Annotated in this window: 58 protein-coding genes and 1 tRNA gene (2 of these 59 running past the window's edge); 23 read left to right on the top strand and 36 right to left on the bottom strand. The window is 61.5% G+C overall.

Going from position 1 to position 54,918, the window contains the following annotated elements:
- A protein-coding gene (locus tag AWT76_RS16700) for a hypothetical protein (RefSeq protein ID WP_176699357.1) crosses the window boundary here: on the bottom strand, positions 1 to 728 show its 5' portion. 457 nt of this gene lie to the left of the window's left edge; the window shows 728 of its 1,185 coding nt (coding positions 1-728); it begins with the start codon at positions 726 to 728; its stop codon lies off the left edge, out of view.
- 195 nt (positions 729 to 923) lie between these two features.
- Here AWT76_RS16700 and AWT76_RS06790 point away from each other — a divergent pair, with 195 nt between their 5' ends.
- Both AWT76_RS06790 and AWT76_RS06785 read left to right on the top strand, forming a co-directional pair.
- Positions 924 to 1,106: a PLD nuclease N-terminal domain-containing protein gene (locus AWT76_RS06790; RefSeq protein WP_072245671.1), complete on the top strand. Its 183-nt coding sequence runs from the start codon at positions 924 to 926 to the stop codon at positions 1,104 to 1,106.
- Positions 1,107 to 1,299: 193 nt separating this feature from the next.
- A complete protein-coding gene (locus tag AWT76_RS06785; RefSeq protein ID WP_072245670.1) occupies positions 1,300 to 2,859 on the top strand; it encodes a 2-isopropylmalate synthase in 1,560 nt (519 codons plus the stop codon).
- A 58-nt stretch (positions 2,860 to 2,917) separates the two neighbouring features.
- Here AWT76_RS06785 and AWT76_RS06780 read toward each other — a convergent pair whose 3' ends face one another.
- Positions 2,918 to 3,259: a hypothetical protein gene (locus tag AWT76_RS06780; RefSeq protein WP_072245669.1), complete on the bottom strand. Its 342-nt coding sequence runs from the start codon at positions 3,257 to 3,259 to the stop codon at positions 2,918 to 2,920.
- Positions 3,260 to 3,370: 111 nt separating this feature from the next.
- Between AWT76_RS06780 and AWT76_RS06775 the strand changes: the two genes are divergently transcribed.
- Positions 3,371 to 5,212 (top strand): ABC-F family ATP-binding cassette domain-containing protein, encoded by a 1,842-nt coding sequence (locus AWT76_RS06775; protein WP_072245668.1) that lies wholly within the window; start codon positions 3,371 to 3,373, stop codon positions 5,210 to 5,212.
- Here AWT76_RS06775 and AWT76_RS06770 read toward each other — a convergent pair.
- Positions 5,209 to 6,258 (bottom strand): DUF6456 domain-containing protein, encoded by a 1,050-nt coding sequence (locus AWT76_RS06770; protein WP_141655900.1) that lies wholly within the window; start codon positions 6,256 to 6,258, stop codon positions 5,209 to 5,211. The two genes, AWT76_RS06775 and AWT76_RS06770, sit on opposite strands and share 4 nt — an antisense overlap.
- A gap of 196 nt (positions 6,259 to 6,454) precedes the next feature.
- Between AWT76_RS06770 and AWT76_RS06765 the strand changes: the two genes are divergently transcribed.
- Entirely contained in the window at positions 6,455 to 6,763 is a 309-nt protein-coding gene (locus tag AWT76_RS06765; protein ID WP_072247554.1) for a DUF6477 family protein, read from the top strand.
- Between the two features lie 3 nt (positions 6,764 to 6,766).
- On the opposite strand, the gene AWT76_RS06760 is transcribed toward AWT76_RS06765, so the two are convergent.
- The gene (locus AWT76_RS06760) at positions 6,767 to 7,420 is read right to left on the bottom strand and encodes a GntR family transcriptional regulator (protein ID WP_072247553.1); all 654 of its coding nucleotides are present in this window, start codon (positions 7,418 to 7,420) and stop codon (positions 6,767 to 6,769) included.
- Between the two features lie 100 nt (positions 7,421 to 7,520).
- Between AWT76_RS06760 and AWT76_RS06755 the strand changes: the two genes are divergently transcribed.
- The 3 genes from AWT76_RS06755 to AWT76_RS06745 all read left to right on the top strand — a co-directional run bounded on the left by AWT76_RS06755 (position 7,521) and on the right by AWT76_RS06745 (position 9,738).
- Positions 7,521 to 8,168 (top strand): pyrimidine 5'-nucleotidase, encoded by a 648-nt coding sequence (locus AWT76_RS06755; protein ID WP_072247552.1) that lies wholly within the window; start codon positions 7,521 to 7,523, stop codon positions 8,166 to 8,168.
- 100 nt (positions 8,169 to 8,268) lie between these two features.
- Positions 8,269 to 8,478: a hypothetical protein gene (locus AWT76_RS06750; RefSeq protein WP_072245667.1), complete on the top strand. Its 210-nt coding sequence runs from the start codon at positions 8,269 to 8,271 to the stop codon at positions 8,476 to 8,478.
- Positions 8,479 to 8,547: 69 nt separating this feature from the next.
- A complete protein-coding gene (locus AWT76_RS06745) occupies positions 8,548 to 9,738 on the top strand; it encodes a UbiH/UbiF family hydroxylase (protein ID WP_072245666.1) in 1,191 nt (396 codons plus the stop codon).
- A gap of 54 nt (positions 9,739 to 9,792) precedes the next feature.
- On the opposite strand, the gene lpdA is transcribed toward AWT76_RS06745, so the two are convergent.
- From lpdA to AWT76_RS06695, 10 genes are all read right to left on the bottom strand, one after another.
- Positions 9,793 to 11,178, bottom strand: coding sequence for a dihydrolipoyl dehydrogenase (lpdA, locus tag AWT76_RS06740; RefSeq protein ID WP_072245665.1), 1,386 nt, complete (start codon positions 11,176 to 11,178; stop codon positions 9,793 to 9,795).
- Positions 11,179 to 11,276: 98 nt separating this feature from the next.
- Positions 11,277 to 11,672 carry an MAPEG family protein gene (locus AWT76_RS06735; RefSeq protein ID WP_072245664.1) on the bottom strand — a complete coding sequence of 132 codons (396 nt, stop codon included), beginning with the start codon at positions 11,670 to 11,672 and terminating at the stop codon, positions 11,277 to 11,279.
- Positions 11,669 to 12,547, bottom strand: a complete 879-nt coding sequence (locus AWT76_RS06730) for a sulfotransferase family 2 domain-containing protein (RefSeq protein ID WP_082700134.1) — start codon at positions 12,545 to 12,547, stop codon at positions 11,669 to 11,671. Before AWT76_RS06730 ends, AWT76_RS06735 begins: the two co-directional genes overlap by 4 nt.
- Before the next feature lie 55 nt (positions 12,548 to 12,602).
- Positions 12,603 to 14,105, bottom strand: a complete 1,503-nt coding sequence (gene odhB / locus AWT76_RS06725; protein ID WP_072245662.1) for a 2-oxoglutarate dehydrogenase complex dihydrolipoyllysine-residue succinyltransferase — start codon at positions 14,103 to 14,105, stop codon at positions 12,603 to 12,605.
- 7 nt (positions 14,106 to 14,112) lie between these two features.
- A complete protein-coding gene (locus AWT76_RS06720) occupies positions 14,113 to 17,070 on the bottom strand; it encodes a 2-oxoglutarate dehydrogenase E1 component (protein ID WP_072247551.1) in 2,958 nt (985 codons plus the stop codon).
- Positions 17,071 to 17,103: 33 nt separating this feature from the next.
- Positions 17,104 to 17,619, bottom strand: coding sequence for a DUF805 domain-containing protein (locus tag AWT76_RS06715; RefSeq protein WP_072245661.1), 516 nt, complete (start codon positions 17,617 to 17,619; stop codon positions 17,104 to 17,106).
- A gap of 28 nt (positions 17,620 to 17,647) precedes the next feature.
- Complete coding sequence (gene sucD, locus AWT76_RS06710) at positions 17,648 to 18,532, bottom strand: succinate--CoA ligase subunit alpha (RefSeq protein WP_072245660.1); 885 nt, start codon at positions 18,530 to 18,532, stop codon at positions 17,648 to 17,650.
- Between the two features lie 5 nt (positions 18,533 to 18,537).
- Positions 18,538 to 19,731, bottom strand: a complete 1,194-nt coding sequence (gene sucC / locus AWT76_RS06705; protein ID WP_072245659.1) for an ADP-forming succinate--CoA ligase subunit beta — start codon at positions 19,729 to 19,731, stop codon at positions 18,538 to 18,540.
- Between the two features lie 237 nt (positions 19,732 to 19,968).
- Complete coding sequence (gene mdh, locus AWT76_RS06700; protein WP_072245658.1) at positions 19,969 to 20,931, bottom strand: malate dehydrogenase; 963 nt, start codon at positions 20,929 to 20,931, stop codon at positions 19,969 to 19,971.
- 93 nt (positions 20,932 to 21,024) lie between these two features.
- Positions 21,025 to 21,660 (bottom strand): 5'-methylthioadenosine/S-adenosylhomocysteine nucleosidase, encoded by a 636-nt coding sequence (locus tag AWT76_RS06695; RefSeq protein ID WP_072247549.1) that lies wholly within the window; start codon positions 21,658 to 21,660, stop codon positions 21,025 to 21,027.
- Positions 21,661 to 21,911: 251 nt separating this feature from the next.
- On the opposite strand from AWT76_RS06695, the gene AWT76_RS06690 reads away from it, so the two are divergent.
- On the top strand, positions 21,912 to 23,303 hold the full coding sequence (locus AWT76_RS06690) for a methyl-accepting chemotaxis protein (protein WP_072245657.1): 1,392 nt from the start codon (positions 21,912 to 21,914) through the stop codon (positions 23,301 to 23,303).
- Positions 23,304 to 23,502: 199 nt separating this feature from the next.
- Positions 23,503 to 24,195, top strand: a complete 693-nt coding sequence (locus AWT76_RS06685) for a M48 family metallopeptidase (protein WP_072247547.1) — start codon at positions 23,503 to 23,505, stop codon at positions 24,193 to 24,195.
- Positions 24,196 to 24,287: 92 nt separating this feature from the next.
- Here AWT76_RS06685 and edd read toward each other — a convergent pair whose 3' ends face one another.
- A complete protein-coding gene (gene edd / locus AWT76_RS06680; RefSeq protein ID WP_072245656.1) occupies positions 24,288 to 26,093 on the bottom strand; it encodes a phosphogluconate dehydratase in 1,806 nt (601 codons plus the stop codon).
- A 186-nt stretch (positions 26,094 to 26,279) separates the two neighbouring features.
- Between edd and AWT76_RS16925 the strand changes: the two genes are divergently transcribed.
- Positions 26,280 to 26,435 carry an RSP_7527 family protein gene (locus tag AWT76_RS16925; RefSeq protein WP_176699356.1) on the top strand — a complete coding sequence of 52 codons (156 nt, stop codon included), beginning with the start codon at positions 26,280 to 26,282 and terminating at the stop codon, positions 26,433 to 26,435.
- Between the two features lie 74 nt (positions 26,436 to 26,509).
- The gene (gene purF / locus AWT76_RS06675) at positions 26,510 to 27,964 is read left to right on the top strand and encodes an amidophosphoribosyltransferase (protein WP_072245655.1); all 1,455 of its coding nucleotides are present in this window, start codon (positions 26,510 to 26,512) and stop codon (positions 27,962 to 27,964) included.
- Between the two features lie 72 nt (positions 27,965 to 28,036).
- Here the strand turns inward: purF and AWT76_RS06670 are convergent, their stop codons facing one another.
- Positions 28,037 to 28,606: a biotin transporter BioY gene (locus AWT76_RS06670; RefSeq protein ID WP_072247545.1), complete on the bottom strand. Its 570-nt coding sequence runs from the start codon at positions 28,604 to 28,606 to the stop codon at positions 28,037 to 28,039.
- A gap of 236 nt (positions 28,607 to 28,842) precedes the next feature.
- Here AWT76_RS06670 and rpsF point away from each other — a divergent pair, with 236 nt between their 5' ends.
- From rpsF to AWT76_RS06645, 6 genes are all read left to right on the top strand, one after another.
- Positions 28,843 to 29,196: a 30S ribosomal protein S6 gene (gene rpsF, locus AWT76_RS06665; protein ID WP_072247543.1), complete on the top strand. Its 354-nt coding sequence runs from the start codon at positions 28,843 to 28,845 to the stop codon at positions 29,194 to 29,196.
- Between the two features lie 14 nt (positions 29,197 to 29,210).
- The gene (gene rpsR, locus AWT76_RS06660) at positions 29,211 to 29,438 is read left to right on the top strand and encodes a 30S ribosomal protein S18 (RefSeq protein ID WP_036700444.1); all 228 of its coding nucleotides are present in this window, start codon (positions 29,211 to 29,213) and stop codon (positions 29,436 to 29,438) included.
- Positions 29,439 to 29,450: 12 nt separating this feature from the next.
- On the top strand, positions 29,451 to 30,071 hold the full coding sequence (rplI, locus tag AWT76_RS06655) for a 50S ribosomal protein L9 (protein WP_072245654.1): 621 nt from the start codon (positions 29,451 to 29,453) through the stop codon (positions 30,069 to 30,071).
- A gap of 75 nt (positions 30,072 to 30,146) precedes the next feature.
- Entirely contained in the window at positions 30,147 to 30,308 is a 162-nt protein-coding gene (locus AWT76_RS16920) for a hypothetical protein (protein ID WP_176699355.1), read from the top strand.
- A gap of 108 nt (positions 30,309 to 30,416) precedes the next feature.
- A complete protein-coding gene (locus tag AWT76_RS06650; RefSeq protein WP_245638839.1) occupies positions 30,417 to 30,707 on the top strand; it encodes an ArsR/SmtB family transcription factor in 291 nt (96 codons plus the stop codon).
- 88 nt (positions 30,708 to 30,795) lie between these two features.
- Positions 30,796 to 31,842: a YeeE/YedE family protein gene (locus AWT76_RS06645; protein WP_072245653.1), complete on the top strand. Its 1,047-nt coding sequence runs from the start codon at positions 30,796 to 30,798 to the stop codon at positions 31,840 to 31,842.
- Here AWT76_RS06645 and AWT76_RS06640 read toward each other — a convergent pair.
- The 3 genes from AWT76_RS06640 to era are packed head-to-tail and all read right to left on the bottom strand — an operon-like array spanning position 31,830 to position 33,881.
- Complete coding sequence (locus tag AWT76_RS06640; RefSeq protein WP_072245652.1) at positions 31,830 to 32,651, bottom strand: hypothetical protein; 822 nt, start codon at positions 32,649 to 32,651, stop codon at positions 31,830 to 31,832. The two genes, AWT76_RS06645 and AWT76_RS06640, sit on opposite strands and share 13 nt — an antisense overlap.
- Positions 32,638 to 32,973 (bottom strand): DUF1491 family protein, encoded by a 336-nt coding sequence (locus AWT76_RS06635; protein WP_072245651.1) that lies wholly within the window; start codon positions 32,971 to 32,973, stop codon positions 32,638 to 32,640. The genes AWT76_RS06640 and AWT76_RS06635 overlap by 14 nt, the downstream gene beginning before the upstream one ends.
- Positions 32,970 to 33,881, bottom strand: coding sequence for a GTPase Era (era, locus tag AWT76_RS06630; RefSeq protein ID WP_072245650.1), 912 nt, complete (start codon positions 33,879 to 33,881; stop codon positions 32,970 to 32,972). Before era ends, AWT76_RS06635 begins: the two co-directional genes overlap by 4 nt.
- Before the next feature lie 177 nt (positions 33,882 to 34,058).
- Between era and AWT76_RS06625 the strand changes: the two genes are divergently transcribed.
- Positions 34,059 to 35,180 carry an acyltransferase family protein gene (locus AWT76_RS06625; protein ID WP_176699354.1) on the top strand — a complete coding sequence of 374 codons (1,122 nt, stop codon included), beginning with the start codon at positions 34,059 to 34,061 and terminating at the stop codon, positions 35,178 to 35,180.
- A gap of 16 nt (positions 35,181 to 35,196) precedes the next feature.
- Here AWT76_RS06625 and rnc read toward each other — a convergent pair whose 3' ends face one another.
- From rnc to speA, 17 genes are all read right to left on the bottom strand, one after another.
- On the bottom strand, positions 35,197 to 35,883 hold the full coding sequence (gene rnc / locus AWT76_RS06620) for a ribonuclease III (protein WP_072245648.1): 687 nt from the start codon (positions 35,881 to 35,883) through the stop codon (positions 35,197 to 35,199).
- Complete coding sequence (gene lepB, locus AWT76_RS06615; protein ID WP_072245647.1) at positions 35,880 to 36,668, bottom strand: signal peptidase I; 789 nt, start codon at positions 36,666 to 36,668, stop codon at positions 35,880 to 35,882. Before lepB ends, rnc begins: the two co-directional genes overlap by 4 nt.
- 371 nt (positions 36,669 to 37,039) lie before the next feature.
- Positions 37,040 to 37,114 (bottom strand) — tRNA-Phe (locus AWT76_RS06610).
- A gap of 95 nt (positions 37,115 to 37,209) precedes the next feature.
- Entirely contained in the window at positions 37,210 to 37,389 is a 180-nt protein-coding gene (locus AWT76_RS06605; protein WP_072245646.1) for a DNA gyrase inhibitor YacG, read from the bottom strand.
- Positions 37,386 to 38,423, bottom strand: coding sequence for a ribonuclease E/G (locus AWT76_RS06600; RefSeq protein WP_072245645.1), 1,038 nt, complete (start codon positions 38,421 to 38,423; stop codon positions 37,386 to 37,388). Before AWT76_RS06600 ends, AWT76_RS06605 begins: the two co-directional genes overlap by 4 nt.
- Entirely contained in the window at positions 38,420 to 38,989 is a 570-nt protein-coding gene (locus tag AWT76_RS06595; protein WP_072245644.1) for a Maf family protein, read from the bottom strand. Before AWT76_RS06595 ends, AWT76_RS06600 begins: the two co-directional genes overlap by 4 nt.
- A gap of 4 nt (positions 38,990 to 38,993) precedes the next feature.
- Entirely contained in the window at positions 38,994 to 39,212 is a 219-nt protein-coding gene (infA, locus tag AWT76_RS06590; RefSeq protein WP_072245643.1) for a translation initiation factor IF-1, read from the bottom strand.
- 99 nt (positions 39,213 to 39,311) lie between these two features.
- On the bottom strand, positions 39,312 to 40,181 hold the full coding sequence (locus tag AWT76_RS06585; RefSeq protein WP_072245642.1) for a carbon-nitrogen hydrolase family protein: 870 nt from the start codon (positions 40,179 to 40,181) through the stop codon (positions 39,312 to 39,314).
- A complete protein-coding gene (locus tag AWT76_RS06580) occupies positions 40,178 to 40,765 on the bottom strand; it encodes a GNAT family N-acetyltransferase (RefSeq protein WP_072245641.1) in 588 nt (195 codons plus the stop codon). Before AWT76_RS06580 ends, AWT76_RS06585 begins: the two co-directional genes overlap by 4 nt.
- On the bottom strand, positions 40,762 to 41,160 hold the full coding sequence (locus AWT76_RS06575) for a ketosteroid isomerase-related protein (protein ID WP_072245640.1): 399 nt from the start codon (positions 41,158 to 41,160) through the stop codon (positions 40,762 to 40,764). The genes AWT76_RS06580 and AWT76_RS06575 overlap by 4 nt, the downstream gene beginning before the upstream one ends.
- A 4-nt stretch (positions 41,161 to 41,164) precedes the next feature.
- Positions 41,165 to 41,623 carry an arsenate-mycothiol transferase ArsC gene (locus tag AWT76_RS06570; RefSeq protein WP_072245639.1) on the bottom strand — a complete coding sequence of 153 codons (459 nt, stop codon included), beginning with the start codon at positions 41,621 to 41,623 and terminating at the stop codon, positions 41,165 to 41,167.
- Positions 41,624 to 42,103, bottom strand: a complete 480-nt coding sequence (locus tag AWT76_RS06565) for a UPF0262 family protein (RefSeq protein WP_072245638.1) — start codon at positions 42,101 to 42,103, stop codon at positions 41,624 to 41,626.
- A gap of 76 nt (positions 42,104 to 42,179) precedes the next feature.
- Entirely contained in the window at positions 42,180 to 44,597 is a 2,418-nt protein-coding gene (gene gyrB, locus AWT76_RS06560) for a DNA topoisomerase (ATP-hydrolyzing) subunit B (protein ID WP_072245637.1), read from the bottom strand.
- Between the two features lie 167 nt (positions 44,598 to 44,764).
- Positions 44,765 to 45,619 carry an agmatinase family protein gene (locus AWT76_RS06555; protein ID WP_072245636.1) on the bottom strand — a complete coding sequence of 285 codons (855 nt, stop codon included), beginning with the start codon at positions 45,617 to 45,619 and terminating at the stop codon, positions 44,765 to 44,767.
- A complete protein-coding gene (locus AWT76_RS06550; protein ID WP_218055472.1) occupies positions 45,616 to 46,782 on the bottom strand; it encodes a carboxynorspermidine decarboxylase in 1,167 nt (388 codons plus the stop codon). The genes AWT76_RS06555 and AWT76_RS06550 overlap by 4 nt, the downstream gene beginning before the upstream one ends.
- Positions 46,782 to 48,005 carry a saccharopine dehydrogenase family protein gene (locus AWT76_RS06545; RefSeq protein ID WP_072245635.1) on the bottom strand — a complete coding sequence of 408 codons (1,224 nt, stop codon included), beginning with the start codon at positions 48,003 to 48,005 and terminating at the stop codon, positions 46,782 to 46,784. The genes AWT76_RS06550 and AWT76_RS06545 overlap by 1 nt, the downstream gene beginning before the upstream one ends.
- Positions 47,998 to 49,905 carry a biosynthetic arginine decarboxylase gene (gene speA, locus AWT76_RS06540; protein WP_072245634.1) on the bottom strand — a complete coding sequence of 636 codons (1,908 nt, stop codon included), beginning with the start codon at positions 49,903 to 49,905 and terminating at the stop codon, positions 47,998 to 48,000. The genes AWT76_RS06545 and speA overlap by 8 nt, the downstream gene beginning before the upstream one ends.
- 110 nt (positions 49,906 to 50,015) lie before the next feature.
- Between speA and AWT76_RS06535 the strand changes: the two genes are divergently transcribed.
- The 5 genes from AWT76_RS06535 to recJ form a co-directional block, all read left to right on the top strand.
- Positions 50,016 to 50,741, top strand: coding sequence for a TIM barrel protein (locus AWT76_RS06535; RefSeq protein ID WP_072245633.1), 726 nt, complete (start codon positions 50,016 to 50,018; stop codon positions 50,739 to 50,741).
- Between the two features lie 66 nt (positions 50,742 to 50,807).
- Complete coding sequence (locus tag AWT76_RS06530; protein WP_072245632.1) at positions 50,808 to 52,094, top strand: homoserine dehydrogenase; 1,287 nt, start codon at positions 50,808 to 50,810, stop codon at positions 52,092 to 52,094.
- Positions 52,095 to 52,210: 116 nt separating this feature from the next.
- On the top strand, positions 52,211 to 53,173 hold the full coding sequence (gene glpX / locus AWT76_RS06525) for a class II fructose-bisphosphatase (protein ID WP_072245631.1): 963 nt from the start codon (positions 52,211 to 52,213) through the stop codon (positions 53,171 to 53,173).
- Between the two features lie 49 nt (positions 53,174 to 53,222).
- Positions 53,223 to 53,783, top strand: coding sequence for a cysteine hydrolase family protein (locus AWT76_RS06520; protein ID WP_072245630.1), 561 nt, complete (start codon positions 53,223 to 53,225; stop codon positions 53,781 to 53,783).
- Positions 53,780 to 54,918, top strand: partial view of a single-stranded-DNA-specific exonuclease RecJ gene (recJ, locus tag AWT76_RS06515; protein WP_072245629.1) — the 5' portion only. Its footprint extends 625 nt past the window's final position; 1,139 of the gene's 1,764 nt are visible here — the first part of the coding sequence; the start codon lies at positions 53,780 to 53,782; its stop codon lies beyond the right edge, outside the window. Before AWT76_RS06520 ends, recJ begins: the two co-directional genes overlap by 4 nt.

The raw sequence follows: 54,918 nt of genomic DNA, 5'->3' as shown, positions 1-54,918 counted from the left end.
GAACCGCGAATAGAGAATGCGATACTGGATGGCAGTTCTGTGCCAGAATCAACAAACCGCATTCCAACGTCATTTGACACGTCAGTATCATTTTGCGTATCGACGACCTTTGCCATTACGTTCAGAGCGTTTTGCATGTTTGGCAGCAGCTCGAAAGCCGGTTGAAGCGCGTTAAATGAAAGCAAAGAAACTTGATCACTAAATTCGTTAAACTGGGAGGTATCCAAAAACACATTACTATTTTTTTGCAAACGAAGTTGAACATTTAGGTTGTTATTACTCAAGTCTATTGGGAAGTTATCAACAAGAACACCTGATCTTGACAAATTTGCAGTCAAACTGGCATCGGTCGTAAAAAATAAGAACCTTCTCCGTTCATACGCGAAAGAAACAAGCGCCTTCTTTACAATCTCTTTAGATCCAGAAAACACGCCTATCGTAAGAACGTAGCTTCCAGACTCTCCTCCGAAAGCGCGAACGACGGCGTCTCGAAGGAAACTTTCCAAGCTATTTTCAACACTTGATTCATCTGGTAACCCATTTTCAACATCCACAGCGAAGTCAATATTATATTTTATTCTTCCATAGGCAGACCGAAAGTCATACGGTGCAGCATGGGTGCCTAGTTCCGAATAAGGTATAACAATTGCACCTTCGGTTTGCGCCAGAGCATTGGAACCGAACACGAGCAAAACTAAAGAATATAAAAAGGGGCTTTTAAGATGCATCTCTGCTCCCATCAATTCTATGATAGTGAAAAGTTGAGTGAGGCACGTAAAAAATATTTTTTACAGCATTTCATTATAAAGGTCAACGTCCAATTTAACGTCACTCCTGCACAATCCACTTTTTGAAAATTGTATCAGATTGCACCCACCCCCAAACCTGCTACCCTCGCGCCACGCAACCGAAGGACATACCCCATGACAGAACTCACCGGTTTCGGCGGCCTTATCCTCCTCGCCCTCGGGCTGTGGGCGATCATTTCGACCATCAATTCCAGCGCCTCGACCGGGCGCAAGGTGCTGTGGTGTCTGATCGTGTTCTTCCTGCCGCTTTTGGGCTTTATCCTGTGGCTGCTCTTTGGCCCGCGCGCGCGGGGCTGAGGCCCGATTTCGGGGGTTTTCAACCGCGACCCTCGGGCTTATAGTTACGCCCATGAGCATGCTGCATCATATCCGCGCGATTGCGCTTGAAAGCCTGGCTCTGCTTAGGGGCCTCTGAGCGTGCCGGACGGGCGCGCCGCTCAGAGGTGAGATGCGCCCGGACCAACCGCAGCAGACCCCAAGGAATACCCCGATGACCCACAGCAAACAGGACCGCGTCCTGATTTTTGACACCACCCTGCGCGATGGCGAACAAAGCCCCGGCGCGACCATGTCCCACAGCGAAAAGCTGGAAATCGCCGCCCTTCTGGACGAGATGGGCGTGGATATCATCGAAGCGGGCTTCCCCATAGCCAGCGAGGGCGATTTTCAGGCCGTGTCCGAGATTGCGAAAAACGCCCGCAATGCTGTGATCTGCGGTCTGGCGCGGGCCAATCTGGGCGATATCGACCGCGCGTGGGAGGCCGTGAAACACGCGCCGCGCGGGCGGATTCATACGTTTATCGGCACCTCTCCGCTGCACCGCGACATCACGGCGCTGGATATGGACGGGATGGTGGCGCGCATCCATGACACCGTTACCCATGCGCGCAACCTGTGCGATGATGTGCAATGGTCGCCCATGGATGCCACCCGCACCGAGCATGATTTCCTGTGCCGCGTGGTGGAAACCGCGATCAAGGCGGGGGCCACCACGATCAACATTCCCGACACGGTGGGCTATACCTACCCGCGCGAGAGTGCCGACCTGATCCGTATGCTCTTGGAGCGCGTGCCGGGCGCCGACACGATCACCTTCGCCACGCATTGCCATAACGACCTTGGCATGGCGACCGCCAATGCTTTGGCCGCCGTGGAAGCTGGCGCGCGTCAGGTCGAATGCACGATCAACGGCCTGGGCGAGCGCGCGGGCAACACGGCACTGGAAGAGGTGGTCATGGCGCTGCGCGTGCGCGGCGACATCCTGCCCTACCGCACGGGTATCGACACCACGAAGATCATGGGCCTGTCGCGCATGGTCGCGGCAGTGTCGGGCTTTCCGGTGCAGTATAACAAGGCCGTGGTCGGCAAGAACGCGTTTGCGCATGAATCCGGCATCCACCAGGACGGGATGCTGAAGAACAAGGAAACCTTCGAGATCATGCGCCCCGAGGATATTGGCTTGGCCGCCACCAACCTTGTGATGGGCAAGCATTCGGGCCGCGCGGCCTTGCGCGCGAAACTGTCGGAACTGGGCTATGAGTTGGGCGACAACCAGTTGAAAGACGTGTTCGTGCGGTTCAAGGCCTTGGCCGACCGCAAGAAAGAGGTCTATGACGACGACCTGATCGCGCTGATGGCCGAAGCCAGCCTGTCGGATGAGGACGCCTATCTGCAAATCAAGCGTTTGCGGGTGATCTGCGGCACCGATGGCCCGCAGGAAGCGGAACTGACCATGCTGGTGGGCGGCGAGGAGAAATTCGTCGATGCGACCGGCGACGGTCCGGTGGATGCCACGTTCAACGCGGTGAAAATGCTGTTCCCGCATGACGCGCGGCTGGAGCTGTATCAGGTCCATGCCGTGACCGAAGGCACCGATGCGCAGGCCACCGTCAGCGTACGGCTGGCGCGTGACGGGATCGTCTATTCCGGCCAGTCTTCGGACACCGACACAGTGGTCGCCAGCGCCAAAGCCTATGTCAACGCGCTGAACCGGCTGGTGATGCATCAACACCGGGGCAATCTGTCGGCGCTGATGTCAAGCGCCGGATAAGACCGCACTTCAAGAAGGGCCGCTGCTCCTTGGGGCGGCCCTTCGGAACGATTTCGCTTTACTGGAATGTGTAGGTCTTTCCGCGTCCCGGCCCGCTACGGTAGGTGAAGTAAAGATCTTCTCCCTTGCGACCGATCACGAACTGATATTTCTTGCGATTGGCCGTATCGTTCACACGCACCACGCCGCTTTGTGTGATCGTATAAGTGCCTTCTTCGCGATAGCCGTTTGAATGGGTGAAAACGAAGGTGCCGTCAGGCTTGAAATAACTGACGGAACCGCCGGAAAAGCGTCGCTCTGCCTGGGTCAGTATTTCGAACGCCTGATAGCCATCGAATTGTTGTGCTTTCGCAATGAAGGGTATTGTCAGGAAAAACAGTGCCAGAACATACGCGCGCATTGGGCAATCTCCGCATGATGGTTTGAACCGCGTCAGTGTTGGCCAGCTTTCGCAGTCGGTCAAGTTGATTCGTTTCTTGACCCTTCTTGGGTTGTCAGGCAAGGCAACGCCATGCTCAGGATCGACAACATCAGCTTCGCCATGCAGGGCAACCCTTTGTTCGAAGGGGCCTCTGCCACTATTCCCACTGGCCACAAAGTGGGCATTGTCGGACGCAACGGGGCGGGGAAAACCACGCTGTTCCGCATTTTGCGCGGCGAATACCCGCTGGAAGGCGGCAAGATCGAATTGCCCGCCCGCGCCAAGATCGGGGGCGTGGCGCAGGAAGTGCCGTCGTCGTCCACCTCGCTTCTGAACACCGTGCTGGAAGCGGATACCGAACGCGCAAGCCTGTTGGCCGAAGCCGAAACCGCGACCGACCCCGAACGCATCGCCGCCGTGCAGACCCGGCTGGCCGATATTGACGCGTGGTCGGCCGAAGGGCGCGCAAGTGCCATCCTGAAGGGGCTGGGCTTTGACGCAGAGGCGCAACAACGCCCCTGTTCCGATTTCTCTGGCGGCTGGCGGATGCGCGTGGCACTTGCGGGCGTGCTGTTCGCGCAGCCAGACCTGCTGCTGCTGGACGAGCCGACCAACTACCTGGACCTTGAAGGTGCTTTGTGGCTGGAAGGCTATCTGATGCGCTACCCGCACACGGTGCTGATTATCAGCCATGACCGCGGGCTTTTGAACCGCGCGGTGGGCCATATCCTGCATCTGGAGGATCGCAAGCTGACGCTTTACACCGGCGGCTATGACGGGTTCGCCAAGCTGCGCGCCGAACGCCGCGCGGCGCTGGCGGCAGAGGCCGACAAGGTTGCCGCCAAACGCGCGCATATGCAGAAATTCGTCGACCGTTTCCGCGCGCAGGCCACCAAGGCCAAGCAAGCGCAATCGCGATTGAAGATGCTGGAAAAGCTGTCGCCCATCACCCCGCCGGCAGAGGCCGCGCGCCATGTGTTCAGCTTTCCCGAGCCGGAAGAACTGTCACCCCCCATTCTGCGGCTGGAAGGGGCGAGCGTGGGCTATGACGGCCCGCCCGTGCTGCGGGGGTTGGACCTGCGCATAGATCAGGACGACCGCATCGCGCTGCTGGGGCGCAATGGCGAAGGCAAATCGACCCTGTCGAAACTGCTGGCCGGGAAGCTTGAGGGCAGCGGAAACCTGACGCGCGCGACCAAGCTGCGCGTGGGCTATTTCGCCCAGCATCAGGTCGATGAGCTGGAACTGGATGAGACCCCGTTGCAGCATTTGCAGCGCGAACGCCCCGCAGAGGCCCCGCCGAAACTGCGCGCGCGACTGGCGGGGTTCGGGCTGATGGCCGAACAGGCCGAAACCATCGTGCGCAAGCTGTCGGGCGGGCAAAAGGCGCGGCTGTCGCTGCTGCTGGCCACGCTGGACGCGCCGCATATGCTGATCTTGGACGAGCCGACCAACCACCTTGACATCGAATCCCGCGAAGCGCTGGTCGAGGCGCTGACCGCCTATACCGGCGCGGTGATCCTTGTCAGCCATGACATGCATTTGCTATCGCTGGTTGCCGACCGCCTGTGGCTGGTCAAGGATGGCAATGTGCGCCCCTACGAGGGCGATCTGGACGGCTATCGTGCGTCGCTTCTGGCGGGGGACGACAAACCCGCCCCGCCGCCCAAACCCAAGCCCAAACGCGCCAGCCGCGACGAAATCGCAACCCTGCGCCAAGAGGTCAGCCGCGCCGAAGCGCGCATTGCCAAGCTGGAAGAGATGCGCGACAAGCTGGCGAAAAAGCTGGCTGACCCGGCGATCTATGAAAATGACCGCGCGGGCGATCTGCGCGTCTGGCAGGCAAAATATGCCGAGGTGATGGACGCCATGGACCGCGCCGAAGCCTTGTGGATGGCCGCGCAGGACAGTTACGACAAGGCTCAGGGTTAACCGATCATCAGCCCGTCTTCGCCCAGCCGGTCATAATGCAGTTTCAGCCGTTGCAGGCCAATGCGAAGCACGATCTTGCCCGAGCGCGCGCACCAGCCCATCGCCTGTTCAGCACTTTCCACCCCTTCCAGATGGCAACAGACGCGCAACACCATGTCCGACAGGCCCGGGCCCAAGTCTTGCAGGGCCCCCAGCACCCGTTTGCGGGCAGCGCATGTGCCCGGTGGTGCAATATTGGGGCCGGGCACCGTGCGGTTCTGAAGCGCGCGGGTCAGGCGTTCCGCTGGCATCGGGGCCAATGTATCAAGCTGCGCCATCACGAAATCTTCGTGCAAACGGTCGGCAGCCTGCACCAGTTCGGGCATCAAGAATAGCTGGCCCGCTTTGTCACGTCGGCGCGCCAGAACCGCGACCGGGGTTTCCGCCGCACCATAGCGCGCCCGGCGGGCGACAGCGGGTTCATCCGCTGTCCCGCGCAAAGCTGCCAAGCCGTCGGCGCTAAGCACATAGCTGCGCACCCGACCTGCGCGGCAACAGGTGATCCAAGCTTTCAGGGCCAGCATTTCAGCCAAGCTTCGGTCGAATACGCGCAACCGTTCGCTATGCCCCTGCCCCAAGTCGCGCAGGATCATGGCCTTTGGCATATCCGGGGCCACGACAAGCTGGGCGCAGGGCCGATCCAGATCGCGCAACACGGAAAGCAGGTCGTCCGTAGACCAGGCAGGGGCGGCGCTGTCTTGCGCAAGGCACGTCGATTGGGCCATCTCGAAACGCTCCGTCTTGGTTTGGGGGGGCGGCGGGGTGCGCAGAACCCGGTCCAGCCGGGTCAGGGCATTATCCACCAAGGGATCATCGCGCCGGTTTTCGAACTGGCGCACTTGGCGCAACACGGTTGAAGCATGGCACCCCGTATTGCGCGCCAATGCGCGCAATGACAGGCCCGCTGCCGTATGCGACAGGTAGAGCCGTGCGCCCCTTGGCACCCAGTCGGGCAAGGCACCGACCGTCAAGGCACAACCGGGGTTCACGCGGTTTTGTGCTGACATGCCGCGCCGTGCTCCTCTTCGTGAAACAGCCTATAGTTGCATTCATTACCGGTCCGTTAACCGTGCTCTGATTGCGCCAAGGATGCCCCGAAATTCCCTAAACACGCTTGAAGGCAGCGCGCGCTGTCCCCCGGTTCAAACGCAACACCCGGAAACCTGTGCGATTATCGCCCTAGATTCATTTCAGGAGATGCAGATGGACCAATCCGCACATGGTTTGCAAACCACGATCCGGCCTCGCCTTTTGGTTGTTGCCGCGCGCCATGGGCTGGCGCAATATGACCGCAGCCGCAGCCTTGGGCGGCTGCTGGGCTTGCCCGTGGGCCACAGCCTGCCCGAGCCGGCCCAAGCACAAGCCGCCCTAACCCGCCGCGAGGCAGAGATGGACCGCGCCCGCCGCGCGCATGACGCAAGCTGGCACCCTGCTGAACATGTTCTGGTCATGACCGCGCTGCTGCACGAAGCCCGCAGCCGGTCCGAGGCGGTGGCGCAAACTGCGCTGTGAGCCTTACAGCGAGAAGCGTTCCGCCGCGATGGAATCCTGCCGCAACCGGGTCTCGAACGCGCGCGAGATATGTTCCTTGAGCGCGATATAGGCCGTGTCGCCGTCGCCGGACGCGATCGCTTCGACAATGGCGGAATGCTCTTCCAAGGTGCGTTCGCCCCGCCCGGCCACGGAAATCGACGTGCTGGCCAGCAGCGCCATGGACCGATGCACAAGGTCCAATTGCTGCACAAGGTAGCGGTTATGCGAGGCAAGATGGATTTGCTTGTGGAAACGCCGATTTGCGCGGCTAAGCGCCTGCGGATCGTTCAACAGCCGGGCATCTTCTTCGATCATGCTGCGCAACAGGCGCACTTCTTCGTCGGTGGCATGGCGCGCCGCAAGCCGCGCCGCAAGCCCTTCAAGTTCGGAGCGAACGACATAGAGTTCGGCCAGTTGGTTATGGTCCAGCGACGCCACGATAAGCGAGCGCCCGTCGCGCGTCAGCAAGGATTGCGTTTCCAGCCGCTGCAAGGCTTCGCGGATGGGTGTTCGCGACACCCCAAACCGGTCCGCCAGTTCCGATTCCACCAAGCGGTCGCCCGGTTTGTAAACGCCGACATCGATCGCTTCCAGTATCAGCGAATAGGCGTCTTTCAAGTGTTTGGGTTCGGTCATCACAGGCTCATTAATCATGGGGCTGAAGAAAACAGTGCTTTGCCGCGAAAGACAAGCCGCAATCCTTGCCATGGCGGCAGGTTTGGCTATTGTCCACGCCATGCCTGCCGCGTTTTTCAGCCATGTCCGCACCTGGGTGTTCGATCTGGACAACACCCTTTACCCGCCGCATATGGGCGTGTTCGACCAGATTGACCGGCGCATGACGGCCTATATCATGGATGCGCTGGGGCTGGCACAGGCAGAAGCCAATCGCCTGCGCCACGATTACTGGCAAACCTATGGCACCACGCTGGCCGGGCTGATGCGCGAGCATGACATGGACCCAGAACCCTATATGATCGCGGTGCATGACATAGACTTTTCCGTGTTGTCGCCCGATGCCGAGCTGCGCGCGCGGATTGCAGCACTTCCGGGGCGCAAGATTGTCTATACCAACGGGTCCGCCCCCTACGCGCAGCGCGTGCTGGAAGCGCGCGGGCTGGATGGGCTGTTCGCGGCACTTTACGGCGTGGAACATGCCGGGTATCGCCCCAAGCCCGAAGCCGATGCCTTTGCATCGGTCTTTGCGCTGGATGGGCTGGACCCGACAGCCGCCGCCATGTTCGAAGACGACCCGCGCAATCTGGCTGCGCCACATGCGATGGGCCTGCGCACCGTGCATGTCGCCCCCGAACCGCATGACGCCAGCCATATTCATCACCATGCGCCTGACTTGGCGGGGTTTCTGGCCGCGCTGACCCGCTAGCCAAAACCCATGCACGCTTTTGCCCCGCGACAATCTGCCATGCTGCGCCGCATGACGCGAAAACGTATTTCTGCTGCAAATGTTTTGGAGGAATACAGCAATGACCATGACCGCGGACGCCAACAAAAGCCCTGCCGCATCCAAAGGGATGAACACGACCGCCATGATCTGGGCCGCGATCGCTGTGTTCGTGACCGTTATGGGCGCATCCACCGCGATCTTTGGTCTGGCCGGGCTGGTCGCTGTCATGGTTCCCGCCGCGCTGGCCATGGTGCTTGTCCTGCTGCGGATTGTCACCGAAGGCATGTAATCGGGCAAGCTGCCGCATTGCTCTTTCGCGCGCGCGCCTTATGCTTTGCCCAAAGTTGGGAGAAAGCTGATGCGTGCGTCTTATGACATTGTGGTGTCGGGTGGTGGTATTGCCGGGTTGACCGCCGCGGCGGCCTTTGGATCGCAGGGGTATTCGGTTCTGTGTGTGGACCCGACCCCACCCGTGATGGCCGAAGCCGACCCGGCATCTGACCTGCGCACAACGGCCTTTCTGCACCCTTCGGTCAATGTTCTTGAACTTGCCGGGCTGTGGGAGCGCTACAAGGCGCATGCCATGCCTTTGCAGGTCATGCGCATTGTCGATGCCGGGGGCGATACGCCCGAACCTCGGGTCAGCCATGATTTCAACGCAGCCGATATTTCCGACCAACCCTTTGGCTGGAACCTGCCCAATTGGCTGTTGCGCCGCGAATGCGTGGCGCGGCTGGGTGAACTGCCCAATGTCACCTTCCGCCCCGGCATTGGCACTCGGCGCCTGACCACACGCGAAAGCGCCGCCATCGTGGGGTTAAGCGATGGATCATCGGTGGAAGCGCGGCTGCTGGTCGCCGCCGATGGGCGCAATTCCCCCATGCGGCAGGCATTGGGTATTGGCGTGCGCACCACGCGCTTTGGGCAAAAGGCGCTGGCCTTTGCCGTTACGCACCCGGTGCCGCATGACAATGTCTCGACCGAGATTCATCGCTCTGGCGGCCCGTTCACGCTGGTGCCGCTGCCGGACCGCGATGGCGGACCTTGCTCGGCGATTGTCTGGATGGAAACCGGGCCAGAGGCCGCGCGACTGGCTGCCCTGCCCGTCCCCGAATTCGAACGCGAGATGAACCGCCGCTCTTGCGGCTTGTTCGGGCGGCTGACGCTGGTTTCACGCCGCACCATCTGGCCGATCATCAGCCAGATTGCAGAGCGCTTCCACGGCCAGCGCACGGCCCTTATGGCGGAAGCCGCGCATGTTGTCCCGCCCATCGGCGCGCAGGGGCTGAACATGTCGCTGGCAGACCTGACCGCGCTGACGCGGCTGATGACACCGGATAATCTGGGCGAGGCGGCACCACTCGCCGCCTATTCCCGCCAGCGCTACCCCGATGTGGCGCTGCGCGTTGCCGGTGTGGGCATGCTGAACCGCGCGTCCATGATCGAAGCGCGCCCCTTGCGCGATGCGCGTGCCGCCGCGCTGAACGCGATGTATTCGGCGGCACCCGTGCGCCGCACGCTGATGCAACTGGGCATCGGGGTGCGCTGAGACCGCAAAAAGCCGCGCGATGGGTCCGCGCGGCTTTTGGGCTTTGGTGCCAGATCAGGCGTGGATCGCGCCATCCCCGCAAGCAAGGGCGGCTTCGCGCACGGCTTCGGAATAGGTTGGGTGCGCATGGCAGGTGCGCGCCAGATCCTCGGCAGCCGCGCCGAATTCCATCGCCACGCAAATCTCGTGGATCAGGTCGCCCGCATATGGCCCGATGATATGCGCGCCCAAGATGCGGTCGGTGTCCTTGTCGGCCAGAATTTTCACGAAACCGTCGGCGGCGAAATTCGCCTTCGCGCGGCCATTGCCCATAAAGCTGAACTTGCCCACCTTGTAGGCGCGGCCCTGTTCCTTGAGCGTTTCCTCGGTTTCACCAACAGAGGCAACTTCGGGCCAAGTGTAGATCACACCGGGGATGACACCGTAATTCACATGCCCCGCCTGCCCTGCCAGCACTTCGGCCACGGCCATGCCTTCGTCTTCGGCCTTGTGGGCCAGCATCGGACCTTCGATCGCATCGCCAATGGCATAGATGCCGTCCACGCTGGTCTTGTAATGGTTGTCGGTCGCGATCTGGCCGCGCTTGGTCATCTGCACGCCCAAGGCGTCCAGCCCCAGCCCGTCGGTATAGGGGCGGCGTCCCGTGGCCAGCAGCACCGCATCAGCTTCAAGCGTGTGTTCGCTGTCATCCTTGCGCAGCTTGTAGGTGACGGTTGCCTTGGTCTTGGTGGCCGTGGCCGATTGCACAGCAGCACCCAGCACGAATTTCATCCCTTGCTTGCCCAACAGCTTCTGGAAGGTCTTGGCCACCTCGGCATCATTGCCGGGGATGATGCGGTCCAGATATTCGACCACCGTTACATCTGCCCCCAGACGAGCATAGACCGAGCCCATCTCTAGCCCGATAACGCCCGCGCCGATCACGACCAGCTTTTTCGGGATCTTGCCCAGTTCCAGCGCGCCGGTGGAGGTGACGATGATCTTCTCATCCACTTCTACCCCCGGCAGCGGGCTGCTTTGCGACCCCGATGCGATCACGATCTTCTTCGTTTCATATTCGGTATCGCCCACCTGAACGCGGCCCGGCGCGGGAATGCTGGCCCAGCCTTTCAGCCAATCGACCTTGTTCTTCTTGAACAGGAATTCGATGCCCTTGGTGTTCTGACCGATCACATCGGATTTGTAGCTTTGCATCTTTTTCCAGTCGACCTTGGGCTTGGCCCCGGTCAGGCCCATCGCATCGAAATTATGCGCGGCCTCATGCAGTTGGTGGGTGGCGTGCAAAAGTGCCTTCGAGGGGATACACCCGACATTCAGGCAGGTGCCGCCCAATGTCTCGCGCCCCTCGACGCAGGCCACTTTCAGGCCAAGCTGGGCTGCGCGAATGGCGCAGACATAGCCGCCGGGGCCAGAGCCGATGACGATCAGATCGTAGGACATGGGTCGTTTCCTTTCTGTTGCCGGGGCAAGGGGGCGCTTCGCCCCCCTCGGGCCTGACGGCCCTCACCCCCCGAGGATATTTGAGCAAGGATGAAACATTAAAGAAGCGCAAGAACAAGGAGCAGGATAGAGCAAAGATATCCGATTCCGAAGAAGACCGAGCGCAATGGGGACCAGCCCAGCAGATAGGCCGGAACAAAGAGCGTGCGCGCCAGCAGATAGGCGACCGCCAGCGACGCGGTGACGGCGCTTTCCTTGTCGGCCAGCGTGAGCACGGCAATGGCAACGGCGAAAAGCAAAAGCGCTTCATGGTGGTTTTGGTAGGCCCGCTTAAGCCGCGCGGTGCCCGGCGACAGCGGCTGCGGCGGATCGGTGTCGCGCGGCGACAAGAAGTAGCGCGAACCGATTTCAAGATTGGCGCGCAGCGCAAGATGCGCAAGCTGCGCGGCCCAGAGCAAACCGGCAAGCGCGAGGCAGGTCAATTCAACGCTCATGCAATGTCCTCTATCTGGTCGGGGTCATAGCCGAAGGCGGCGAAATCGGCGCTGAATATCTCGGCAATCCGGGCGCGCGCCTGCACGGTCAAAAAAGGTGCCGGGTCGATCTTGGGCTGGCGGTTGCGCGGCGGCAGCGCACCCTCTGGCAGTGTGCGCCCCAGCCGGTCGCAGACCGCGCGGTAGAATGCGCCCATATCCTCGAGCCGGCCAATGATGTCAGGGCGCAAGATCTCGGGGCGGATATTGGTGCATTGCGGGCGGAAATGGGCATCGGCCATCCAACCGCCAAGCGCCTCTTCCGCGGCGACCCAGTCCAGAAAGCGCAAGAACCCGACCGGCGTGCCGGTCTCGCGCGACCAGTCAAAGCCCGCAAGCGCCGTCATGCGCAGGCGGTGGTGCACGAACGCTTCGGCCCCCGCCTGCTCTGCGCGGCAGATGTAGCGGTAGCCAGACAGGGCGCGCGTGGCCGGGTGGCGCACCGTGGTCAGACGCAGGCATTGGCCAAGACTGGCCTGCACATCTGTCACATCCGGGTGTTCGGGCAGGCGCGCGAACAGCCTTGCATCGGTCAGGCGGTGGGTGATCGTGTCGCCCTCGAATGGGTTAGCGACCGCCGCTGTCAGGGCTTGGCCAAATTCCAGCGCGAACAGGAAGGCAAGCGCCGAACTGGACCCGGCCTTGCTGTTGGGTTTGAACGCCCATGACAGGCTGCGCGGCACGAACATGGACAGGTAGAACTGATGCAGGCGGTTGCGATTTGCGAACGTCTCTGGCTGCGCCTGAAACGCTGCCTCTGTCGCCGCCCGCTGCGCTGCATGATCGCGCAGCGGGGCCGCGAACACGTTTTGCATGGTCCTAGAGGCGGTGGTCATGAGCAGCCTTTGCTGACCCGAGCGCGCGCCGAAAGCCGACGCGCGCCAGCTTTGTTTAAAGGTCCATCAACAGGCGGCGCGGGTCTTCCAGTGCTTCTTTCACCCGCACAAGGAACGTGACCGCGCCCTTCCCATCGACAATGCGGTGATCGTAGCTCAGCGCCAGATACATCATCGGGCGCGCCACGATCTGGCCTTTCACCACCATCGGGCGTTCCTGAATCTTGTGCATGCCCAGAATACCCGACTGCGGCGGGTTCAGGATGGGCGAGGACATGAGCGAGCCATAAACCCCACCGTTCGAGATGGTGAAACTTCCACCCTGCATATCTGCCATGGACAGCTTCCCGTCGCGCGCGCGACGGCCCATTTCCGCAATGGTCTTTTCGATCTCGGCAAAGCTCATCTTATGGGCGTCGCGCAGCACCGGCACCACAAGCCCCGAAGGCGTGCCGACCGCCACGCCCATATGGACGTAGTTCTTGTAGACCACGTCAGTGCCGTCAATCTCGGCATTCACCTCTGGCACTTCGAACAGCGCATGGCAGCAGGCTTTCACGAAGAAAGACATGAAGCCCATTTTCACGCCATGCTTCTTCTCGAAGGCATCCTTGTATTCGTTGCGCAACTCCATGATGCCGCCCATATCCGCCTCGTTATAGGTGGTCAGCATGGCGGCGGTGTTCTGCGCTTCTTTCAGGCGGCGCGCGATGGTCTGGCGCAGCTTGGTCATGCGCACACGCTCTTCGCGGGCGGCATCATCGGCGGGCACCGGGGCGCGCGGCGTTTGGGCAGGTTGGCTGGGCGCGGGTGCCGCCTGCGGCGCCGGGGCCGCCCCTGCCTTCTGCACGTCTTCCTTCATGATGCGGCCATCACGGCCAGAACCCGCAACCTGATCGCGCGACAGCCCCTTCTCGGCCATCAGCTTCTTGGCAGAGGGTGCATCTTCCACGTCGCGGCCAGTTGCAGCAGCGGGCGCGGAGGCGGTCTCTGCCGCAGGTGCCGCGGCACCGGCTTCGCCAGAGATAACGGCAAGCTTGCCACCCGCCTGCACGGTCGCGCCTTCGGCGGCAAGGATCTCTCCCAAGATGCCGGAGGCAGGGCTGGGCACTTCGACCGAAACCTTGTCGGTTTCCAGCTCGCACAGCATTTCGTCGACCGCGACCGTATCGCCCGGTTTCTTGAACCAGCTTGCGACCGTGGCTTCGGACACGCTTTCCCCAAGCGCGGGGACCATGACATCTACGGTGTCGGCCTTCGGCGCATCCGCCTTGGGTGTGTCGGCTTGCGCGTCTGCCTTGGGGGCCGGGGCTGCGCCTTCGCCTTCGCCGATCATGGCCAGCAGCGCGTCAACACCCACGGTTTCGCCCTCGGCGGCGACAATCTCTCCCATGGTGCCGGCGACGGGGCTGGGCACCTCGACGGTCACCTTATCGGTTTCCAGCTCGCACAGCATCTCATCGGCGGCAACCGCGTCGCCGGGTTTCTTGAACCATGTGGCGACGGTCGCCTCGGTTACGCTTTCGCCCAAAGTGGGCACTCGAACTTCGGTGGACATAGGTTTGTTATCCCTCGATTGTCAGCGCGTCATTCACGAGCGCTTGCTGTTGTGCTTTATGTTGGCTGGCCAGACCCGTCGCCGGGGAGGCAGACGCCGCGCGGCCCGCATAGATCGGGCGTGTGGTCTTGCCATTCAGGCGGCCCAGAACCCATTCAAGGTTCGGTTCGATAAAGGACCACGCGCCCTGGTTCTTGGGTTCTTCCTGGCACCAGACGACCTCTGCATTTGGAAAGCGTTCCAGCTCTTTCAGCAGCGACATGGCCGGGAACGGGTAGAACTGTTCCACCCGCAGCAGGTAGACATCGTCCTGCCCGCGCGCATCACGCTCTTCCAGCAGGTCGAAATAGACCTTGCCAGAGGAGATGACGACCCGGCGGATCTTGTCATCCGTTTTCAGCTTCAGGGCGCTGTTGCCATATTCCGCATCGTCCCACAGCACCCGGTGAAAGCTGGACCCATCGGTGAAGTCGTTTGCCGCTGACACGCACAGCTTGTGGCGCAGCAGGGATTTCGGCGTCATCAGCACCAGAGGCTTGCGGAAGCTGCGGTGCAACTGTCGGCGCAGAATGTGGAAGTAGTTTGCCGGTGTCGAGCAATTCGCGACAATCCAGTTATCCTGAGCGCACATCTGCAAGAAGCGTTCCAGACGCGCGGAGGAATGCTCCGGCCCCTGCCCTTCAAACCCGTGCGGCAGCAGCATGACCAGCCCCGACATGCGCAGCCACTTGCTTTCGCCAGAGCTGATGAACTGGTCGAACATGATCTGGGCACCATTGGCAAAATCGCCGAATTGCGCTTCCCACAGCACCAGCGCGTTCGGTTCGGCCAGCGAATAGCCGTATTCAAACCCAAGCACGGCATATTCCGACAGCATGGAATCGATCACTTCATACCGCGCCTGCCCTTCCTTGATGTGGTTCAAGGGGTAGTAGCGGTCCTCTGTTTCCTGATCGATAAAGGCCGAATGCCGTTGGCTGAACGTGCCGCGCGTGCTGTCCTGACCGGCCAGCCGCACCGGGTAGCCTTCGACCGCAAGGCTGCCGAAGGCCAGCGCCTCTGCCGTGGCCCAGTCAAAGCCCTTGCCGGTTGCGAACATCTCTTTCTTGGCGTCCAACTGGCGCGCGACGGTCTTGTGAATGTTGAACCCGTCGGGAACCGTGGTCAGCGCGGTGCCGATTTCGGCCATCGTTTCGGGCGAGATGGCGGTCTGGCCGCGCTGATATTCCTCGCCCTTGCGGTTCATATGCGACCAACGCCCATCCAGCCAGTCGGCCTTGTTGGGCTTGTAGGTCTTGCCGGTCTCGAACTCGTCATTCAGGAACGCCTGGAACGCGGCCTTCATATCCTCGATCTCGCCTTCGGGGATCAGGCCGTCCTGCACCAGCCGTTCGGTATACAGCTGAAGCGTGGATTTGTGCTTCTTGATGCGGGTATACATCGACGGGTTGGTGAACATCGGCTCATCGCCTTCGTTATGGCCAAAGCGGCGATAACAGATGATGTCAATCACCACATCCTTCAGAAATTTCTGACGATATTCCGTGGCGACCTTGGCAGCATGGACCACTGCTTCGGGGTCGTCGGCGTTCACATGGAAGATGGGCGCTTCGACCATCAGCGCGATATCGGTCGGATAGGGCGACGACCGGCTGAAGCTGGGCGCAGTGGTAAACCCGATCTGGTTGTTGACCACGATGTGAATGGTGCCACCCGTGCGGTGGCCGCGCAGGCCTGACAGCCCGAAACCTTCGGCCACAACACCCTGCCCCGCGAAGGCCGCGTCGCCATGCAGCAAGATGCCCAGAACCGAGCGGCGCTCGGTATCGTTGTTCTGGTCTTGCTTGGCGCGGACCTTGCCCAGAACCACCGGGTTCACCGCTTCCAGATGCGACGGGTTGGCGGTCAGCGACAGGTGCACCCTGTTGCCGTCGAATTCGCGGTCAGAGGACGCGCCAAGGTGGTATTTCACATCGCCAGAGCCATCGACATCTTCAGGCTTGAAGCTGCCGCCCTGAAATTCGTTGAAAATGGCGCGGTAAGGCTTGCCCATCACATTCGCCAGAATGTTCAACCGGCCCCGGTGCGGCATGCCGATGGCGATCTCCTTTACCCCCAGCGCGCCGCCGCGCTTGATGATCTGCTCCATCGCGGGGATGGTCGCCTCGCCCCCGTCCAGACCGAAACGCTTGGTGCCCATGTATTTGACATGCAGGAATTTCTCGAAGCCTTCGGCCTCGACCAGCTTGTTCAGGATCGCCCGGCGCCCCTGCTTGGTAAAGGCAATCTCTTTTCCCAGACCTTCGATGCGCTCTTTCAGCCAGCCGACCTGTTCAGGGTCGGAAATATGCATGAATTGCAGCGCGAAAGTGCCACAATAGGTGCGTTTCAGAATGTCGAGGATCTGGTTGAGGCTGGCCACTTCCATTCCCAAGACATTGTCGAGGAAGATGGGCCGGTCCATATCGGCTTCGGTAAAGCCATAGGAGCGCGGGTCAAGCTCGGGATGCGGTTCTTCCTTGCGCAGACCCAGCGGGTCCAGATCGGCCACCAGATGCCCGCGAATGCGGTAGGCGCGGATAATCATCAGCGCGCGCACGCTGTCCAGAACGGCGGCACGAACCTGCGCATCCGACAGGCTGACGCCTTTCTCGGCGGCTTTCTCGACAATCTTCTTGCCTGCGTCCTTCTTTTCAGGCGCGGCAGGCCATTCGCCGGTCAAGGCAGAGGTCAGTTCATCCACAGGCTGCGGCGGCCAATCGCCGCGCGCCCAGCTTGGCCCGCTTGCCGCCGCTTGCGCGTCTTGGGCCGTCTCGGCCAAAGACTGGAAATAGGCTTGCCACACATCATCGACCGAGGATGGGTCGGCCGCGTGGCGGGCCTGCAACGCTTCGACATATTCGGCATTGTGACCGGCCAGAAAGCTCTCGCTGGTCATGCCGTTATTGGGGCTGTGATCGTTCATCATATCACCTGTTCAAGTCGAAAAAGGCGCGTATCAGCGGACGCGCGGTTCGGGGCCGTATGTGTTTGCACCGCGCTGGCTGGGCCGCGACATCCACCAGATAATCACCAGACCGGCCAGAAGTTGCGCCACGCCAAGCGCCACCACCGTCGTGGCCGATGCGCCGACGCCCATCATGGCCCCCGGCCCCATGGGTTCGCCGTTCATCATGTTGCCCATACCGCCTGCCATCATGGCGCGGGTCAGGCTGCCACTGACAAGCGTGCTGACCACAACGATGCCCGATGGCACCAACAGCCACCAACCGGGGCGCCCGGTATCTTGTAGCCGCCGCCAGCCAACGGCAAGGAAGGGCAGGAAGATTACAAGCTGGAACAGCGCGACAAGCGTGCCGCTGCCCCGGCCAAGAAGAAGCATTTCCAGCAGGCCAATCACGAAAGCGCCTGCGAAAACGAATAGGAAAAACCACCAGTATTCCGGCCTGCGCGCGCGGCCCTTGAAGGTAAAGGCGTTGCGAAACCCGCGGGTTACTGCATCTGCGAAGGTCATTCCCGTTACTCCTTGGCCGGGCGCGGGGTTACTTGCCGATCGCCGCCAGAACGGCCTCGCCCAGACCGGCGGGGCTTTCGGCCACGACAATGCCTGCGCTTTTCATGGCTTCGATCTTATCCTCTGCGCCGCCTTTGCCGCCAGCCACAATCGCGCCAGCATGACCCATGCGGCGGCCCGGAGGTGCGGTGCGACCCGCGATGAAACCCGCAACCGGCTTCTTGCGCCCGCGCTTGGCTTCGTCTTTCAGGAATTGTGCGGCTTCTTCTTCTGCGCTGCCCCCGATTTCCCCGATCATGATAATCGATTCGGTCTCATCATCGGCCAAAAACCATTCCAAAACGTCAATATGCTCGGTCCCTTTGATGGGATCGCCGCCGATACCGACGCAGGTCGATTGGCCAAGGCCCACATCGGTGGTCTGCTTCACGGCCTCATAGGTCAAGGTGCCGGACCGGCTGACCACGCCCACCGACCCACGGCGGTGGATATGACCGGGCATGATGCCGATCTTGCAGGCGTCGGGCGTAATCACACCGGGGCAGTTCGGCCCGATCAGGATGGATTTGCTATCCATCAGCGCGCGCTTGACGCGCATCATGTCCAGCACCGGAATACCTTCGGTGATGCAGACGATCAGTTCCATCTGCGCGTCAATCGCTTCAAGGATCGAGTCTGCCGCGAAGGGCGGCGGCACATAGATGACCGACGCGTTGGCTTCGGTCTTTGCTTTCGCTTCGTGCACGCTGTCGAACACAGGCAGGTTCAGATGGGTCTGGCCACCCTTGCCCGGCGTCACACCGCCGACCATTTGCGTGCCATAAGCGATGGCCTGTTCGGAATGGAACGTGCCCTGAGAGCCGGTGAAGCCCTGACAGATAACCTTGGTGTTTTTATCGACGAGAACTGCCATTGGTCTTATCCCTTCACCGCTTTGACGATCTTCTGCGCGCCGTCTTTCAGGTCGTCCGCCGCGATCACGTTCAGGCCGGAATTCGCAATGATCTCCTTGCCTTTTTCCACATTCGTGCCTTCAAGGCGCACCACCAGCGGCACTTGCAGGCCGACCTCTTTCACCGCGGCGATCACGCCTTCGGCGATGATGTCGCAGCGCATGATGCCGCCGAAAATGTTGACCAAAATGCCTTTGACATTCGGGTCAGAGGTGATGATCTTGAAAGCTTCCGTCACCTTCTCACGCGTTGCGCCACCACCCACGTCAAGGAAGTTGGCAGGTTCGGCACCATACAGCTTGATGATGTCCATCGTCGCCATGGCCAGACCGGCGCCGTTGACCATGCAGCCAATTTCGCCATCCAGCGCGATATAGTTCAGGTCATATTTGCTGGCTTGCAGTTCCTTGGGGTCTTCTTCCGTTTCATCGCGCAGCGCCAGAATGTCCGACTGACGATACAGCGCGTTGGAATCGAAGCCCATCTTCGCGTCCAGACATTTCAGATCGCCCGCATCGCTGACGATCAGCGGGTTGATTTCGATCATCTCTGCATCACGCTCGACGAACAGCTTATACAGCTTGTTCACAAGGTCCACGCATTGCTTGACCTGCTTGCCTTGCAGCCCCAGCGCAAAGGCCACGCGGCGGCCATGGAAGCCCTGAATGCCCGTGGCCGGATCGACAGAGAAGGACAGGATTTTCTCGGGCGTGTTGGCCGCGACTTCCTCGATGTCCATACCGCCTTCGGTGGACACGACAAAGCTGATGCGGCTGGTCACACGGTCGACCAGAAGTGCCAGATACAACTCGCGTTCAATGTCGGACCCGTCTTCGATGTAAATGCGGCCCACCTGCTTGCCGGCGGGGCCGGTCTGGTGCGTGACCAACGTGCGGCCCAGCATCTGCTTGGCCATCTCTTCGGCTTCGCCTACCGACTTGGCCAGACGCACGCCGCCCTTTTCACCGGCGGATGCTTCTTTGAAATGTCCTTTGCCGCGACCGCCGGCATGGATCTGCGCCTTGACCACCCAAAGCGGGCCATCCAATTCGCCTGCGGCGGTTTTCGCTTCCTCGGCGCGCAGCACAACGCGACCATCCGAGACCGGCACCCCGTAAGAGCGCAGCAGCCCTTTGGCCTGGTATTCGTGAATATTCATGACACTGTCCCATTTCGGCTTTCAGTTGCACCGTGCATGGCAGAAACATGACAAAAAACAATGGCAAACTGCGTCAAAATCTCGCAACGCGACCGAAATCGAAATTTTGTGATCACTTGATTGAAAACTGTGATCACAATTCCAACGCGGTATCGCTATCAACGGGTTAGCGACCGAGACATGAAAAAAGGGCCGCGACTCGGGCGGCCCTTTGCAAGCTGTTCTGGCTATGGTGGTTTACGCCAGCGTCGGGTCAATGGCCTTGCAGGCCTCGACCAAGCCTTTCACTGCATCGACCGATTTGTCGAACATCGCTTGCTCGTCCTTGGCCAACTTGATGTCGACGACCTTCTCGATGCCGTTCGCGCCGATAATGGTCGGCACGCCTACATACATGCCCTTCAGCCCGAATTCGCCGTCGCAATAGGCCGCGCAGGGCAGCAGGCGGCGCTGGTCTTTCAGATAGGCTTCGGCCATCTCGATTGCGCTGGTGGCAGGCGCGTAGAACGCCGAGCCGGTTTTCAGCAGGCCGACGATCTCTGCGCCACCATCGCGGGTGCGCTGCACGATCGCATCCAGCTTGTCTTGGGTGGTCCAGCCCATGCTGACCAGGTCGGGCAGCGGAATACCGGCCACGGTGGAATACCGGGTCAGCGGCACCATGGTATCGCCATGGCCGCCCAGCACGAAGGCGGTGACATCGCGCATGGACACGTTGAATTCCACGCTGAGGAAATGGCGGAAGCGTGCCGAGTCCAGCACACCCGCCATGCCGACGACCTTGTTATGCGGCAGGCCAGAGAATTCGCGCAGCGCCCAGACCATCGCATCGAGCGGGTTGGTGATGCAGATCACGAAGGCTTCGGGCGCGTTATCGCGGATACCTTCGCCCACGGCCTTCATGACCTTCAGGTTGATGCCCAAGAGGTCGTCACGGCTCATCCCCGGCTTGCGCGGCACGCCCGCGGTCACGATGCAGACATCAGCCCCCGCGATATCGGCATAATCGGTGGTGCCTTTCAACGCCGCATCGAACCCTTCGGACGGGCCGGATTCGGCGATGTCCAGCGCCTTGCCTTGCGGGGTGCCGTCAGCAATGTCGAACAGGACGACATCGCCCAATTCCTTGAGCGCAACGAGATGCGCAAGCGTCCCGCCAATCTGTCCGGCACCGATAAGTGCGATTTTGGGTCTGGCCATGATGGGTCTCCGGCTCTGTCAAAAAAGATGGCACTTGCGTAGTGCGCTTTGCAAGGTTGCGCAAGAGCGCGTCCCCGTGGTCGCGCAAACAGGCTATTGCAGCGCAAGACTGCCCTGTTCCAAAGCGGCGCGCAGATGGTCCAGCGCAACCGCGAGGTTTTCATCCACGATATGCAGGTATTCGGTCCAGCTATGCAGCCCGTCCAGCGGCGCGGCCCCGTCGGAAATACCGCGCAGCGCGATCAGCGGCAGGCCATACCGTTGGCAGGCGCGCAGCACGGCAAAGCTTTCCATATCGACCATATCCTGCGCGATGGCGTTGTAACCCGTGCCCGACACCACATTCGCCCCGGTGGACAAGCTGGCCTGCGCCAGCCCCGGCACAGATGGTGCAAGCGGCAGCACGGGCGGCAGGTCCAAAAGCGGGGTTGCACCTTTTTCAAACCCCAGGGCAGAGGCATCCATATCGCGATAAGCGACATGGCTGGCCTGATACACTGCGCAATGCTCCAGCCGTGCCGATCCGGCAGAGCCAAGGCTGACCACCAGATCGGGCAAGCCATCGTCACGCGCCATCCCCTCTAGCGTGGCGGCCATGACCACCGCGGCCTCTACCGGGCCAATGCCAGTCATCACCGGCTGGATGCGCGCTTGCAAAAAGGGGCCATATTCGGGCGCTGCCGCCATCTGGAACAAGATGCGCTTGTCGCCCCACTGCGCGACCCTCATGCGCGGCGACCCATTTGCATTGCGCCATTCGGGCGGGCGACGCGCGCGGGCGGATGGAAATACATAAAGGCACCTCTTGCTCTGCGCTGTCTTGTAACCCGGCCCTGCACCCAAGGCGAAAGTGAATACCATGCTGCGGGCCATGTGGCACGGTTCTTGCTTGGCAACAGACAGTCCGCCCCAGCCTAAAACAATGGGGAAAACGACCGTTATCAATCCGACATTGTGGCAGTAAATCCTAGAAGGTTCCTATGACCAGCGCAATCCAAGACCTGACGACATTGACCAAAATCGCAGACACGGATCATGCAGCGATCTCCAAGGCGTTGCTACAGATGGTGGATGAAACCCAAGCCACGATCCAGTTCCGGCCAGATGGAACGATCCTCTATGCCAATGCCAATTTTCTGGCCGCCGTCGAATACACGTTGGACGAGATCACCGGGCGTCATCATCGGATTTTTGTGGATCGCGACTACGGTCAAAGCCCCGAGTATCGAAAATTCTGGAACGACATTCGCGCCGGGCAGGTCTTTACCGGGCAATTTCCGCGCGTGACCAAATCGGGCCAAACGATCTGGATTCAGGCAACCTATGCCCCCGTCAAGAACGCTGATGGCGTGATTGAACGCGTGGTCAAAGTTGCGACCGATGTCACGGAACAGGTTCACGCCATCGAAGACATCGCCCAAGGGCTGTATCGGTTGCGCGAAGGGGATCTGACGACCTTGGTGCCCGTCAGCAGCTTGGCCGGAATGGCCCGCATTGCCGATGCGCTGAACCAAGCCATGACAAAAACCGCCGAATTGATCGGCAAAACAAGCTATGTGGCCGCGCTTGTTGAGGAAACAGGGTCCAAGCTGAACACCCAGTCCCAAGAATTGCAGGACCACACCAATAGCGCCGCGTCCAGCCTTGAAGAAACCGCCGCCGCTTTAGAAGAACTGTCGGCGGGATCACGGTCCACCGTGAACAGCGCCAAGCAGATCGAAACCATGACGAACGCCACGCGCGAACGCAGCGAGGCGAGCACGGAAATCGTGTCAGAGACGAATGCCGCGATGGACCGGATCAAGAAGGCCTCGCGCAAGGTGTCGCAGATCGTGGATGTGATCGAAGGGATCGCGCTGCAAACCAATCTACTGTCGCTCAACGCCTCTATCGAGGCGGCGCGCGCAGGGGCCGCAGGACGTGGCTTCGGTGTTGTTGCGTCGGAAGTGCGCGAGTTGGCGCAACGATCCTCTGCCGCAGCCAAGGAGATCACCGTCCTGATCGAAGCAAGCGCCCGCGAAGTCAATGACGGTGCGCAGCTTGTTGGCAAAACCGAAGAGGCATTGAATGATATTCTCAGCAGTATCAACGCGGTCTCGCAAAGCGCATCCGAAATCGTGGCCACCACGACCGAACAATCCTTGGCGTTGAACAATATCAGTTCCGCAGTCGCACAGTTGGACAGAACCACGCGCGACAATGCCGTTCTTGCCGATCAGGCCGCCCATGCAAGCGAAAGCCTGACCCGCACGTCCAGCGAGCTGAGCAACGAGTTGAGCTTTTTCAAACTTGGGAATTCTGCGGGCGGGTCATCGCCGTTTGCGGCACAAGCATCTGCGCATAGAAAACCGGCGTCGGCGCGCCTTCAATAACCGCACTGGGCAGGCTGCGCCCCGAAACACGGCAACACGTCCCACCAAGCCATGCCAGCATGGCTTGGTGTTTGGCGCAACACCCGCAGGCGGACACGGCGATCATCTACACCGCATGGTCATCACGCAGGGCAATCTGACACATCTGTGGCCCCGAAACCGCATTGCCAGAAAGCCTGCAACGCCCCATATCTTGGGCATGTTGAAACTCTCGCCCTTTCTGTTGGCCATCGGCTACGCGCTTGTCATGTATATGCTGTCTGCCTGGCGCACCAAGCGCGAGTTGGATGCGAAATCGACCGAACTGGCCGACCCAAGGCTGAAAAGGCTGACCGACCATTTCGCAGGCGCGGTCGGCGTGCCCGCGATCAAAGTGCATATCTATGAGATAGAGCCGGTCAACGGGCTGGCTGCCCCCGATGGGCGCATCTTCATCACACGGGGGTTTTACAACCGCTACCGCACAGGCGAGGTGACGGCCGAGGAAATGGCCAGCGTGATCGCGCATGAACTGGGCCATGTGGCGCTTGGCCATACCCGCAAACGGATGATCGACTTTTCCGGCACCAACGCCATTCGCATCGCATTGGCGGCGGTGTTCAGCCGGTTCCTGCCGGGCTTGGGCGTGGTCTTGGCCAATGCGTTGACCGCACTTTTGGCCTCCAAGCTCAGCCGCAATGACGAGTATGAGGCAGACGCCTATGCCTCTGCCCTGATGCTCAAGGCCGGGCTGGGAACGGAACCGCAAAAATCGCTGTTTCGCAAGCTGAACGCGCTGACGGGGGTGGGCGGTGGACTGCCCGCTTGGATGATGAGCCACCCGTCAACCGAAGACCGCATTCGCGCGATCGAGGAAAACGAGGCACGCTGGAAGCTGGCCCCCGAAGATTAGGGGGCGCTACCCATGGCTTTTGGTTTGGGGGCGCTGCCCCCGCCGCACCTTCGGTGCGACTCCCCCGGGATATTTTTGCAAGGATGAATGGGTCAGACGACGACCCCTGCCCCTTCGGTGGAATCCCCCACATTGGCGCGGAACACTTTGAACAATTCGCGCCCGATGCCGTAATCATTGGCCGAAAGGTCGATGGTGACAAGCGCGCGGCTGTCGAAATCGGGCTCCAAAACGTCCAGCCTGCCCTTTGTCGCGTCAAGCCGCACGCGGTCGCCATCGCGCAGCTTTGCCAGCGGGCCGCCCTTGGCCGCTTCGGGTGCCACATGAATCGCGGCGGGCACCTTGCCGCTGGCCCCCGACATGCGCCCATCAGTGACAAGCGCCACTTTCAACCCACGATCTTGCAGCACCGACAGGATCGGCGTCAGAGAGTGCAGTTCGGGCATGCCATTGGCGGCAGGGCCTTGGAAGCGGACAACGACGATGGTGTCTTCGGTGATCTGCCCCGCTTGGAATGCGGTTTTGACATCAACCTGATCGTGGAAAATGCGCACGGGCGCTTCGATCACATGGCGCGACGGGTCCACCGCCGAGACCTTGATAACCCCCTGCCCAAGATTGCCCGACAGTTGTGCCAGCCCGCCAGATTTCTGGAACGGGTCAGACAGGGGCCGCAGGATCTTGTCATTCAGCGTTTCGCCTGCGCCATCTTCCCAGACCAGCGCGCCGTCGCGCAATTTGGGTTCCTGCGCATAGCGTTTCAGCCCGTCGCCCGCGACGGTGCAAACATCATCATGCAGCAACCCCGCATCCAACAATTCGCCAATCATGAAACCAAGCCCGCCCGCGGCGTGGAAATGGTTCACATCGGCCAGACCGTTTGGATAGACCTTGGCCATCAAGGGCACGTTGGCAGAGATATCGGCGAAATCTTCGAGTGTTAGATGAATACCCGCCGCGCGCGCCATGGCAGGCAGGTGCAGCACAAGGTTGGTTGACCCGCCCGTGGCCATCAGCCCGACCATGCCATTGACGAAGGCGCGCTCATCCAGCACCTGCCCCGCCGGGCGATAATCATTGCCAAGCGCCGTGATTTCCAGCGCGCGTTGGGCAGAGGCGGTGGTCAGCGCCTCTCGCAACGGCGTGCCGGGATTGACGAAGCTTGCGCCCGGCAGGTGCAGCCCCATGAATTCCATCAGCATCTGGTTGGTGTTCGCCGTGCCATAAAAAGTGCAGGTGCCGGGGCCGTGATAGCTGGCCATCTCAGCCTTCATCAACTCTTCACGCCCGATCTCGCCCTTGGCGAATTGCTGGCGGACCTTCGCCTTTTCGTCATTGGGCAGACCACTGACCATAGGGCCTGCGGGCACGAACACGGTGGGCACATGGCCGAATGTAGCGGCGGCAATGATCAGGCCCGGCACGATCTTGTCGCAGACGCCAAGGTAAACGGCAGCGTCAAAACAATTATGGCTCATGGCGACGCCAGCCGCCAAGGCGATCGTGTCGCGCGAGAACAGGGACAATTCCATCCCCGGCTGGCCTTGGGTCACGCCGTCGCACATGGCGGGCACGCCGCCTGCAACTTGCGCGGTCGCCCCCACGGCGCGGGCTGCGGCGCGAATTTTCTCGGGGTAATGCTCGAACGGTTGATGCGCCGAAAGCATGTCATTATACGCCGTCACAATCCCCAGATTGGGCGCGCGACCACCGGCAAGCGTGTCCTTGTCGCCCCCCATGGCGGCATAGGCATGGGCTTGGTTGCCGCAAGACAGATGCGCCCGCACCGGCCCGGCTTCGGCGGCGCGCGCCATGCGGTCCAGATAGGCATCGCGACTGGCTTTGGAGCGCGCGCGGATGCGGTCGGTCACGGCTTCGATGGTGGGGTTAAGCGGCATGGCGTGTCCTCCGGTCAAAGGCTGTGCGGCTACTGGCACGGATGTAATCAGTTAGCGCTAACAAATCAATGGGCACCGCTCAGCCCTGCGCAAAATGCAAAGCGGCATTGCGAAACTGGTGGATGCACTGCTGCACCGCAGCATTTACATGACGGCTGCAAACGGCATATGCGCAAGGAGCAGAACATGCACAAGAACGACAATTTCGCGACCGACATGGCCGACCTGACCCGGCTGGAACATGAAGCCCGCCGCTTGCGCGCAGCCTTCATGGCAGAGATGTTTGCCGCCGCTTGGCACGGATTTGTGAGCCTGTTCGCGACACGCCGCACCGCAAGCTGACCCACAAACAGGTGACAGCCCCGGCGCAATGCGTTAGAGCGGGCGCAACTTCTGGCCAGCCGCGAGTTGCCCCCATGCTCAGCCACCCGTTCGATGATGACAAGCTACGCGAAGAATGCGGCGTTTTCGGCTGTATCGGGGTGGATGACGCCGCCAGTTTCGTCGCCCTTGGCCTGCACGCGCTGCAACATCGCGGGCAAGAAGCGGGTGGAATCATCACCCATCACCCCGAATCGGGCTTTCAGTCTGCGCACAGGTTCGGGCTTGTTCGTGACAATTTTACGAAAGCGGGCGTGATCGAAACACTGCCGGGGCGCATTGGCATCGGCCATGTGCGCTATTCCACGGCAGGGTCCAAGGGGGCCACGCAGATCCGCGATGTGCAACCCTTCTTTGGCGAATTCGCCATGGGCGGCGCGGCGATTGCGCATAACGGCAACATCACCAACGCCGATGCAATTCGGCGCGAGTTGATCGAGCGCGGCTCTATTTTTCAATCCAGCTCTGACAGCGAATGCCTGATCCACCTGATGGCACGGTCGTTCCAGCAGACCATCCCAGAACGGATGAAAGACGCGCTGCGCCGGGCAGAGGGAGCGTTTTCCGTTGTTGCCATGACCCGCACCAAGCTGATTGGGGTGCGCGACCCGCTGGGCGTGCGCCCGCTGGTGCTAGGCACGTTGCATGGCGGTTGGGCGCTGGCATCGGAAACCTGCGCATTGGACATTATCGGCGCCGATTTCGTGCGCGAGATCGAACCGGGCGAAATGGTCGTCATCAGCGACAAGGGCGTGGAAAGCATGCGCCCCTTCGCGCCACAGAAATCGCGGTTTTGCGTGTTCGAACATGTGTATTTCTCGCGTCCCGACAGCTTTTTCGGTGGCCGCTCGGTCTATGAAACGCGGCTGCAAATTGGCGTGGAACTGGCACGCGAAGCCCCGGTTGATGCCGATCTGGTCTGCCCGGTGCCCGATAGCGGCACGCCCGCTGCCATTGGCTACAGCCAAGCATCGGGCATTCCTTTCGCCCTGGGGATTACCCGCAACCAATATATGGGCCGAACCTTCATTGAACCGTCGCAGCAGATCCGGTCCATGGGGGTGCGGCTGAAGCTGAACGTGAACCGCGCGCTTATTCGCGGCAAGCGGATTATCCTTGTGGACGACTCGGTGGTGCGCGGCACGACCAGCCAGAAGATCAAGGAAATGATCCTCGAAGCGGGTGCGAAAGAGGTGCATTTCCGCATCGCCTCTCCGCCGACCGCATGGCCATGCTTCTACGGGGTTGATACGCCCGACCGTGAAAACCTGCTGGCCGCGCAGATGACCGAAGACCAGATGCGCGACCATATCGGGGTGGATAGCCTGAAATTCGTCTCGCTGGACGGGTTGTATCGCGCCGCGGGCGAAGCAGAGGGGCGCAACAATTCTTGCCCGCAATATTGCGACGCATGTTTTTCCGGCGAATACCCGGTCGCCCCGCATGACATGCTGGAACGCGGCTTCCAGCCCAAACACGCGGCGGAATGATCCTGTTACATCCTGGCTGTCGCACATAAAAAAGGCGGGCCAAAAGCCCGCCTTTTCAGAACTTTGGCGTAATCACTTCACGCGATCTTTCAGCGCCTTGAACGCGCCCGACACGATCAGCGCGGCAACAGCCACCTTCACCACTTCGCCCAGCAGGAACGGTGCGGCACCGGCCATGAACGCGCCTTGCAGGGTCAGCGGCGTGACAGCGGTCAGCCATAGGGTGCCCGGCACAAACAAAAGCGCGGTTGCGATCAGCGCGGCGGCGAACAGGCCAAAACCACGGTTCAAGCCGCGCTCCACCAGCCAGCCCATGACAAAGGCCATCGCGACAAAGCCCATCAGAAAGCCGAAGGTCGGGCCGAACATATAGGCGGCACCCGCCGCGCCACCTGCGAAGACAGGGAAACCCAGCGCGCCTTGCGCCAGATACGCCACCAGCGTGGCCCCGGCCAAGCGCGCACCGTAGGTCAGGCCGATCAGCATGATGGCCAGCGTCTGCAGCGTCATCGGCACGGGGAACATCGGCACGCTGATCTGCGCGGACATGCCCACCAGTACCGACCCGAACGCCACCATCGCCAATTTGCGCGCCAGCGAGCTGTCGGCCCCAAGCGATGTCATCAGAGGAGTATGAGCCATAAAAGCCCCCTTTTTGCGAAACAATCTTGCGTCACTTATGCGACAGTCATGGCGCGCTGACAAGAGCGCGCGCATTTGTTTGCGCTTGAAGCGCCGCGCGCTTGCGCCCCGCGCCATTTGCCGCTAAGGGACCACATCTTTCCGCGAAGCTTTCACCGGTGCAGCTCTCGTAGGCAGGGGCGGAAAGGTTATTGCCCTGCTTTTTGAAATGCGCCCAGCACATGAATGGAGATCGCATGCCGCTATACGAGCATGTCATGATCGCGCGTCAGGACCTGTCAAACACGCAGGCCGAAGCGCTTATCGAACATTTTGGCACGGTTCTGGCCGATAATGGCGGGAAACTGGTTGATCACGAATATTGGGGCGTGAAAACCATGTCCTACAAGATCAACAAGAACCGCAAGGGTCACTACGCTTTCTTGCGCTCTGATGCGCCCGCCGCCGCGGTGCAGGAAATGGAACGCCTGATGCGCCTGCATGACGACGTGATGCGCGTTCTGACCGTGAAGGTCGACGCCCATGAAGAGGGCCCCTCGGTCCAGATGCAGAAACGTGACGAGCGCGAACCGCGCCGCCGCGCATCGTGAAGGAGAGCTGAACCATGGCAACCAAACCGTTTTTCCGTCGCCGCAAGGTTTGTCCCTTCTCGGGCGAGAATGCCCCAGCGATCGACTACAAGGACACGCGCCTGCTGCAACGCTACATTTCCGAGCGTGGCAAGATCGTGCCCTCGCGCATCACCGCCGTGTCGGCAAAGAAGCAGCGTGAACTGGCCCGCGCCATCAAGCGCGCCCGCTTCCTTGCGCTGCTGCCCTACGCTGTGAAGTAAGGAGAACAGATCATGCAAGTTATCCTACTGGAACGCGTGGCCAAGCTTGGCCAAATGGGCGATGTCGTGAACGTAAAGCCCGGTTACGCCCGCAACTTCCTGCTGCCGCAGGGCAAGGCGCTGCGTGCGTCGGACGACAACATCAAGTCGTTCGAAGCCCGCAAGGCCGAATTGGAAGTGCAGAACTTGGAAACCAAGAAAGAAGCGCAGGACGTGGCCCAGCGTCTGGATGGCACGACCTATGTCGTGATCCGTCAGGCATCGGATGCTGGCGCGCTGTATGGCTCTGTCAGCACCCGCGACGTGGCGGATCTGCTGGCCGAAGCCGGCGTGACCATTGAGCGCCGCCAGATCGTGATCGGCCAGCCGATCAAGGTTCTGGGCATTCACACGATCCTGCTGAACCTGCACCCCGAAGTGGATGCGGAAATCCGCCTGAACGTGGCCCGTTCCGCGGAAGAAGCTGAATTGCAGGCTTCTGGCAAATCCATTCAGGAATTGGCCGCCGAAGAAGAAGCGGCTGCGGAATTCGAAATTTCGGAACTGTTCGATGAAATCGGCAGCGCCGGGATGGATGAAGACGGATATGACCCGCGCGGTCGCGGCGACAGCGAAGACCCGCGCGACGCCTGATCGTTTGCACCCCACCCAATTCGGGGTCACACTGCACGAAACGCACCCGCCAGTTCGCTGGCGGGTGTTGTCGTTGTGTCCCGCGACATGCCGCTTTTTCACGCATTTTTCCTGCAAGCCCGGGTATATGCGGAATGGAATGACTTTATCTTGGGCGGCTGGCTTGTTTTACAGCGCTCGACGTTCTACATATTCAAACGACTGCAACTGATGGCGCAGCACATGGCCGAAGGGTAAGCGGCTGATTGAGGGGAAAGAGATATGTCTCTGGACACGCAGAATTTGGTTTTGGAGCAAGAGGCTTCGGCACAGTCCGGCACTTGCGGCAGTGTTGCACCAACCGACATGCTGGATCAGGCACAGGCGGCCTCTGCCTTTTTAAAGGCGCTGGCGCATGAAGGGCGGCTGATGATCCTGTGTCACCTGTCCACGGGCGAGAAATCTGTGGGCGAGTTGGAAGAGCTTCTGCAATCGCGGCAGGCTGCCGTCAGCCAGCAACTGGCCCGCTTGCGGCTGGAAGGGATCGTGACCTGTCGGCGCGAGGGCAAGACGATCTACTACGCGCTGCACGACCAAAAGGCCGAACGCCTGATCGGCGTGGTCTATGACATGTTCTGCGCGCAGGCGCAGTCCTGATTTTCCCGTGACGCTGCGTTGGGCATTCTGTATACTCTGACATACGGCAGGCCCACGCCCCTGTGGGCCAACCTGTTGGAGGAGCTGAATGTGGGATTTACCCGCGCCGGTGCTAGCCGGTAGCGCCGGTCTGCTGATCGGCATCATTCTGGGCGTCGCCGCGCGTATGGGCGATTTTTGCACATTGGGCGCTATTGAAAGTGCCGCCTATGGCGGTGACCAAAGGCGCGCGCGCCTGTGGGGCGTTGTGCTGGGCGTGGCCATCCTGACGCTGTTTGGCGCAGAAGCCTTGGGGTTCGCGCTTATTTCGCAAAGCCCGTATCACCAGATCGCGTTCAACCCCTTTGCCGCCATCTTTGGCGGACTGCTGTTTGGCTACGGTATGGCACTGGCCGGAAATTGCGGCTTCGGCGCGCTGGTTCGGCTGGGCGGTGGCGATTTGCGGTCATTCCTGATTGTCATGATTATGGCCATCGCCGGGTTCATTACCTTGGCCGGGCCGCTGTCGCCGCTGCGTGTGGCGCTGTTTCCAGAGGTTGAAACAACGGTTCCACAAGGGTTTGCCCATGCCTTCGCAAGGATGACCGACCTGCCGCCCTTGCTTTTTGCCGCGCCCATCGGGCTGGGGTTGATCTGGGTCGCGGTGCGGCACCCGGATTTGCGGCACAACCGCGCGACGATCGGCTGGTCGGTGGTGGTGGGGCTGACCATTGCCGGGGCGTTCATTGCAACATCATGGCTGTATCGTGCGACGCTGGATGCCGTGCCAGTTGAAGGCTTTACTTTCACCGTGCCGCTGGGCCGCGCCATTCTGTATCTGATGACCGCCAGCGCGGGCGGGTTGAACTTTGCCGTTGGCTCTGTGGTCGGTGTGGTGCTGGGCGCGGCGCTGGCCGCAGCATGGCGCCGCCGCTTCCGTTGGGAAGCCTGCGAAGACCCGCGCGAATTGGGCCGTCAGGTTGCGGGCGCGTCCATGATGGGCGTGGGCGGCGTGATCGCCATGGGCTGTTCGGTCGGACAAGGCGCATCGGCCATGGCAACATTGTCATATTCAGCGCCGGTGGTGTTCCTAAGCATCGTGGTTGGCGCGCTGATCGGGTTGCGCCAGTTGTTGCGCGGGTTTCAGTCGGTCTGATCTGAACCAGCGCGAAACGTGACAAGGTTGCGGAACCCGGCCGCGCGCATTTCCGCCGCCGCCCCCTGCGGCAAGGTGCCGGGTGCAAAGATCAGCCCGCGCGCGCTGCCGGTATGCGCGGCCACCCACCCCAATGCCCCGACCCGCGCGGCAAGCTGCGCGGTTGGGTCATCGGCGCGCCCCCGCAGGTTCAGGCACCGCTTGGCGCTGAGGGTGGCCAGCGCCGCGAATTCGGCCAGATCGCGCGCTTGCGCCCAATCCGCCACAAGATCGCTGATATCAGGAAAGCGGGTGTCACGGGGGTCTGTGCGTTGCCCATGCCCCCAAAGGCCCCCGATAATCTGATAGCCCGGCAGCGGCGGAAGCGGTTGCAAACTGCGTCCTTCCCGAGAGGCCCAAAGCACCCGTTCCGGCTGGTCAAGCCAGATCGGATCGCTGGCCCCTTCGCTGCGCAGGCAGGCCCGCACCAGCGCCGGGTCGGGGCCGCAAACCCCGGCAAGCCGTGCCAAGGCCACAAGGCTTGCCGTCGACACCCCCATCCCCTGCCCCGGCGGCACCAATGCGCGCAGTCGCACATGGCCAACCAGCGTGCAGCCCAAAGCCCGCAAAAAGCGCCGCGCCCGCCCGGTGCTGAGCCCTGCGCCCTGCACCCGCAGTGGCCCTTGTCCGGGCAGATATGACACTTGCAGCACGGGGTGCGGACAGGGCAAGCTGACCAATGCGACCGGTCCCTCTGGCCCAAGCCGCCCTTGCAACCATTCCCCGAAATGGCCCGCTTGGTGCAACACGCGGGCCTTAGGCAAGCCCATCCTCGTCCAGCAGGTGGCGCCCGCGCGCATCTTCTAGTTCGATCACCCAAAGGTCGCTGTCAAAGCCGCGTTGGCGCGAAACCGCCGCGTCAACCTCTGCTTCTGGCCCTTCGATCAAAACCTCCCAAATGCGGGTGTCGCTTGCGAAATCGTAGCGGCGGATATAGGCGCGCGCGCCGCCATCCATCAGCGCCAGCTTGACCAGCACGGCCCCTGCCGTTGTGTCCCCTTTAGCGATGACATAGGCCGGGATGCCCGCCAGTTGCAGCCGCTTCAGATAGGCCGCAACCCAGATACCTGTTGCCAGCCGCGCCCCGCTCATGCGTTGCCGTCGCGGAACTCCAGCCCCATCTCGGAATAGCGCTCGGATTCCTCCATCCAGTTTTCGCGCACCTTCACTTGCAGGAACAGATGCACCGGGCGGCCCAGAAACTCGCTGATTTCGGCGCGCGCCGCAGTGGAAATGGCCTTGATCGTCTCGCCCTTATGGCCCAGCACGATGCCCTTATGGCCATCGCGCATGACATAGATCGTCTGGTCAATCCGGGCAGAGCCATCCGTGCGCTCTTCCCAATTCTCGCTCTCGACCGTCAATTGGTAGGGCAATTCTTCGTGCAGGCGCAGGGTCAGCTTCTCGCGCGTCATTTCGGCGGCAATCATGCGCATGGGCAGATCGGCAATCTGGTCTTCGGGATAAAGCCACGGTCCTTCGGGCAATTGCCCGGCCAGCCAGTGTTTCAGATCGTCCACACCATGCCCGCGCTCGGCAGAGATTAGGAAGGTCTGCGCGAAAGGATAGGCGTCGTTCATCTTGGCGGTCAGCGCCAGCAGTGCTTCAGATTTCACACGGTCAATCTTGTTGATGGCCAGCGCCACTGTCTGCTTGGGCGTAACACGGTCGCGCAGCGTGTCCAGAATGCTTTGCACCCCGTCGGTCAGGCCGCGATGCGCTTCGATCAACAGCACGATCACATCGGCATCCGCCGCCCCGCCCCAAGCGGCCGCGACCATGGCGCGGTCCAGACGCCTGCGCGGACGAAACAGGCCCGGCGTATCCACAAAAACCAGTTGCGACGGCCCATCCAGCGCCACACCCCGAATCCGGGTGCGCGTGGTCTGCACCTTGTGGGTGACAATGCTGACCTTGGCCCCCACCATCCGGTTGGTCAGGGTGGATTTGCCCGCATTGGGTTCACCGATCAGGGCTATGAAGCCCGCGCGTGTGGTCATGGAAAACGTCCTGATTGCCTTTGACTGCCGTGTTTACCCGGTTTCGCGCGGTCCCGCCAGTGCGGATACACCCCGCCACCCCGCAACTGGCCCGGCGCATTCCGACCCCATCTTTGCCGAAATTGTGACCCGATTGCTTGCTACGCCGCCACCGTTAGGTTTGTGGAGTGTGTGGACGTGTTTAGACCATCAAAGTCAGATTTCGAGACAAAAGCCCAGCACCGGGCCAAATTGGTGGCCAGTGGTCTGACCGAATATCCAAATTTCGATTGGCTCAGGATCTTCCTCGCCTCGGCGGTGTTCTGGGTTCATGCCGGGTCGGTCAGCCATCTGAATTTCGCAGGCGATCTGTTCGTGCAGATTTTCTTTGCCCTTAGCGGTTTCCTGATTGGCGGGATCATCCTGCGCATGACTCGTGCCGACCTGCCCCGGTTTTTCTACAATCGGACCATTCGCATCTGGCTGCCCTTCTTTGCCGCCATCGCCGCACTCTATGGCGCAGCCTATCTGAAAGAGGGCTTTGCGCCCTATTTCTGGCAGGCGCTGATCTACGATCTGACCTTCACACATAATTTCTTCATAGAAAAAACGCCCGAGGTCATCACCGCCCTGCCAATGAACGGCACCGGATCGCACTTTTGGTCAATCGCCGTGGAAGAACAATTCTACCTGATGGCGCCCATCCTGATCCTGTTCGTGTCGGTGGCGAAATACTGGATGACATGGGTGGTCATTGCGCTGGCCGCGGCGCTGTTGGAAACATGGTATGGCAGCGTTTCTGCCGGTGTTCTGGCTGCAATGCTGCAACGCCGTTTCGGGAACTGGCATATCCGGCCCTGGGCCGTTGCGGCGCTGATCGGCAGTTGCGCGGTCACGATCGCATTCTGGGCGACGGACGCGGTCCCCTATCGGCAATATGTCCCGCTTCTGGCCATTTCTGTCGTGCTGCTTTGCGCCCAACCGGGGCAACGGACGCGCTTTGGCAGTTGGGCCGGGGGTATTTCCTTTCCAATGTATCTGAACCATTGGATAGGCCTGTTCATTGCAGGTGTCATCGCCAGCCGCTTGCCGGGGCTTGGTATTGTGACGGCCGATATCATCGGCTTTGCAATGGCGATCGGGATTGCCGCCTTTGCTTACAAGATGATTGACCTCAACCTGTATAAATACCGCGCATCGTGGTATTCACCCGCTTTGGGCTATGCCAGCATGACCGGCGTGTATACGCTGATGGTCTTGGGGTTGGTTCTGGGGTTTTATCTGGTCGGGCCGCTAGAGACGGCGCCAAGCACCATGTGACCAGCGGCCTGACCCGTTATTCTGCGTCATCCAACTGCGCCAGAAGCGCGCTTGCAGCCTGATGTTCGGCCTGCCGCTTGCTTCCGGCAGAAGCGCGCGCAACAGCCCCATTTTCCAACCGCACCTCTATGGTGAACTGCGGCGCGTGGTCGGGGCCAGAGCGCCCCGCCTCGGCATAGGCGGGCAACGCCATGCCGCGCGCCTGTGCCCATTCCTGCAACAGCGTCTTGGCATCGCGCGAATCCGCCTCCACCAAGGACACGCGGTCGCCCCAAAGGCTAAGGATCACATTGCGCGCCACAGTGAACCCAGCGTCAAGGTAGACTGCGGCGATCACCGCTTCCATGGCATCGCCAAGAATCGCCATCTTGCGCCGCCCGCCAGAGAGCATCTCTGACCGGCCCAGCCGCAACACTGCCCCAAGGTCGATTTCCCGCGCGATTTCGGCGCAGGTTTCCTTGCGCACCAGCGCGTTATAGCGCGGGGCAAGCTGGCCTTCGCGTGCGGCCTTGTCGGCGGCCAAAAGCGCCTCGGACATCACAAGACCCAGCACCCGGTCGCCAAGGAACTCCAACCTTTGGTTGTCGGGCCGCGACGGCGTGGAAATTGACGGGTGCGTCAGCGCGCGCAGAAGCAATTCGGGGCGGTCAAACTCATGCCCCAACCGCGTCATAAAGGCCGTTATCTCGCGCGACAGTTTCACCGAAGCGCCTCGAAGAAGCGATCCCCCCGCCATGTCCAGAACATGTACAACGAGCGGCCCTCGGCAGAGAAGACCACGTGGCGCGCACGCCCGATCAGGTGGTCGAACGGCACGAAGCCCACACCACCAACACTGCGCGGCATCCGGCTGTCGAGCGAATTGTCGCGGTTGTCGCCCATGAAGAAGAATTCGCCGTCCGGCACGGTAAAGACCGGCGTGTTGTCCGCCGCACTATTGTCCGAGATATTCAACACCGGGTAGCTGACCCCGTTCGGCAGCGTTTCGATCATACGCGATTTCAGGCAATCGCCGCCCTCGCCCACCGGCGCATTCTCGCAGCGCGGAAACTGCTGCGACGAACCTTGGCGCGCATACTCCTCGCTGAAATCACCATCGGGGGTTTGCGGCACGGGCTCGCCATTCAGAATGATCTGGCCATCACGGATTTGCACCGTATCCCCCGGCAACCCGATTAGCCGCTTGATGTAATCGGCCCCCGTGCCGGGATGTCGAAACACCACGATATCGCCGCGCTCTGGGTCGGACGCGAAAATACGGCCCGAAAACGGGCATATCGCGAAGGGACAGGAATAACGTGAATAGCCATAGGCCATTTTGTTCACGAATAGGAAATCCCCGATCAACAAGGTTTCCTTCATAGACCCAGAGGGAATCCAGAAAGGCTGAAAGAACAGGGTGCGGAACAAGCCCGCGATCAAAAGCGCATAGAAGATCGTTTTCACGTTCTCCCACAGCCCGTCTTTCTTGCCATCACTTTTTGCCATGCGCCCGGTATCCGCTGCTAAATTGCGTTGCGCGTGTCATGGGCGGGGACGTGTCCGAAGTCAAGCGCAGCAAACCCTGCCAAGAAAACCCCTGGCCGCGCGCCTTAAGCGATCCCGCCGCGCACATGCTCCGGCAAGCCGTCCGAACAACCAATGCGCCGCGCATCGCGGAGCAGTCGGGGCAGAAACCGCCCCCATAGCGCGGCACTATTCGCGGTTGGCACACCTTGCCGTGGCATAACGCAAAGCAATGCTGGGAAACGAGCACGCAAGACGGCGATAACTGATATATCCGTCGCAGGATAGCGTCAAACCCGGTCCGAGCAAGGACCACACATGACCACAAAACCCAAACATTTCAGCTTGTTAAGTGGTGCCCGGGGGCGGAATCGAACCACCGACACGAGGATTTTCAATCCACTGCTCTACCCCTGAGCTACCCGGGCACGGGTTTCGCAGCGCGGCTGTTTTTGGCCTGCCCTGCTGGGTAGCGGTGTATTATGTCACGCTGGTTTCACTGTCCAGAGGCAAATCGAAAAAACTAATGCGATTCAGGCAGGTTTGGCGGGTCCGTCACCACGTCATCCTCTGCATCGGTCAAGGGCACGGGGATGGCGTAATCCGCCCGCAACCAGCGCGCGAGGTCGATATCGGCGCAGCGACGCGAGCAAAAGGGGCGATACTCTGCCAGCGCGGCTTTGCGGCAAATCGGGCAGCTCATGGCAACAGCACCGACAGCGCCACGCGGTCGCGTTTGCGGGTCAGCTCAAAATTGCCTAAGGGCGTGAAGCCGGCCAGCACCGTGTCGCGCCCGTCGCGTTTGAACGCGGCGCTCAGAACCTGTTCCAGCACTTGTTTTTCGCGTTTCGGATAGGGCGCAAGGTCGATGACCACCTGACCGCCAAGCCCGCGCAAGCGCAACTCGCGCGGCAGGGCGCGGATCGCGGCGATATTGGCTTTCAACCCGGCGGCGGGGCTGGTGTCGGGGCCTGTGTTGATATCCACAGCGACCAACGCGCGGGTGGGTTCGATCACCATGGACGCGCCATGGGCCAGACCCACGTCGGCGCGGGTCAGCTTGTCAAGCGCATCGTCCACCCCGTGCCGCACGAAACTGCCAGCGGCGTCATCCAGCGTGTCGGCATCCGCCCAGTCGCGCCAAGCCAGTTCATGGGCACCCGGTGCAGCCAGCAGCAATTCGGGCGCGCCGGTCAAATCGCCCAGCACCTGTTCGGCAAGGCTGCGCATTTGCAATATGTCATCGGCGATATCTGCCTCTTGCGCATCCATGCAGGCAGAGCGCAGGATCAGGCCAAGCTTGTCCCCTGCCCCTTCCATACAGTCGCGCGCCAGCGCATCCAGATCGGCGCGCAGCGCGTCATCGTCAATCTGGCGCGAGATGTTCAGGCCCGGCGCATCGGGCGTGACAATGGCGAAGCGGCTTTTGAACAGCAGGCGCGTGGTGACAGGCACGGCCTTGCCCTGCTCTGCCAGCCCTGTCACCTGCACAAGGATCGGATCGCCGGGCCGCAGCCCTTTTGTCTGGCGCAGGAACCCGCTTTGTCCATTTGGCAGGTCGACAAAAGCGCCCCCCATGCCCTTCACGGGCCGTCCCAGCTTTCCGCGAAAGAGCGACTCGGGCGGGGTGACCCAATCTGGCGGGTCGATCAGGAAATCATCTAGAATACCATCGACCATAAGCGCTGCGGCCTGCCGTTCGCCGATATGGTCCAGCGCAATCGTGCTGCCTTTCATGCGTTCCACCTGTAGCCAGCCGCGCGCAAAAGCTGCGCGGTTTCCATTGCGGGCAGGCCCATCACGCCGGTGTAAGACCCTTGCATCCACGGGATAAAGGCTGCGCCCAAACCCTGAATGGCATAGCCGCCCGCCTTGCCCTGCCATTCGCCAGAGGCAAGATAAAGGTTCACCTCCTCGTTGGACAGGCGCTTCATCTTGACCGCGCTGACTTGGGTGCGCGTCCAGATCTGCGCGCCATGGCGCAGCGCGATCGCGGTAATCACCTCGTGCCGCCGCCCTGATAGTTTATGCAGGAATGCCGCCGCTTCGCCCGCATCGGCAGGCTTGCCCATAATCCGCCGCCCCAATGCAACCGTTGTATCGGCACAAAGCAGCAGATCATCCGGGTCGGTGGCAATTGCATCCAGCTTGGCCCGCGTCACCCGTTCGCAATAGGGGCGCGGCAATTCGGCTTTCAGCGGCGTCTCGTCTATATCCGCCGCGACAACCTTGTCGGGCGTGATGCCAAGCTGCGCCAGAACCTCTAGCCGCCTTGGACTGCCAGAGCCGAGAATCAGGCGCATCGGCTTACTTGAAGCGGTAATTGATCCGCCCCTTGGTCAGGTCATAGGGTGTCATTTCCACCTGAACTTTGTCGCCAACCAGAACACGGATGCGGTTTTTCCGCATCTTGCCTGCCATATGCGCATTGATCTCATGGCCGTTTTCCAGCTCGACCCGAAATGTCGCATTAGGCAGGAGTTCTCTGACGACACCGGGAAATTCGAGCAGTTCTTCCTTGGCCATGGTCACTCCGTCCGTTGTGGGCGCGCGTCTTGCGCGCGTGCGCTGCTAGATGCGCGCATCGCGGGCTTTTTTCAAGGCAAATATGCAAAACCGGCCGTGTTAGCCCGGCCCAAGCCGCATTTTCTGCTCGGGCCAGTGGGCATGGTTCAACACGGCCCCATCCCGGCGCACGGCATGAATGGTGGCCCGATCAATCTCCGCCACCGCCCAACCCGGCGCATTGAGCGCGGTTTCGGCCAGAATGCCGGTATCGGGAAAGCCACGGTCGGGCGGGCCATAGATGGCGGCAGCCCCGGTATTCATATCCACCGCCGGGCACCAATCCGCCGCGCCGACCGTGGGCGCGTGGACCACCACGCATTGGTTTTCCAGCGCGCGGGCCATGGCACCAACCTTGACGCGGGTATATCCCGCCAGCCCTTCGGTGCAGGACGGCACAAGAAGAATCTCTGCCCCGGCTTCGGCCAGCGCACGGCCCAGAAGCGGGAATTCGGCGTCGTAGCAGATCAGAATGCCAATGCGCCCCAGCGGCGTGTCGAACACGCGCAGCCCGTCTTGGCCGGGGGCGATGTTCCATTCTTCACGCTCGAACCGGGTCATGATCTGCTTGTCCTGATGGCCGATCACCCCCTTCGGTCCATAAAGCGTTGCACAGTTCACCGGGTGCCCTGCCGGGCCGCGCGCGGGTGCGCTCGCGCCAAGGATATAGACGCTGTGTTGCGCCGCGAGGACGCCGTGCAAGGCAGCCACGCGCGGGGCATGGCGCATCACCTCTTGCAGCGCGGCGTCCAGATCGGCGGCAACCTTGGCCCCGCCCAAACTGGCCAGCTCCATCGCCCCATATTCGGGAAACACCAACAGTTCCGCCCCGGTGGCCGCACCCGTTGCAACCCAAGCGCCCAGCTTTGCGGTATACGCATTCCAATCGGTCAGAAAATCCAGCGGGTAAGCGGCAGCGGCAAGTTTCATAGCGCGCGCATCCAGACTTGCAGGGGTTTCGCGGTGTCCGTCGCATCGCCAAGATCGCGCCATGTGAATTGGGCCACCACGCCCGGCAGCGGCGCATAACCGCGTTTGCGCCAGAACCCATCCAGCGGGCGGTAGCCATGGGGCCGTGCGGGGTGGTCCTCTGGCCGTTTCACACTGCAAAACGCGGCAAAACGCAGGCCCAAAGCGCGCGCGTGCTGCTCGCGCAGGTCGAAAAAGCGGTGGCCCGCCCCCTGCCCCCGGTAGTCGGGCAGCAGCACCGACTCGGCACAGTAGAAGATCTGCTCGGGGTTATGATCGGTGCCCTCAAAGGCCGCGCGAAATTCCGGGTCGGCATCGACCATCGGCAGGCCCGTCGCGGCCCCCACCAGCCGGTCACCATCAAACGCCGCGGCCACGATAGCGCGCGGGTTGTCGCGGTAAACCGCCAAATATCCGCGCTCATAACCCAGATCGCCCGCATATAAATAGGGCCAGTCATGGAACACGCGGATGCGCAACGCCGCAAGCCCGTCAATGACCGCATCTATCGCGGCCCCCGTCAAAGCCTGATACCGCAAGCTCATGCCGCGACCTGTGCGATCCAGTCTTGCAGGTTATAATAGGTGGTCACGCGGGTAATCTGGCCCTCCTTCAGCGCAAAGAACGACCCGGCGGGCAGAACATAGGCCTGCCCCCGCGCCTCTGGCAGGCCGGGATCGGTTTGCAGATATTCGCCATGCACCATGAATTCCGCCGCCGCGCGGGAGCCATCTTCGGACAGGAAAACCACCATATCGCGCAATTCTTCGCGGTAGCTGACGCCCATATGGCTGCAAAACTCGGCAAAGGCCGCCCGCCCGCGCCGGACCTCTCCTTGATTGACATGGTGCTCCACGTCATCAGACACCAGCGACAGCATGGTGTCTGTGTCACCTGCGTTGAACGCGGTGAAATACTGCTCAATAATTGCGCGGCTCATGGTATTACCCTTCGGATGGTGGCCCGAACCGGGCCAACAGGCGTTGCTTGATCTGGTCACGGGCCTGCCGGTAGGCCGCAAGTTTCGCCTCGCGCGACTCTCCCAGCCCGGACGGGTCCATGATTGGCCAGTATTCTACGTCGATATGCGCAAAGCGGGTCAGTTCTAGCGCCTGTCTTTGGCTTGCGGGCGACAAGGCGATAATCAGATCGAAGCCGCCAAGATCATCGCCCCAATCCATCATTTCTTCAAAGGACCGCGACCGGTGGCGCGACAGTTCCACCCCATCCTCGGCGCTGACGGTTATCGAAAACCCGTCAATCTCTCTGTCGGAATGCACGCCTGCGGATTGGACGTAGGCGCGCTGCCCATACAGCTTTTTCATGAACCCCTCGGCCATGGGCGAGCGCACGGAATTATGGTCGCAACAAAACAGCACGGAAGAGGGGAAGTCCGTGCCCATTCAACCCCCGAAATGCAACACGCAAACAAGTGTGAACAGGCGGCGGGCAGTGTCCTTGTCCAGCACGGCCTTGCCTTCTAGGCGTTCCTGCAAGATGCGCGCGCCCTCGTTATGAATGCCGCGCCGCGCCATGTCGATCGCTTCGATCTGGCTGGGCGGCATGTTTTTCACCGCCTCGAAATAGCTGCCGCAGATCTGGTAGTAATCCTTGACCACCTGCCGAAACGGGCCCAGCGACAGATGCATTTCACTGACCGAAGCGCCCGCTTCATCGCGCAGATCGATGACCAGACGGCGCTCGCGTATGGCCAATGTCATCTGGAAAGGGCCCGGCGGGGCATCTTGTCCATCGCGTGCCAAAAGGGCAAAGCTGTTATCTTCTAGCAGGTCGAACACGGCGACCTTGCGCTCTTGTTCTACCTCTGGCGTGGGCGTGGGCAGCCCGGTGTCGTCAATCTCGATCTTGCTGATGCGGCTCATGGTCACTCTGGTAAATCATCCTTACGCCAGAGTGTTGCCCCACGCGCCCAAGCAGCGCAAGGGGCTTTGCACCGCGTCAGGCGTCCAGATTTTCCACGTTCAGCGCGTTGCGCTGGATGAACTCGCGGCGGGGTTCCACCACATCGCCCATCAGCTTTGTGAAAAGATCGTCCGCTTCGGCCAGATCATCGACCTTCACCTGCAACAGCGTGCGTGCTTCGGGGTCCAGCGTGGTTTCCCATAGCTGGTCGGGGTTCATTTCGCCCAAGCCCTTGTAGCGTTGCAGCGTCAAGCCCTTCTCGCCCTCTGCCAGGATCGCGTTCAACAGGTCCACCGGGCCATAGATCGTCTGCTTGCGGTCACGGCGCACCAATTCGGCGGGTTGGCCGTAAACCTCTTGCAGGCTTTGGGTGTGGGTGGCCAGTCGCCGCGCCTCGCCCGAGCGCAGAACCTGCCCGTCCAGTCGGCGCACCTCTTCCACGCCGCGCAGCACGCGGGCCAGCCGCAAGCCGCCATCCTGTGTGGGGCGGCCTTCCCAACCGCGCTCATATTCGGCGGCGATAAGGTCCAGCCGGGCGGCCACGCTATCGGCCAGCGCTTGCGGTTGCGCGGCCAGCGCTTCGGCCAAAAGCGCGCCGGCAATCGTGGCCTGTTCCAGAATATGTTGCGGATAATGCGTTGGGAACGCTTCCAACGACCGGCCCACCGCGCGGGCTTCGGTCACGATGCGCGCCAAATCCTGACCGATGATTTCCTCGCCATTGGCCAGCCGCAGCACCGCCCCATCGACCCCCATGTCGATCAGGTAATTTTCCAAGGACGGTTTGTCCTTCAGATACACCTCTGACTTGCCGCGCGCGACCTTGTAGAGCGGCGGTTCGGCAATATAGAGATGCCCCGCCTCGATCAGTTGGGGCATTTGGCGGAAGAAGAAGGTCAACAACAGCGTGCGGATATGGGCGCCGTCCACGTCGGCATCTGTCATGATGACAATCTTGTGGTAGCGCAGTTTCGCAAGATCAAACTCATCCCGCCCAATGCCGGTGCCAAGAGCGGTAATCAGCGTGCCGATTTCCTGAGAGCCAAGCATCCGGTCAAACCGCGCGCGTTCCACGTTCAGGATTTTGCCGCGCAGCGGCAACACTGCCTGATTCTGCCGTGACCGGCCCTGCTTGGCGGACCCGCCCGCAGAATCCCCCTCGACAAGGAACAATTCCGATTTCGCCGGGTCACGCTCTTGGCAATCGGCCAGCTTGCCGGGCAGGCTGGCCACATCCATCGCGGTTTTGCGCCGGGTCAATTCGCGGGCCTTGCGGGCCGCTTCGCGCGCAAGGGCTGCTTCGACAATCTTGCTGACAATGCCCTTGGCGTAATTCGGATTCTCCTCGAACCACTCCGCCAGCTTTTCATTCACAAGGCTTTCCACCGCCGGGCGCACTTCGGAACTGACCAGCTTGTCCTTGGTCTGGCTGGAAAATTTCGGGTCAGGCACTTTTACAGACAGCACGCAGGTCAGCCCCTCGCGCGCGTCATCGCCGGTAAAGCTGACCTTCTCTTTCTTGGCGATCCCGCTCGATTGCGCATAGGCGTTGATCGTGCGGGTCAGCGCGCCACGAAAGCCCGCCATATGCGTGCCGCCATCGCGCTGCGGGATGTTGTTGGTAAAGGGCAGCACATTTTCATGGTAACTGTCATTCCACCACATCGCCACTTCCACGCCAATGCCGTCGCGCTCGCCGTTGATATAGATGGGCTCGGGCATGACGGCAGACTTGGACCGGTCCAGGTGCCGGACAAATTCGCGCACGCCGCCCTCGTAGAACAACTCTGTTTTCAGCGGCTCCGCGGGGCGGTGGTCTTCCAGAATAATCCGCACGCCGGAATTGAGGAACGCCAGTTCTCGCAACCGGTTTTCCAGCGTCTTGAAGCTATAATCCAAGTTCGAGAACGTGTCGGTCGAGGCCAGAAACCGCACCTCTGTCCCGGTTTTGCCGCCGCTCTCGCCCACCACTTCCAAGTGGCGCACCGTATCGCCACGCTCGAACCGGGCGACATGTTCCTTGCCCGCCCGCCAGATGCGCAGCTCCAGCCAGTCGGACAGGGCATTCACAACCGACACGCCCACACCGTGCAGACCGCCCGACACCTTGTAGCTGTTCTGGTCGAATTTCCCGCCCGCGTGCAACTGGGTCATGATGACCTCGGCGGCAGACACCCCCTCTTCGGCATGAATATCGGTCGGCACGCCGCGCCCGTTATCCATGACCGACACGGAACTGTCGGCATGAATGATAACACTCACGAAATCGGCATGACCGGCCAAAGCCTCGTCAATGCCGTTATCGACGACCTCGTACACCATGTGGTGCAGGCCGGACCCGTCATCTGTATCGCCGATATACATGCCGGGGCGTTTGCGAACCGCATCCAACCCCTTCAAAACCTTGATGGAATCGGCACCGTATTCGTCGATCTTCTGGGCTTCGGCAGACATGCACATTCATCCTTGGTTGACTGCCCCACTTATAGGCAGATCGCGCAGGATTGTCACGCGCATGACACAAGATTTAGCGGTTTATCCCCGCCTTTTGCCCATTCATCCTTGCCCAAATATCCTCGGGGGTGAATTGGCCGCAGGCCAAGAGGGGGCGCGAGCGCCCCCTACCCGCCTTGGGCAATCCCGATCAGCGCGTAGGTCAGTTGCGCGGCGGTAAAATCCCAGACATCCGCGCCCTCGATCGGGGCCAGTTCGACCACATCGATCCCCACGCAGCGCCGCCCCTTCAGGGCCGACCGCACCAGCGCCAGCGACTGGTAATAGCCCAAGCCACCGGGCACCGGCGTGCCGGTCGCGGGCATCAGCGGCGCGTCCAGCCCATCCACATCGAAGCTGATATAGATATCCTCGGGGAAATCATCAGGCAGCGTGACCTGCATGATCCCGCCGGTCACAAGCTCTTCAGCGTCAATATAGGTGATGCCCAATTCGTCACGCAGCGCGGCTTCGTCAGAGGACAGAGCGCGCACGCCATATTGCGCCAGCGCCATGCCCTCTTCCTCGACCAGTAGTTGCATGACCGATGCGTGGCTGTGCCGGAAACCCTGATAGGCGCGGCGCAGGTCGGCATGGGCGTCGATCTGCACAATGCCTACCCGGCGGCCCAGCGCGCGCGACACGCCCATCACAGCCCCCCATGTCAGGCTGTGTTCGCCGCCCAAAGTGACCGGAATTTGCCCGGCCCGCGCAATCCCTTCGGTGCGCGCGGCCAACGCTGCCAGCGCTTCTTCCAGCGGTTGGTCGCAGTCGATGGGTGGCGTGGTATAAATGCCCGCCGTGCAAGGTTCCATCCCGCGCCACAGCCGTTCCAACTGGTCCGACGCGTCAATCAGCGCGGCAGGGCCATGCGCTGTGCCAGACCCGTAAGACACGGTCTTTTCCAGCGGCATGGGCACGATCTGAAACCGCGCCTCTGGCTGGCGCTCAGACATGGTCAGTTCAGAGTTCAGGAAGATCATGACAGGCGGCCCTTGAAATCGCTGTAGTCAAACTGGCGGATCACGCGCAGCGCGCCCGAGTCGCTGTTCCATACGGCCAAGGCAGGCAGGCGCACACCGTTGAAGGTGGTGGTTTTCACCATCGAATAATGCGCTTGATCCAGAAACGCGACGCGGCTGCCAATATCCGGCACGCCGCCGAAATCATAGCGCCCGATCACGTCGCCCGCCAAGCAGCTAGGCCCACCCAAGCGCACCGGCACCGCGCCCCCTTCGCCCAGCAGCGCGGGGCGATAGGGTGCCTCGATCACATCGGGCATGTGACAGGTGGCGGATATGTCTAGGATCGCATTCGCGCCGTCATTTTCGACAACGTCCAGCACCTCGCCCACCAGAATGCCTGCATCCAGCGCCACGGCTTCGCCCGGTTCAAGATAGCAATGCAGGCCGGTTTCTTCGCGCACGCGGATCAGGAAATCGACCAGCCCGTCGCGGTCGTAATCCGCGCGGGTAATGTGATGGCCGCCGCCGAAATTGATCCATTTGAGATGCGGGGCCAGTTCAAGGATGCGCGGCGCGATATGCTCCCAGATCGCCAGCAGCGGCGACAGGTCTTGCTCGCACAAAGTGTGCATGTGCAGGCCATCTACGCCGCCCAGCGCGGCCGCGTCGATCTGCTCCAACGGCGTGCCAAGGCGAGAGCCGGGGGCGGCGGGGTCATATTTCGCGTCATCCCCCAAGGGCAGGCCGGGGTTGAAGCGCAGGCCGACATGGATCGCGCGCCCCGACGCTTGCAGCACCGGCAGAAAGCGGTCCTTGGCGGCGGGTGTGTTGAAGATGATATGGTCCGAGAGCGCAGCAATCTCTGCCATCTCATCAGGTTTGTAGCCCGCCGAGAACGTCTCGACAATGCCGCCGTAATGCTCGCGCCCGAGCCGTGCTTCCCACAGGCCAGACGCGCAGACGCCCGACAGGTAGCGGCTGACCAAGGGGGCAAGTTCCCACATGGAAAAGGCTTTTAGCGCACAGAGCACGGTCGCGCCGGAACGCGTTTGCACATCGGCCAACACGCGCAAATTCGCTTCCACCCGTACCTCATCAACCACGAAGCAGGGCGACGGCACGCGGTGCAGGTCGAACCGGGCAAAGGCGCCCGGATCGCCCGCGAAGGTCTGCATTGCCATCAGAAATCAGCCGGGGCCGACAGTTCCGTCAGCGTCCATGGCAGGCCGTGTTCGTTCAGCATGTCCATGAACGCGTCCGGGTCAAGCTGTTCGGTGTTAAACACGCCCGCGCCCGACCAAGTGCCGTTCAGCATAAGCGCCGCGCCGATAAAGGCAGGCACGCCGGTCGTGTAGCTGACGGCTTGCGACCCGACCTCGCGGTAGCATTCCTCATGGTCGCAGATATTCTTGATGTAGAACGTCTTTTCGCCCGAGCCGTCTTGCGCGGGGCCAGTGATGATATCGCCGATATTGGTCTTGCCCTTGGTGCGTTCGCCCAGATCGCCGGGGTTTGGCAGCACAGCCTTCAGGAATTGCAGCGGAATGATCTTGTGGCCCTCATAATCCACAGGTTCGATCCCCGTCATGCCCACATTCTGCAACACGGTGACATGGTTGATGTAAGCATCGCCAAAGGTCATCCAGAAGCGCGCGCGTTCGATCTCGGGGAAATGTGTCACAAGGCTTTCAAGCTCTTCGTGATACATCAGATACATGTTCTTCGGGCCAACCGCCTCGAAGTCGAATTCAACCTTGGTGGACATGGCGGGGCTTGTGACCCAGCCGCCATTTTCCCAATGCTTCACTTCGGCGGTCACTTCGCGGATGTTGATCTCCGGGTTGAAATTGGTGGCAAAGGGGTGGCCATGGTCGCCGCCATTGCAATCCAGAATGTCGATCAGGCGAATGCCCGACAGGTGGTGCTTGCGCACATAGGCCGCGAAAATGCTGGTTACACCGGGGTCGAACCCCACGCCCAAAGTGGCCATTAGCCCCGCCGCTACGAACTGATCATGCAGTTTCCACTGGTGGGAATATTCGAACTTCGCCTCTTCGGGCGGTTCATAATTTGCCGTGTCCAGATAGTGCACGCCGGTGCGCAGGCAGGCCGCCATCAGGTCCAGATCCTGATAGGGCAGCGCCAGATTGACCAGAAGCGCGGGCTTGACGGCTTCGATCAGCGCGACGGTCTGATCGACATCATTTGCGTCTACCTCGTAGGTTTCAATCTCAACCCCGGTGCGCGATTTCACCTCTGCCGCAATCGCCTCGCATTTGGCCAGCGTGCGACTGGCCACGCAGATGCGGCCCGGAAACAGGTCCGGGTTCATCGCCATCTTGTGCAGCGTGACCGAAGCCACGCCGCCCGCGCCAATGACCAGAACGTCCTTGTTGTCAGCCATGGGTATGTTCCTCATGTTCGTAATAGGTGTAGCCATTCATCGCGTGGCGATAGGTTTCCATCAGCATCCGCCGTTGCGCCGGGTTCAGCGTGCCATCCTGCACGCCGCGTTCCACGATGCGCTTGAACGCGTCCAAGCATTGGCGGGGTTCATATTCGACATAGGCCATCACTTCGGACACGGTATCGCCTTCGACCTCATGCTGCAATTCCAGCACGCCGTCTTCGTTGAAATCCACCGTCACGATATTGGTATCGCCGAACAGATTGTGCAGATCGCCCAAGGTTTCCTGATAGGCCCCGACAAGGAAGATGCCGATGAAATAGCGCTCGCCCTCGGTCAGTTCATGGATGGGCAGCGCATTGCCAATGCCGTTGCCCAACACGAATTGGTCGATCTTGCCGTCGCTGTCGCAGGTGATGTCGGACAACACCGCCCGGCGCAGCGGCTTTTCGTTCAGGCGCTGCAAGGGCGCGATGGGCACCAACTGGTCAATCGCCCAGACATCTGGCAGCGACTGGAACAGGCTGAAATTCGCGCGGTAGATGTCACGATGGGCGGACAGAGCCTCTAGCACCTCTTGCGGCACGTCAGCGGGGTGCTGTTGCACCACATCCTTGATACGCCCCACGATATACAGGAAAATCTGTTCGGCGCGCGCGACTTCTTCAATGCCGATCACGCCGCGGCGGAACAGGGCGCGCAATTCCTCGCGGTAGTATTCGGCGTCGTTCAGACATTCCTGCACCCGGCGCGGGGTCAGATAGCCGGAAATTGCCGCCATGTCCGACAGCATGTGATGGTCATCATCTTCGGGCGTCAGCGGGGCTGCGCGGTCGAAATAGCTGGCTTCCAGAATGTCCGACAGCAGCATCGACGAATAGGCAACAATCGCGCGGCCCGATTCGGTAACCAGCGTGGGATGGGGCACTTCGGCCTCGTCCATCTGATATTTCACGGTTTCGACCACGTTGGTGCAATATTCTTCCATGGTGTAGTTCATGGAGTTGTCATTGGCCCGCGCCTCGCCGGTGTAGTCAATACCAAGCCCACCGCCCAGGTCCAGGTATTCCAGCGGCACGCCAAGGCGGCGCAATTCGGTGTAAAAGCGGCAAGCCTCATCCACGGCTTGGCGAATATCCATGATCTGTGGCACTTGGCTGCCCAGATGCGCGTGTTGCAAAACAAGGCAATCCAGCATGTCAGCGGCGCGCAGCTTGTCGACCAGATCGACCACTTCCTTGGTCGTCAGCCCAAAGGTCGAGCGGTCGCCGGAACTGTCGGCCCAATTGCCGGTCACACGCCGCGTCAGCTTTATCCGCACGCCCAGCGCAGGCTTTTCGCCCAAACGCTTGGCTTCGGCGATGACGGTATCAGCCTCACCCGGTGATTCGATGACCAGAACGCAGTTTATGCCGGCCTTGCGCGCCAGAATGCCAAGGCGGATGAATTCGGCATCCTTGATCCCATTGCAGATCAGCAAAGCACCTTTCGGCAGATCGCGCGACAGCGCCAGAATCAGTTCCGGCTTTGACCCCGCTTCCAGCCCGAATTGAAACGGGCGGCCATAATCCACGATCCGGTCAATCACCTCTGCCTGCTGGTTCACCTTGATCGGGAACACCCCACGATAGCTGCCCTGATAGCCGCTGGTCGCAATGGCGCTGGCAAATGCTTGGTTCAGGTGTTCCAACTGGCGGCGCAGAAAGGCACCCACGCGCACCAAAACCGGGGTATGCACACCGCGTTCATGCAGCTTGTGCAGCAGGTCAGGCAGGCTGGCAGGCGTGTCATTGGGGCGTTCGGGATTCACCAACCCCAGATCGCCGTTTTCCATCCGGGCGAACATACCCGCACCCCAGCGATGAATACCGTATTCCTGAAAGACGCGATCTGGCATGAACCCTCCCCTTCTTGCGTGGTGGGATAACGTGAAGCGCCCGCATAAGAAATCCATGTGACAAAGGCAAGAAATTCCGCGAGTTTCGTGACGTTCATACGCGGGGAAACATGCTGATTTCGGCCAATCTGGGTTTTTTGTTCACCGATCTGCCCTTGCCGGACCGGGCCCGCGCGGCGCGTGATGCGGGCTTTGACGTGGTCGAATTTCACGACCTGCCAGAGGGGACCGATCTGGCGGCCCTGCGCGCAAGCTTGGGGTATATGCCGGTCATGGGGCTGAACACCTTCATGGGGCCGGGGATGGGCCGCGCGGCAGTGTCCCGGGGCGGGTTCGCACGCGATTTCGCGGTCGCCGCACAGGCTGCCGCGGCGCTGGGCGCGCGGGCCATTCATGTCGTCGCTGGTATGGGCGGGGATAGCGCCACCTATCTGCACAATCTGGACCATGCTTTGGCCCGCACCCCCTGCCCTATCGTGATAGAGCCGATCAGCGCGCCGGGGTATTTTCTGTCGGGCGTTGCGCAAGCCAAGGCGGTGCTGGACCATTTCAACAGCCCGAATCTGCGGATCATGGCCGATTGGTTTCACCTGCGCGCTTGGCATTCCGAGGACGAAGCCCAGCAGATTCTGACCCGGCTTTGGCCACATATCGGCCATGTCCAGCTTGCCCGCGCGGGCGACCGTGGCGCGCCCTGCCCTATGCTAGATGCCGAAATCGCGCGGCTGATGGGGCATTTGCGCGGCCTGCGCTGCGCGGCAATCGGGCTGGAATACCGCCCCGATCTGCCGCCGACGCGCGGATATGGCGACATAATCGCCGCCCTTCGCGCCTGAGCGCGTTGCAAGCCTTGGCGCAAGCCGCTAACAGGCGCGAGACCATCCCAGAACGGAGCGCCCGACATGACCCATCCCTTGCGCCTTGGAATTGCCGGGCTTGGCACGGTCGGCACAGGACTTGTGAAGCTGGTGCAAACCAACGCCGCGCTGATCGAAGCGCGCGTGGGGCGGCCCATTGAAATAAGCGCTGTCAGCGCGCGGTCGCGGTCGCGCAATCGCGGTGTCGATATTTCGGGCTACGCGTGGGAAGATGACCCGGTGGCCTTGGCCCGGCGCGACGATGTCGATGTTGTGGTCGAATTGATGGGCGGCGAAAACGGCCCCGCCAAGGCGCTGACCGAAGCGGCCATCGCCGCTGGCAAGGATGTTGTCAGCGCCAACAAGGCGCTGTTGGCACTACATGGCCAAGCGCTGGCCGAAGCCGCCGAAGCACGCGGCGTCGCGCTGCGCTTCGAGGCGGCGGTGGCAGGCGGCATCCCGGTCATCAAATCGCTGATGGAAGGGCTGGCGGGCAACCGGATCACCCGCATCAAGGGCGTGATGAACGGCACCTGCAACTATATCCTGACCCGGATGGAAGATGCGGGCCTGCCCTATGACACCGTGTTCGAAGAAGCCAACCAGCTTGGCTATCTGGAAGCAGATCCGACGTTGGATGTGGGCGGCATTGATGCCGCGCATAAGCTGGCGCTGCTTGCGGCCATCGGCTTTGGTGTGCAGCCCAATTTCGATGCCATCGAACTGGGCGGGATCGAGAAAATTTCGATCGAGGATATTCGCGCCGCCGCCGATATGGGCCTGCGCATCAAGCTGCTGGGCGTGGCGCAGATGACCGGGCGCGGGCTAGAGCAGTCGATGACGCCTTGCCTTGTGCCCGCCGACAGCCCGCTGGGGCAGTTGAAGGGCGGCACCAATATGGTCGTGATCGAAGGTGACGCGGTCGAACAGGTGGTGCTGCGCGGCCCCGGCGCGGGCGAAGGGCCGACCGCCAGCGCGGTCATGGGCGATGTGATTGACATTGCGCGCGGGCTGCGCCTGCCGGTCTTTGGCCAACCCGCAACGACGCTGGCGCAACCCATCGCCGCGCGCGCCACGGCGTCGAAACCCTTCTACCTGCGCATGACGCTGATGGACAAACCCGGCGCGCTGGCCAAGGTGGCCGAAGCGCTTGGGCTGGCCGGCGTATCCATCAACCGGATGCGCCAGCAAGGCCATGCCGATACCCGCGCACCGGTGCTGGTGATTACCCACAAGACCACGCGCGACGCGATTGAGCACGCGGTGGCCCTGTCGCTGAAAACCGGCGTGGTGGTGGGCGACCCGGTGGCCTTGGCCATTGAAGAGGACTGAGCCCCATATGTCGCAGCGCCCATTCTGTTAGCGCCCCCATATACACAAGCCCTTGTGGCAGCCCCAGCAAGGTCGCTACACAATCGGCAACCAATTCTTGCCAAGGACCTACCATTATGACAACGCCGACCGAATTCCACGACCGAATGCTGTCACTGGGCCTTGCCCGTGTGTCTGAAGCCGCCGCTCTTGCTTCTGCCAAGCTGGTGGGGCGCGGCGATGAAAAGGCCGCCGACCAAGCAGCGGTCGATGCCATGCGCAGGCAGCTGAACATGCTGGAGATCAGGGGCCGTGTGGTCATCGGCGAAGGCGAGCGTGACGAAGCGCCCATGCTTTATATCGGCGAAGAGGTCGGAACCGGCACCGGGCCAGAGGTGGACATCGCGCTGGACCCGCTGGAAGGTACCACGCTGACCGCCAAGGATTTCCCCAACGCGCTGACCGTGATCGCCATGGCCCCGCGCGGGTCGATGCTGCACGCCCCGGATGTGTATATGGACAAGCTGGCGATTGGCCCCGGCTTTGCCCCCGATACGGTCACGATGGACATGTCGCCATCCGAGCGCGTGCGCGCGCTGGCCAAGGCCAAGGGCTGTGATCCGTCCGACATAACCGTTTGCGTGCTGGAACGCCCCCGGCACGAGGATATGATCGCCGATATCCGTTCGACCGGGGCGGCGATCCGGCTTATCATGGATGGCGACGTGGCCGGGGTTATCCATTGCGCGGAAAGCGCGATGACGGGAATTGACATGTATATGGGCTCTGGCGGCGCGCCCGAAGGCGTGCTGGCGGCCTCTGCGCTGAAATGCATGGGCGGGCAGATTTACGGCAAGCTGTTGTTCCGCAACGAAGATGAAATCGCCCGCGCCCGCCGCGCCGGGATCGAAGACCTAGACAAGATCTATACCCGTGACGAGATGGTGACCGGCGACGTGATTTTTGCCGCAACCGGTGTCACCGACGGGTCCATCGTGCAGGGCATTCGCACCGAACCGGGCTGGGTGACGACCGAAACGCTGCTGATGCGGTCGAAAACCGGATCGCTGCGCCGGATGACCTACCGCTCGCCGCTGTAACGCGTGGCTGGGGGCGCGGCCCCCACCAGCCCGGAAGATTTGAGGCAAGATGAAGACCGATGCCGCGCTTTTATTGATCGACTTTCAGACCGGGTTCAAAAGCCCGGTCTGGGGCGCGCGCAACAATCCCGATGCCGAAGCGCAGGCCCTGCGGTTGCTATCGGCATGGCGCGCGGCGATGGCCCCTCTCGTGCATATCCGCCATCTAAGCACGGCAGATGGCAGCCCGCTGACCGGCGCAGGCGCGGAATGGATGCCGGAACTGGCCCCGCGCGGCGCAGAAGCGCGCTTCGAGAAATCGGTCAATTCCGCGTTTATCGGCACCGGACTGGAGCAGTGGCTGCGCGACCGTGGCATAGCGCGGCTGGTCATCGCCGGATTGACCACACCGCATTGCGTTTCGACCAGCTGCCGGATGGGGGCCAATCTGGGCTTTCAGGTGACGCTTGCCCACGATGCCTGCGCCGCATTCACGGCCAATGCCGATAGCAGTTGGACCGCAACGCCCGGCGCGTCCTTGCCCCCCGAAGCCATCCATCACGCAGCGGTCAGCCATCTGCATGGCGAATTCGTCACGGCGCGCGCGGTCGACGATATCCTGACCGCATGACAGGGGCGCGCGCGTATCTGGGTGTCACGTGTTCTGCCCTTGGGCGGCGCTGGGTTGGCCCAGATGCAACGCACGACCGCTTGGCAGAGGCGATCTGGCAAGCCACAAGCCTGCCGCCCGCCGTTTGCGCGGTTCTGGCCCGCGCAGAGGTCGCGCCTGAACAGGCTGCGGATTACCTTGCCCCGTCGCTACGCGCGCTTTTGCCAGACCCACGCAGCCTGAAAGATATGGAGCGCGCCGCCGCCCGGATCTTGCAGGCCGCAACCACACGCGAACGGATTGCGATCTTCGCCGATTACGACGTGGACGGCGCTTGTTCCGCCGCGCTGCTGCTGGATTGGCTGGGCGCCATGGGTGTGCGCGCCACGCTCTATGTGCCCGACCGCCTGACCGAAGGCTATGGGCCAAACGCCCCCGCCATGACCAAGCTGGCCGCCGGGCATGATCTGATTGTCTGCGTCGATTGCGGCACCATGGCGCATGACGCGCTGGCCGCCGCCAAAGGCACCGATGTGGTGGTGCTGGATCATCACTTGGGCGCGGAAACCCTGCCGCCCGCTTTGGCCGTGGTCAACCCCAACCGGCAGGATGAGGATGGCGATCTGGGCCATCTATGCGCGGCAGGCGTGGTGTTCCTGCTGCTGGTCGAGGCCAACCGCCAAGGCCGCGCGCAAGGGCTGCAAGGCCCCGACCTGATGGCGCTGCTGGATCTTGTGGCGCTGGCAACCGTGGCCGATGTCGCACCGCTTCTGGGCGTGAACCGCGCCTTCGTGCGGCAAGGGCTGAAGATCATGGCAGGGCGCAATCGGCCCGGCCTGCGCACCCTGTCCGATATCGCGCGGCTGGACAGCGCGCCGCGCGCCTACCATCTGGGCTATGTGATCGGGCCGCGCATCAATGCCGGGGGGCGGATCGGGGCCGCAGATATGGGCGCGCGCCTGCTGGCCACGCGCGACACCGCCGAGGCAGAGGCCCTTGCCGCCCGGCTGGACCTGCTGAACACCGAGCGCCGCGAGATTGAAGCCGCCGTACGCGCCAGTGCCCTTGCACAAGCCGAGGCGCGCGGCACCGACAGCCCGCTTGCTTGGGCCGCAGATGATGGCTGGCATCCGGGCGTGATCGGCATTGCCGCCGC

Origin of the sequence: Roseibaca calidilacus (assembly GCF_001517585.1) — a bacterium.
Classification (GTDB): Bacteria; Pseudomonadota; Alphaproteobacteria; order Rhodobacterales; family Rhodobacteraceae; genus Roseinatronobacter; species Roseinatronobacter calidilacus.
This window is presented reverse-complemented; position numbering and strand designations above follow the sequence as displayed.

What these genes read in the sequence shown, in the direction of transcription:
- AWT76_RS06790 (WP_072245671.1), top strand. Translation starts at nt 924, where the DNA reads ATGACAGAACTCACCGGTTTCGGCGGCCTTATCCTCCTCGCCCTCGGG.
- AWT76_RS06785 (WP_072245670.1), top strand. Translation starts at nt 1,300, where the DNA reads ATGACCCACAGCAAACAGGACCGCGTCCTGATTTTTGACACCACCCTG.
- AWT76_RS06780 (WP_072245669.1), bottom strand. Translation starts at nt 3,259, where the DNA reads ATGCGCGCGTATGTTCTGGCACTGTTTTTCCTGACAATACCCTTCATT.
- AWT76_RS06775 (WP_072245668.1), top strand. Translation starts at nt 3,371, where the DNA reads ATGCTCAGGATCGACAACATCAGCTTCGCCATGCAGGGCAACCCTTTG.
- AWT76_RS06770 (WP_141655900.1), bottom strand. Translation starts at nt 6,258, where the DNA reads ATGTCAGCACAAAACCGCGTGAACCCCGGTTGTGCCTTGACGGTCGGT.
- AWT76_RS06765 (WP_072247554.1), top strand. Translation starts at nt 6,455, where the DNA reads ATGGACCAATCCGCACATGGTTTGCAAACCACGATCCGGCCTCGCCTT.
- AWT76_RS06760 (WP_072247553.1), bottom strand. Translation starts at nt 7,420, where the DNA reads ATGACCGAACCCAAACACTTGAAAGACGCCTATTCGCTGATACTGGAA.
- AWT76_RS06755 (WP_072247552.1), top strand. Translation starts at nt 7,521, where the DNA reads ATGCCTGCCGCGTTTTTCAGCCATGTCCGCACCTGGGTGTTCGATCTG.
- AWT76_RS06750 (WP_072245667.1), top strand. Translation starts at nt 8,269, where the DNA reads ATGACCATGACCGCGGACGCCAACAAAAGCCCTGCCGCATCCAAAGGG.
- AWT76_RS06745 (WP_072245666.1), top strand. Translation starts at nt 8,548, where the DNA reads ATGCGTGCGTCTTATGACATTGTGGTGTCGGGTGGTGGTATTGCCGGG.
- lpdA (WP_072245665.1), bottom strand. Translation starts at nt 11,178, where the DNA reads ATGTCCTACGATCTGATCGTCATCGGCTCTGGCCCCGGCGGCTATGTC.
- AWT76_RS06735 (WP_072245664.1), bottom strand. Translation starts at nt 11,672, where the DNA reads ATGAGCGTTGAATTGACCTGCCTCGCGCTTGCCGGTTTGCTCTGGGCC.
- AWT76_RS06730 (WP_082700134.1), bottom strand. Translation starts at nt 12,547, where the DNA reads ATGACCACCGCCTCTAGGACCATGCAAAACGTGTTCGCGGCCCCGCTG.
- odhB (WP_072245662.1), bottom strand. Translation starts at nt 14,105, where the DNA reads ATGTCCACCGAAGTTCGAGTGCCCACTTTGGGCGAAAGCGTAACCGAG.
- AWT76_RS06720 (WP_072247551.1), bottom strand. Translation starts at nt 17,070, where the DNA reads ATGAACGATCACAGCCCCAATAACGGCATGACCAGCGAGAGCTTTCTG.
- AWT76_RS06715 (WP_072245661.1), bottom strand. Translation starts at nt 17,619, where the DNA reads ATGACCTTCGCAGATGCAGTAACCCGCGGGTTTCGCAACGCCTTTACC.
- sucD (WP_072245660.1), bottom strand. Translation starts at nt 18,532, where the DNA reads ATGGCAGTTCTCGTCGATAAAAACACCAAGGTTATCTGTCAGGGCTTC.
- sucC (WP_072245659.1), bottom strand. Translation starts at nt 19,731, where the DNA reads ATGAATATTCACGAATACCAGGCCAAAGGGCTGCTGCGCTCTTACGGG.
- mdh (WP_072245658.1), bottom strand. Translation starts at nt 20,931, where the DNA reads ATGGCCAGACCCAAAATCGCACTTATCGGTGCCGGACAGATTGGCGGG.
- AWT76_RS06695 (WP_072247549.1), bottom strand. Translation starts at nt 21,660, where the DNA reads ATGAGGGTCGCGCAGTGGGGCGACAAGCGCATCTTGTTCCAGATGGCG.
- AWT76_RS06690 (WP_072245657.1), top strand. Translation starts at nt 21,912, where the DNA reads ATGACCAGCGCAATCCAAGACCTGACGACATTGACCAAAATCGCAGAC.
- AWT76_RS06685 (WP_072247547.1), top strand. Translation starts at nt 23,503, where the DNA reads ATGTTGAAACTCTCGCCCTTTCTGTTGGCCATCGGCTACGCGCTTGTC.
- edd (WP_072245656.1), bottom strand. Translation starts at nt 26,093, where the DNA reads ATGCCGCTTAACCCCACCATCGAAGCCGTGACCGACCGCATCCGCGCG.
- AWT76_RS16925 (WP_176699356.1), top strand. Translation starts at nt 26,280, where the DNA reads ATGCACAAGAACGACAATTTCGCGACCGACATGGCCGACCTGACCCGG.
- purF (WP_072245655.1), top strand. Translation starts at nt 26,510, where the DNA reads ATGCTCAGCCACCCGTTCGATGATGACAAGCTACGCGAAGAATGCGGC.
- AWT76_RS06670 (WP_072247545.1), bottom strand. Translation starts at nt 28,606, where the DNA reads ATGGCTCATACTCCTCTGATGACATCGCTTGGGGCCGACAGCTCGCTG.
- rpsF (WP_072247543.1), top strand. Translation starts at nt 28,843, where the DNA reads ATGCCGCTATACGAGCATGTCATGATCGCGCGTCAGGACCTGTCAAAC.
- rpsR (WP_036700444.1), top strand. Translation starts at nt 29,211, where the DNA reads ATGGCAACCAAACCGTTTTTCCGTCGCCGCAAGGTTTGTCCCTTCTCG.
- rplI (WP_072245654.1), top strand. Translation starts at nt 29,451, where the DNA reads ATGCAAGTTATCCTACTGGAACGCGTGGCCAAGCTTGGCCAAATGGGC.
- AWT76_RS06650 (WP_245638839.1), top strand. Translation starts at nt 30,417, where the DNA reads ATGCTGGATCAGGCACAGGCGGCCTCTGCCTTTTTAAAGGCGCTGGCG.
- AWT76_RS06645 (WP_072245653.1), top strand. Translation starts at nt 30,796, where the DNA reads ATGTGGGATTTACCCGCGCCGGTGCTAGCCGGTAGCGCCGGTCTGCTG.
- AWT76_RS06640 (WP_072245652.1), bottom strand. Translation starts at nt 32,651, where the DNA reads ATGGGCTTGCCTAAGGCCCGCGTGTTGCACCAAGCGGGCCATTTCGGG.
- AWT76_RS06635 (WP_072245651.1), bottom strand. Translation starts at nt 32,973, where the DNA reads ATGAGCGGGGCGCGGCTGGCAACAGGTATCTGGGTTGCGGCCTATCTG.
- era (WP_072245650.1), bottom strand. Translation starts at nt 33,881, where the DNA reads ATGACCACACGCGCGGGCTTCATAGCCCTGATCGGTGAACCCAATGCG.
- lepB (WP_072245647.1), bottom strand. Translation starts at nt 36,668, where the DNA reads ATGGCAAAAAGTGATGGCAAGAAAGACGGGCTGTGGGAGAACGTGAAA.
- AWT76_RS06605 (WP_072245646.1), bottom strand. Translation starts at nt 37,389, where the DNA reads ATGAGCTGCCCGATTTGCCGCAAAGCCGCGCTGGCAGAGTATCGCCCC.
- AWT76_RS06600 (WP_072245645.1), bottom strand. Translation starts at nt 38,423, where the DNA reads ATGAAAGGCAGCACGATTGCGCTGGACCATATCGGCGAACGGCAGGCC.
- AWT76_RS06595 (WP_072245644.1), bottom strand. Translation starts at nt 38,989, where the DNA reads ATGCGCCTGATTCTCGGCTCTGGCAGTCCAAGGCGGCTAGAGGTTCTG.
- infA (WP_072245643.1), bottom strand. Translation starts at nt 39,212, where the DNA reads ATGGCCAAGGAAGAACTGCTCGAATTTCCCGGTGTCGTCAGAGAACTC.
- AWT76_RS06585 (WP_072245642.1), bottom strand. Translation starts at nt 40,181, where the DNA reads ATGAAACTTGCCGCTGCCGCTTACCCGCTGGATTTTCTGACCGATTGG.
- AWT76_RS06580 (WP_072245641.1), bottom strand. Translation starts at nt 40,765, where the DNA reads ATGAGCTTGCGGTATCAGGCTTTGACGGGGGCCGCGATAGATGCGGTC.
- AWT76_RS06575 (WP_072245640.1), bottom strand. Translation starts at nt 41,160, where the DNA reads ATGAGCCGCGCAATTATTGAGCAGTATTTCACCGCGTTCAACGCAGGT.
- AWT76_RS06570 (WP_072245639.1), bottom strand. Translation starts at nt 41,623, where the DNA reads ATGGGCACGGACTTCCCCTCTTCCGTGCTGTTTTGTTGCGACCATAAT.
- AWT76_RS06565 (WP_072245638.1), bottom strand. Translation starts at nt 42,103, where the DNA reads ATGAGCCGCATCAGCAAGATCGAGATTGACGACACCGGGCTGCCCACG.
- gyrB (WP_072245637.1), bottom strand. Translation starts at nt 44,597, where the DNA reads ATGTCTGCCGAAGCCCAGAAGATCGACGAATACGGTGCCGATTCCATC.
- AWT76_RS06555 (WP_072245636.1), bottom strand. Translation starts at nt 45,619, where the DNA reads ATGATCTTCCTGAACTCTGAACTGACCATGTCTGAGCGCCAGCCAGAG.
- AWT76_RS06550 (WP_218055472.1), bottom strand. Translation starts at nt 46,782, where the DNA reads ATGGCAATGCAGACCTTCGCGGGCGATCCGGGCGCCTTTGCCCGGTTC.
- AWT76_RS06545 (WP_072245635.1), bottom strand. Translation starts at nt 48,005, where the DNA reads ATGGCTGACAACAAGGACGTTCTGGTCATTGGCGCGGGCGGCGTGGCT.
- speA (WP_072245634.1), bottom strand. Translation starts at nt 49,905, where the DNA reads ATGCCAGATCGCGTCTTTCAGGAATACGGTATTCATCGCTGGGGTGCG.
- AWT76_RS06535 (WP_072245633.1), top strand. Translation starts at nt 50,016, where the DNA reads ATGCTGATTTCGGCCAATCTGGGTTTTTTGTTCACCGATCTGCCCTTG.
- AWT76_RS06530 (WP_072245632.1), top strand. Translation starts at nt 50,808, where the DNA reads ATGACCCATCCCTTGCGCCTTGGAATTGCCGGGCTTGGCACGGTCGGC.
- glpX (WP_072245631.1), top strand. Translation starts at nt 52,211, where the DNA reads ATGACAACGCCGACCGAATTCCACGACCGAATGCTGTCACTGGGCCTT.
- AWT76_RS06520 (WP_072245630.1), top strand. Translation starts at nt 53,223, where the DNA reads ATGAAGACCGATGCCGCGCTTTTATTGATCGACTTTCAGACCGGGTTC.